Annotated in this window: 68 protein-coding genes and 5 pseudogenes; 27 read left to right on the top strand and 46 right to left on the bottom strand. The window is 44.1% G+C overall.

The genetic code is table 11. The features are described 5' to 3' along the window. Positions 1–131 precede the first annotated feature (131 nt). The 24 genes and pseudogenes from HK413_RS03520 to HK413_RS14655 form a co-directional block, all read right to left on the bottom strand. A complete protein-coding gene (locus HK413_RS03520) occupies positions 132–455 on the bottom strand; it encodes a hypothetical protein (RefSeq protein WP_175269159.1) in 324 nt (107 codons plus the stop codon). Between the two features lie 25 nt (positions 456–480). Next, positions 481–1,218 carry a TolC family protein gene (locus HK413_RS03515; RefSeq protein WP_175269158.1) on the bottom strand — a complete coding sequence of 246 codons (738 nt, stop codon included), beginning with the start codon at positions 1,216–1,218 and terminating at the stop codon, positions 481–483. Next, complete coding sequence (locus tag HK413_RS03510) at positions 1,215–1,451, bottom strand: hypothetical protein (protein ID WP_175269157.1); 237 nt, start codon at positions 1,449–1,451, stop codon at positions 1,215–1,217. Before HK413_RS03510 ends, HK413_RS03515 begins: the two co-directional genes overlap by 4 nt. Next, the gene (locus tag HK413_RS03505; protein WP_175269156.1) at positions 1,409–1,750 is read right to left on the bottom strand and encodes a TolC family protein; all 342 of its coding nucleotides are present in this window, start codon (positions 1,748–1,750) and stop codon (positions 1,409–1,411) included. The genes HK413_RS03510 and HK413_RS03505 overlap by 43 nt, the downstream gene beginning before the upstream one ends. A 65-nt stretch (positions 1,751–1,815) precedes the next feature. Further along, positions 1,816–2,361 (bottom strand): sensor histidine kinase, encoded by a 546-nt coding sequence (locus HK413_RS20630; RefSeq protein WP_317169245.1) that lies wholly within the window; start codon positions 2,359–2,361, stop codon positions 1,816–1,818. After that, positions 2,355–2,711: a HAMP domain-containing protein gene (locus HK413_RS16500; RefSeq protein WP_246229655.1), complete on the bottom strand. Its 357-nt coding sequence runs from the start codon at positions 2,709–2,711 to the stop codon at positions 2,355–2,357. The genes HK413_RS20630 and HK413_RS16500 overlap by 7 nt, the downstream gene beginning before the upstream one ends. A gap of 226 nt (positions 2,712–2,937) precedes the next feature. Next, positions 2,938–3,174: a hypothetical protein gene (locus tag HK413_RS16495; protein ID WP_246229653.1), complete on the bottom strand. Its 237-nt coding sequence runs from the start codon at positions 3,172–3,174 to the stop codon at positions 2,938–2,940. Further along, on the bottom strand, positions 3,175–3,366 hold the full coding sequence (locus HK413_RS16490; RefSeq protein WP_246229660.1) for a winged helix-turn-helix domain-containing protein: 192 nt from the start codon (positions 3,364–3,366) through the stop codon (positions 3,175–3,177). A 207-nt stretch (positions 3,367–3,573) separates the two neighbouring features. After that, a pseudogene (locus tag HK413_RS16485) lies at positions 3,574–3,863 on the bottom strand (response regulator); the annotation flags it as partial. A 28-nt stretch (positions 3,864–3,891) separates the two neighbouring features. Then, positions 3,892–4,143 carry a DUF1569 domain-containing protein gene (locus tag HK413_RS14690; RefSeq protein WP_317169249.1) on the bottom strand — a complete coding sequence of 84 codons (252 nt, stop codon included), beginning with the start codon at positions 4,141–4,143 and terminating at the stop codon, positions 3,892–3,894. A 20-nt stretch (positions 4,144–4,163) separates the two neighbouring features. After that, positions 4,164–4,337: a hypothetical protein gene (locus tag HK413_RS14685; protein WP_217452026.1), complete on the bottom strand. Its 174-nt coding sequence runs from the start codon at positions 4,335–4,337 to the stop codon at positions 4,164–4,166. A 92-nt stretch (positions 4,338–4,429) separates the two neighbouring features. Beyond that, positions 4,430–4,708, bottom strand: a complete 279-nt coding sequence (locus HK413_RS16480; RefSeq protein ID WP_246229651.1) for a hypothetical protein — start codon at positions 4,706–4,708, stop codon at positions 4,430–4,432. After that, on the bottom strand, positions 4,696–5,616 hold the full coding sequence (locus tag HK413_RS16475; RefSeq protein WP_246229649.1) for a (Fe-S)-binding protein: 921 nt from the start codon (positions 5,614–5,616) through the stop codon (positions 4,696–4,698). Before HK413_RS16475 ends, HK413_RS16480 begins: the two co-directional genes overlap by 13 nt. After that, positions 5,571–5,960: an FAD-linked oxidase C-terminal domain-containing protein gene (locus tag HK413_RS19220; RefSeq protein WP_317169248.1), complete on the bottom strand. Its 390-nt coding sequence runs from the start codon at positions 5,958–5,960 to the stop codon at positions 5,571–5,573. The genes HK413_RS16475 and HK413_RS19220 overlap by 46 nt, the downstream gene beginning before the upstream one ends. Then, positions 5,948–7,255: an FAD-binding oxidoreductase gene (locus HK413_RS16470; RefSeq protein ID WP_317169244.1), complete on the bottom strand. Its 1,308-nt coding sequence runs from the start codon at positions 7,253–7,255 to the stop codon at positions 5,948–5,950. Before HK413_RS16470 ends, HK413_RS19220 begins: the two co-directional genes overlap by 13 nt. A gap of 98 nt (positions 7,256–7,353) precedes the next feature. Continuing rightward, positions 7,354–8,370, bottom strand: a complete 1,017-nt coding sequence (locus tag HK413_RS03480; protein WP_175269155.1) for a carbohydrate kinase family protein — start codon at positions 8,368–8,370, stop codon at positions 7,354–7,356. Between the two features lie 26 nt (positions 8,371–8,396). Then, complete coding sequence (locus HK413_RS03475; protein ID WP_217452025.1) at positions 8,397–8,948, bottom strand: D-lyxose/D-mannose family sugar isomerase; 552 nt, start codon at positions 8,946–8,948, stop codon at positions 8,397–8,399. Further along, complete coding sequence (locus HK413_RS14680; RefSeq protein ID WP_217452024.1) at positions 8,945–9,265, bottom strand: hypothetical protein; 321 nt, start codon at positions 9,263–9,265, stop codon at positions 8,945–8,947. Before HK413_RS14680 ends, HK413_RS03475 begins: the two co-directional genes overlap by 4 nt. Before the next feature lie 87 nt (positions 9,266–9,352). Next, positions 9,353–10,087, bottom strand: coding sequence for a Gfo/Idh/MocA family protein (locus tag HK413_RS14675; RefSeq protein ID WP_217452023.1), 735 nt, complete (start codon positions 10,085–10,087; stop codon positions 9,353–9,355). Between the two features lie 133 nt (positions 10,088–10,220). Next, positions 10,221–10,379, bottom strand: a complete 159-nt coding sequence (locus HK413_RS14670; RefSeq protein WP_217452022.1) for a hypothetical protein — start codon at positions 10,377–10,379, stop codon at positions 10,221–10,223. Continuing rightward, the gene (locus tag HK413_RS03465) at positions 10,358–11,050 is read right to left on the bottom strand and encodes a class I fructose-bisphosphate aldolase (RefSeq protein WP_217452021.1); all 693 of its coding nucleotides are present in this window, start codon (positions 11,048–11,050) and stop codon (positions 10,358–10,360) included. Before HK413_RS03465 ends, HK413_RS14670 begins: the two co-directional genes overlap by 22 nt. 37 nt (positions 11,051–11,087) lie before the next feature. Next, complete coding sequence (locus HK413_RS14665) at positions 11,088–12,221, bottom strand: glycoside hydrolase family 92 protein (protein WP_217452020.1); 1,134 nt, start codon at positions 12,219–12,221, stop codon at positions 11,088–11,090. Then, positions 12,161–12,358, bottom strand: coding sequence for a hypothetical protein (locus tag HK413_RS19215; protein WP_317169247.1), 198 nt, complete (start codon positions 12,356–12,358; stop codon positions 12,161–12,163). The genes HK413_RS14665 and HK413_RS19215 overlap by 61 nt, the downstream gene beginning before the upstream one ends. A 41-nt stretch (positions 12,359–12,399) precedes the next feature. Beyond that, positions 12,400–13,323 (bottom strand): hypothetical protein, encoded by a 924-nt coding sequence (locus HK413_RS14655; protein WP_217452019.1) that lies wholly within the window; start codon positions 13,321–13,323, stop codon positions 12,400–12,402. Between the two features lie 195 nt (positions 13,324–13,518). Between HK413_RS14655 and HK413_RS19210 the strand changes: the two genes are divergently transcribed. The 5 genes from HK413_RS19210 (at position 13,519) to HK413_RS03435 (ending at position 16,169) form a co-directional block, all read left to right on the top strand. Then, a complete protein-coding gene (locus HK413_RS19210; protein ID WP_175269162.1) occupies positions 13,519–13,896 on the top strand; it encodes a GntR family transcriptional regulator in 378 nt (125 codons plus the stop codon). 23 nt (positions 13,897–13,919) lie between these two features. Then, positions 13,920–14,216, top strand: a complete 297-nt coding sequence (locus HK413_RS03450) for a UTRA domain-containing protein (RefSeq protein WP_175269154.1) — start codon at positions 13,920–13,922, stop codon at positions 14,214–14,216. Between the two features lie 134 nt (positions 14,217–14,350). After that, positions 14,351–14,563 (top strand): hypothetical protein, encoded by a 213-nt coding sequence (locus HK413_RS03445; RefSeq protein ID WP_175269153.1) that lies wholly within the window; start codon positions 14,351–14,353, stop codon positions 14,561–14,563. 60 nt (positions 14,564–14,623) lie between these two features. Continuing rightward, on the top strand, positions 14,624–15,394 hold the full coding sequence (locus HK413_RS03440; RefSeq protein WP_175269152.1) for a hypothetical protein: 771 nt from the start codon (positions 14,624–14,626) through the stop codon (positions 15,392–15,394). Next, positions 15,351–16,169 (top strand): hypothetical protein, encoded by an 819-nt coding sequence (locus HK413_RS03435; protein ID WP_175269151.1) that lies wholly within the window; start codon positions 15,351–15,353, stop codon positions 16,167–16,169. Before HK413_RS03440 ends, HK413_RS03435 begins: the two co-directional genes overlap by 44 nt. 584 nt (positions 16,170–16,753) lie before the next feature. On the opposite strand, the pseudogene HK413_RS03430 reads toward HK413_RS03435, so the two are convergent. From HK413_RS03430 to HK413_RS03410, 5 genes and pseudogenes are all read right to left on the bottom strand, one after another. Then, positions 16,754–18,081, bottom strand: a pseudogene (locus HK413_RS03430) (Gfo/Idh/MocA family protein). A gap of 112 nt (positions 18,082–18,193) precedes the next feature. Further along, complete coding sequence (locus HK413_RS03425) at positions 18,194–18,511, bottom strand: hypothetical protein (RefSeq protein WP_175269150.1); 318 nt, start codon at positions 18,509–18,511, stop codon at positions 18,194–18,196. 448 nt (positions 18,512–18,959) lie between these two features. Further along, positions 18,960–19,325: an outer membrane beta-barrel protein gene (locus HK413_RS19205; RefSeq protein ID WP_175269149.1), complete on the bottom strand. Its 366-nt coding sequence runs from the start codon at positions 19,323–19,325 to the stop codon at positions 18,960–18,962. Continuing rightward, complete coding sequence (locus HK413_RS19200; protein WP_175269148.1) at positions 19,295–20,809, bottom strand: outer membrane beta-barrel family protein; 1,515 nt, start codon at positions 20,807–20,809, stop codon at positions 19,295–19,297. The genes HK413_RS19205 and HK413_RS19200 overlap by 31 nt, the downstream gene beginning before the upstream one ends. A 47-nt stretch (positions 20,810–20,856) precedes the next feature. After that, positions 20,857–21,366 carry a carboxypeptidase regulatory-like domain-containing protein gene (locus HK413_RS03410; protein WP_175269147.1) on the bottom strand — a complete coding sequence of 170 codons (510 nt, stop codon included), beginning with the start codon at positions 21,364–21,366 and terminating at the stop codon, positions 20,857–20,859. A gap of 196 nt (positions 21,367–21,562) precedes the next feature. On the opposite strand from HK413_RS03410, the gene HK413_RS03405 reads away from it, so the two are divergent. From HK413_RS03405 to HK413_RS03400, 3 genes are all read left to right on the top strand, one after another. Then, on the top strand, positions 21,563–22,621 hold the full coding sequence (locus HK413_RS03405; protein WP_262886763.1) for a beta-N-acetylhexosaminidase: 1,059 nt from the start codon (positions 21,563–21,565) through the stop codon (positions 22,619–22,621). Between the two features lie 121 nt (positions 22,622–22,742). Continuing rightward, entirely contained in the window at positions 22,743–23,360 is a 618-nt protein-coding gene (locus HK413_RS19195) for a family 20 glycosylhydrolase (protein WP_394353122.1), read from the top strand. Between the two features lie 1,217 nt (positions 23,361–24,577). Further along, positions 24,578–25,315: a hypothetical protein gene (locus HK413_RS03400; protein ID WP_175269146.1), complete on the top strand. Its 738-nt coding sequence runs from the start codon at positions 24,578–24,580 to the stop codon at positions 25,313–25,315. A 96-nt stretch (positions 25,316–25,411) separates the two neighbouring features. On the opposite strand, the pseudogene HK413_RS16450 reads toward HK413_RS03400, so the two are convergent. From HK413_RS16450 to HK413_RS03370, 6 genes and pseudogenes are all read right to left on the bottom strand, one after another. Continuing rightward, positions 25,412–26,415 (bottom strand): annotated as a pseudogene (locus tag HK413_RS16450) (DUF6371 domain-containing protein). A gap of 228 nt (positions 26,416–26,643) precedes the next feature. Beyond that, positions 26,644–27,015 (bottom strand): hypothetical protein, encoded by a 372-nt coding sequence (locus HK413_RS14650; RefSeq protein ID WP_217452018.1) that lies wholly within the window; start codon positions 27,013–27,015, stop codon positions 26,644–26,646. Positions 27,016–27,019: 4 nt separating this feature from the next. Next, on the bottom strand, positions 27,020–27,709 hold the full coding sequence (locus HK413_RS14645; protein WP_217452017.1) for an AAA family ATPase: 690 nt from the start codon (positions 27,707–27,709) through the stop codon (positions 27,020–27,022). Between the two features lie 469 nt (positions 27,710–28,178). Further along, entirely contained in the window at positions 28,179–28,958 is a 780-nt protein-coding gene (locus tag HK413_RS03380; protein WP_394353121.1) for a succinate dehydrogenase/fumarate reductase iron-sulfur subunit, read from the bottom strand. Positions 28,959–29,000: 42 nt separating this feature from the next. Beyond that, positions 29,001–30,934, bottom strand: a pseudogene (locus HK413_RS03375) (fumarate reductase/succinate dehydrogenase flavoprotein subunit). A 98-nt stretch (positions 30,935–31,032) separates the two neighbouring features. Then, positions 31,033–31,809: a succinate dehydrogenase cytochrome b subunit gene (locus tag HK413_RS03370; protein ID WP_175269142.1), complete on the bottom strand. Its 777-nt coding sequence runs from the start codon at positions 31,807–31,809 to the stop codon at positions 31,033–31,035. A gap of 208 nt (positions 31,810–32,017) precedes the next feature. Here HK413_RS03370 and HK413_RS03365 point away from each other — a divergent pair, with 208 nt between their 5' ends. From HK413_RS03365 to HK413_RS03345, 6 genes are all read left to right on the top strand, one after another. Beyond that, complete coding sequence (locus HK413_RS03365) at positions 32,018–33,043, top strand: redoxin domain-containing protein (protein ID WP_175269141.1); 1,026 nt, start codon at positions 32,018–32,020, stop codon at positions 33,041–33,043. 165 nt (positions 33,044–33,208) lie between these two features. Next, a complete protein-coding gene (locus HK413_RS03360) occupies positions 33,209–33,526 on the top strand; it encodes a hypothetical protein (RefSeq protein WP_175269140.1) in 318 nt (105 codons plus the stop codon). A gap of 26 nt (positions 33,527–33,552) precedes the next feature. Next, a complete protein-coding gene (locus HK413_RS03355; protein WP_175269139.1) occupies positions 33,553–34,065 on the top strand; it encodes a TlpA family protein disulfide reductase in 513 nt (170 codons plus the stop codon). Beyond that, positions 34,058–34,192, top strand: a complete 135-nt coding sequence (locus HK413_RS19190; RefSeq protein ID WP_262886761.1) for a hypothetical protein — start codon at positions 34,058–34,060, stop codon at positions 34,190–34,192. The genes HK413_RS03355 and HK413_RS19190 overlap by 8 nt, the downstream gene beginning before the upstream one ends. Next, positions 34,171–34,341, top strand: a complete 171-nt coding sequence (locus HK413_RS03350) for a hypothetical protein (protein ID WP_175269138.1) — start codon at positions 34,171–34,173, stop codon at positions 34,339–34,341. The genes HK413_RS19190 and HK413_RS03350 overlap by 22 nt, the downstream gene beginning before the upstream one ends. Positions 34,342–34,375: 34 nt before the next feature. Further along, entirely contained in the window at positions 34,376–34,627 is a 252-nt protein-coding gene (locus tag HK413_RS03345) for a DoxX family protein (protein WP_175269137.1), read from the top strand. Between the two features lie 134 nt (positions 34,628–34,761). Here the strand turns inward: HK413_RS03345 and pdeM are convergent, their stop codons facing one another. Beyond that, the gene (gene pdeM / locus HK413_RS03340; protein WP_175269136.1) at positions 34,762–35,427 is read right to left on the bottom strand and encodes a ligase-associated DNA damage response endonuclease PdeM; all 666 of its coding nucleotides are present in this window, start codon (positions 35,425–35,427) and stop codon (positions 34,762–34,764) included. 197 nt (positions 35,428–35,624) lie between these two features. On the opposite strand from pdeM, the gene HK413_RS03335 reads away from it, so the two are divergent. From HK413_RS03335 to HK413_RS03320, 4 genes are read left to right on the top strand one after another with little or no spacing between them, the layout of a single operon-like run. Next, positions 35,625–35,993 carry a tetratricopeptide repeat protein gene (locus tag HK413_RS03335; RefSeq protein ID WP_175269135.1) on the top strand — a complete coding sequence of 123 codons (369 nt, stop codon included), beginning with the start codon at positions 35,625–35,627 and terminating at the stop codon, positions 35,991–35,993. A 37-nt stretch (positions 35,994–36,030) separates the two neighbouring features. Then, positions 36,031–36,897 (top strand): tetratricopeptide repeat protein, encoded by an 867-nt coding sequence (locus tag HK413_RS03330; protein WP_175269134.1) that lies wholly within the window; start codon positions 36,031–36,033, stop codon positions 36,895–36,897. Then, positions 36,879–37,133: a hypothetical protein gene (locus HK413_RS03325; RefSeq protein WP_175269133.1), complete on the top strand. Its 255-nt coding sequence runs from the start codon at positions 36,879–36,881 to the stop codon at positions 37,131–37,133. Before HK413_RS03330 ends, HK413_RS03325 begins: the two co-directional genes overlap by 19 nt. 2 nt (positions 37,134–37,135) lie before the next feature. Further along, complete coding sequence (locus tag HK413_RS03320; protein WP_175269132.1) at positions 37,136–38,398, top strand: tetratricopeptide repeat protein; 1,263 nt, start codon at positions 37,136–37,138, stop codon at positions 38,396–38,398. Between the two features lie 166 nt (positions 38,399–38,564). Here the strand turns inward: HK413_RS03320 and HK413_RS03315 are convergent, their stop codons facing one another. Then, positions 38,565–39,095: an ExbD/TolR family protein gene (locus HK413_RS03315; protein WP_175269131.1), complete on the bottom strand. Its 531-nt coding sequence runs from the start codon at positions 39,093–39,095 to the stop codon at positions 38,565–38,567. A 203-nt stretch (positions 39,096–39,298) separates the two neighbouring features. On the opposite strand from HK413_RS03315, the gene HK413_RS03310 reads away from it, so the two are divergent. Then, positions 39,299–39,634, top strand: coding sequence for a hypothetical protein (locus HK413_RS03310; RefSeq protein ID WP_175269130.1), 336 nt, complete (start codon positions 39,299–39,301; stop codon positions 39,632–39,634). Positions 39,635–39,686: 52 nt separating this feature from the next. Continuing rightward, positions 39,687–39,809, top strand: a complete 123-nt coding sequence (locus HK413_RS19185; RefSeq protein WP_262886760.1) for a cupin domain-containing protein — start codon at positions 39,687–39,689, stop codon at positions 39,807–39,809. A gap of 68 nt (positions 39,810–39,877) precedes the next feature. On the opposite strand, the gene HK413_RS21925 is transcribed toward HK413_RS19185, so the two are convergent. The 4 genes from HK413_RS21925 to HK413_RS03290 form a co-directional block, all read right to left on the bottom strand. After that, positions 39,878–40,009, bottom strand: coding sequence for a helix-turn-helix domain-containing protein (locus tag HK413_RS21925; protein WP_394353123.1), 132 nt, complete (start codon positions 40,007–40,009; stop codon positions 39,878–39,880). 263 nt (positions 40,010–40,272) lie between these two features. After that, positions 40,273–40,662: an AAA family ATPase gene (locus tag HK413_RS03300; RefSeq protein ID WP_317169246.1), complete on the bottom strand. Its 390-nt coding sequence runs from the start codon at positions 40,660–40,662 to the stop codon at positions 40,273–40,275. Beyond that, complete coding sequence (locus HK413_RS03295) at positions 40,632–40,964, bottom strand: hypothetical protein (RefSeq protein WP_175269129.1); 333 nt, start codon at positions 40,962–40,964, stop codon at positions 40,632–40,634. Before HK413_RS03295 ends, HK413_RS03300 begins: the two co-directional genes overlap by 31 nt. A gap of 303 nt (positions 40,965–41,267) precedes the next feature. Further along, a complete protein-coding gene (locus HK413_RS03290) occupies positions 41,268–41,681 on the bottom strand; it encodes a hypothetical protein (RefSeq protein ID WP_175269128.1) in 414 nt (137 codons plus the stop codon). A gap of 280 nt (positions 41,682–41,961) precedes the next feature. Here HK413_RS03290 and HK413_RS16445 point away from each other — a divergent pair, with 280 nt between their 5' ends. The 7 genes from HK413_RS16445 to HK413_RS03260 all read left to right on the top strand — a co-directional run bounded on the left by HK413_RS16445 (position 41,962) and on the right by HK413_RS03260 (position 46,885). Continuing rightward, positions 41,962–42,594 carry a hypothetical protein gene (locus HK413_RS16445; RefSeq protein WP_246229646.1) on the top strand — a complete coding sequence of 211 codons (633 nt, stop codon included), beginning with the start codon at positions 41,962–41,964 and terminating at the stop codon, positions 42,592–42,594. Then, on the top strand, positions 42,591–44,459 hold the full coding sequence (locus HK413_RS03285) for a S9 family peptidase (RefSeq protein WP_317169243.1): 1,869 nt from the start codon (positions 42,591–42,593) through the stop codon (positions 44,457–44,459). Before HK413_RS16445 ends, HK413_RS03285 begins: the two co-directional genes overlap by 4 nt. Before the next feature lie 106 nt (positions 44,460–44,565). Beyond that, complete coding sequence (locus HK413_RS03280) at positions 44,566–45,276, top strand: glycosyltransferase family 2 protein (RefSeq protein WP_175269127.1); 711 nt, start codon at positions 44,566–44,568, stop codon at positions 45,274–45,276. A gap of 2 nt (positions 45,277–45,278) precedes the next feature. Further along, positions 45,279–45,626: a DUF2304 domain-containing protein gene (locus HK413_RS03275; protein WP_175269126.1), complete on the top strand. Its 348-nt coding sequence runs from the start codon at positions 45,279–45,281 to the stop codon at positions 45,624–45,626. Between the two features lie 60 nt (positions 45,627–45,686). Beyond that, positions 45,687–46,136, top strand: coding sequence for an SRPBCC family protein (locus HK413_RS03270; protein WP_175269125.1), 450 nt, complete (start codon positions 45,687–45,689; stop codon positions 46,134–46,136). Continuing rightward, positions 46,117–46,455, top strand: a complete 339-nt coding sequence (locus HK413_RS03265) for an ArsR/SmtB family transcription factor (protein ID WP_175269124.1) — start codon at positions 46,117–46,119, stop codon at positions 46,453–46,455. Before HK413_RS03270 ends, HK413_RS03265 begins: the two co-directional genes overlap by 20 nt. Next, positions 46,433–46,885 carry an SRPBCC family protein gene (locus HK413_RS03260; RefSeq protein WP_175269123.1) on the top strand — a complete coding sequence of 151 codons (453 nt, stop codon included), beginning with the start codon at positions 46,433–46,435 and terminating at the stop codon, positions 46,883–46,885. The genes HK413_RS03265 and HK413_RS03260 overlap by 23 nt, the downstream gene beginning before the upstream one ends. Here the strand turns inward: HK413_RS03260 and HK413_RS03255 are convergent. The 5 genes and pseudogenes from HK413_RS03255 to HK413_RS03240 all read right to left on the bottom strand — a co-directional run. Beyond that, on the bottom strand, positions 46,878–47,885 hold the full coding sequence (locus tag HK413_RS03255; RefSeq protein WP_175269122.1) for a zinc-binding alcohol dehydrogenase family protein: 1,008 nt from the start codon (positions 47,883–47,885) through the stop codon (positions 46,878–46,880). The genes HK413_RS03260 and HK413_RS03255 overlap by 8 nt on opposite strands. 368 nt (positions 47,886–48,253) lie before the next feature. Continuing rightward, positions 48,254–48,625: a hypothetical protein gene (locus tag HK413_RS03250; protein ID WP_175269121.1), complete on the bottom strand. Its 372-nt coding sequence runs from the start codon at positions 48,623–48,625 to the stop codon at positions 48,254–48,256. A gap of 89 nt (positions 48,626–48,714) precedes the next feature. Then, positions 48,715–49,797: a SusD/RagB family nutrient-binding outer membrane lipoprotein gene (locus HK413_RS03245; RefSeq protein ID WP_246229644.1), complete on the bottom strand. Its 1,083-nt coding sequence runs from the start codon at positions 49,795–49,797 to the stop codon at positions 48,715–48,717. A gap of 7 nt (positions 49,798–49,804) precedes the next feature. Next, a complete protein-coding gene (locus tag HK413_RS16440) occupies positions 49,805–49,978 on the bottom strand; it encodes a hypothetical protein (protein ID WP_246229642.1) in 174 nt (57 codons plus the stop codon). Between the two features lie 212 nt (positions 49,979–50,190). After that, a pseudogene (locus HK413_RS03240) lies at positions 50,191–51,189 on the bottom strand (TonB-dependent receptor); the annotation flags it as partial.

Raw genomic sequence — 51,189 nt, 5'->3', positions numbered from 1 at the left:
TGTTATAGTTCTCTTTGGCTTCGGTAAAATCGCGCTCGCTCGAGATCCCGTTTTTATATAGTGACTCGGCCTGATCCAATTGACGTTTGGCAATAGCGACGTCCGCTTGGGTTGATGAGAGATCGGTATAATTACCGGCCACGTCCGCGCTGCGCATTATAGCCAGGGGTTTGTCCTTTTTCTACACGGTCACCCAGTGATACCTTTACCGATGTAACCTGCCCGCTTGAAAACGGGAACACCTTCACCACATTATTATCATCGCTTGACACCTCGCCCGAAAGGCTGAGCTCATCCTTCATGGTGCTGGTTTTGGCGGTATCAATTGTTATCATTTTTTGTAATGAGTCGCTTATACATACCTGTTTACTTTCGGGCACGTCCACCTGTTTTTGTTTACATGCGGCCAAAAGCATCAGGCCCGAGATGCCGATCAAAAACGTTTCTCTTTTCATTATTCTGTATATTATCAATAGTTTGTTAAGGTTTTATTATAGTTGTCCCGGTGGCAAAATTTAAATCGGCAATGGCCTTTTGCAGGCTGTTTTGCTGTTGCAGTAATTTTAGTTTGGTGTCTTTATAAGTGTCAAAGAAGTCCACAAACTCCACTAAGCCTATCTGGCGTTCTTTAAAGCTTTTAAGCATGTTGTTAAACAACTTATCATATTGTTCATTAAAAGTTGTTTGCTGGGTCGAGAAGAGTTCCTGTGTTAGCTGGTATTGCCTTACTGCCGATACGACCTCGTTTTTAAGGCGCGCTTCGCTGCTTTTCAGGGTGCTTTCCTGGCTTTTTATATTATAGGTTGCAGATTTGATATTACCCCGGTTCCGGTTAAAGAATGGCAATGGCAGCCCTATTTGCAAACCGTAATAATTTGGCGCGTAGCTGCTGTTTTTGTCATAAGCTACCCCCACAGTTATATCAGGCACGGCTAAAGCTTTTTGGTAGGCCAGATCATGCGTGGCCGAGTTAAGCTGGTATTGGTTGGACAAGTAATCGGCACGGTTAGCTTTTGCCAGCTCGATCAGGGCCGGAATATCCAGCCCCGTCGATTGGCGTTGTTGTTGATCAGTATTAATAGGATTGATATAGGCGGTTTCGTTAGCGCCTAATAATGTTTTTAGTTCTGTTTGCAGGTCGTTTATCTGCCTGCTGTTTTCTATCCTGTCGTTTTGCAGTCCAAACAATAAAGCCTTTAACCGCACCAGGTCCTTCATGGAAGTATTACCGGCATCAAACGATTTTTGATCCCGTTAACTAAATTGGTTGCCGAGTTGATCTCTAACTGGTAAACTTTACCTTGTTCAATCAGGGTAGAAAGCTGGGCAAAATCCAATTGCAGATTATAACGCAGGTTACGCATCAGGTCATTAAACGCAGCTTCCTGTACCTGTGCATTGTCTTTGGCTACCTGTACCTGTTTACCCCGTTTGCCGGCGGTAGTAAACACCGGCTAAGTTGTACAAATACCTGCCCTAAATTGCTGTTATGATAAAAGAACTTTTTGCTGCCCCCGTCATAAATATTCTGATCGGTGCTTAAGGTTGGGTTATCCCAAAGTTTTGCTTGTGTAATTAAAGCTTTTGAGGCATCAATATTATATTTCTGCGCAAGCAGTTCAAGGTTATTTGCCAAAAACTGTTTCTCGGCACCCTGGAAAGTTAATGCCAAGGTATCAGCCGGGCCTTGTGCCTTCAGCGCTGATGTAAAAATTAACAGGGGTATTACAAAAAGAACTTTAAAACGCATATTTATTCTAAAGCGCCAAAATTACCCCTTGCTCAGTTGGCTTAAATTAGAATGATATTAGAATTTTAATTCCGGTTAAATTTTATGGTGATGGCGGTGCCCCGGCCTTCGACAGATTCAACCTGAAGCGTACCTTTAAATAGCTGGATGATTTTCTGGGTAACGTATAAACCAATACCGCTACCTACAAAATTGTGCGAGTTGGTTGCCCGGTAAAATGATTTAAAAACCAGGTTTAGATCTTCCTTCGGGATCCCTATTCCGGAATCAATGATTTGCATTCGGATCGCCGTTTCATCCGCAAAAAAATTACACTTAACCGGTTGTTGATTGGAGAATTTAAAGGCATTCCCAATTAAATTATTTAACGCAATAAATAGCAACTGATAATTAGCCGGGATGGTTAACATCGCTTCATCATCAGGCATATGCTCAATATTTATTTGCAGCGCATCTGCGCCCGCTTTGTTAACCCAATAGGCTTGCACATCCCATAGCAGTTCATCCATCCTTATAGGGCTTTGTTGGGCTATGGTGTAATCCATGTCAACCTGGGCAAGCTCCATCAGCCCTGATATGGTATCGCGTAATCTTATTGATTCTTCTAACACCAGTTGCAGCGTTTTTTTGTTTCTTCGGGGCTGCGTTCTTTATTCAGGGCCAGTTCTACTTCACCGATAATGCTGGTTATGGGGGTACGTAGCTCGTGCGAGGCGTTAGCTACATAAGTTCGTTGCAGCTCAAATGCGTTTTCTAAATGTTCCAGTAATCGATTAAAATTACTGGCCAGTTCGGTTATTTCGTCCTTTCCCTTACCTTCATCTACCCGCAGGTGCAAGTTGGTTGATTTGATGAGCTGCATTTGCCTTACTACGCTTTTTATGGGCGATAAGGTACTTTGGGCCAGCCACCGGCTTACTAAAAATAAGGTTATGGTTACTATTAAAAATACCACGATCATAGCCTCTAAAATCGAGTCTAACTGCCGCTTCCCGGTTTGATCAACTGCCGAAACAAGAATAACGAAATTGCCCTGGTTATCCTTATAGTAATTGCCTACTATCTGCCGGTCTTGATGGGCATACTCCAGTGCTTATATCGCCTTACATTCTTTATGGTTTTCTCCTGCCAGTACTGCTCATCATCCTTAATAAATGCCGCACTGTTACGGTCGTCATAAATACGGGTTACTTCGCCATGCAGGTTTTTAAAGAAACGGTTGCGTACCGGGTTAACGAGTCGGGACTTATCTCATCGGCCTTTAAATAAACCTGCGCGGCAACATTTGCCCGGTCATTTAAATGCGTATAAAAGTCGTTGCGGACTATAGTATAAACAGAGATATATAACGATACCATTACGGCCAGCAAGATCCCCGAGCCGACCAGCGTAAAGTAAAGCGAAAGCCTGTCTTTTATTTTCACCTAAACTTCTGTTTTAAAGATGTAGCCTTTGCCTACAACCGTATGGATATACTTCTCATCGAAACCTTTGTCAATTTTATTACGCAGGTAGTTAACATATACATCAACCACGTTGGTACCGGTATCAAAAGAGATGCCCCATACCTTTTCGGCAATGGTTTGGCGCGACAGGATCTTATCATTGTTATGCATTAACAACTCCAGCAAAGCACATTCTTTGGTAGTAAGGATTATTTTTTTACTCTCACGCTCAACCGTATTGTTAGCCGTATTTAGGGTGATGGTACCTAAAGTAATTATGGGTTCCGCATCGGGGGCGTTGCGCCTTAACAATGCATCAACCCTTGCTTGCAGCTCTTTTAAATGGAACGGTTTTACCAGGTAGTCATCGGCACCGGTATTAAGCCCGGTTACTTTATCATCCACGCTATCCAGCGCGGTAAGCATCAAAACCGGGATAGTTTTATTTTTTGACGGATATGGCGGCAAACTTCGATGCCCGATACATACGGCAACATGATATCGAGGATTGCCAGATCATAGGGCCTAAGCGCGAATTTACGGATGGCTTCGGCACCATCAGGAATGATCTCGACAGAATGACCACCCTCTTCGAGCGCCTTTTTTACTAACGCGGCTACGCGTTCTTCGTCTTCAACTAAAAAATATTTGCCATATACCGTTAACAAATATAACGGTTATGGCGGTAACTACGGGCTAACTATTAAATTGTCTTAAGTGATGATCGACATGCTTATAAGCAAGCTGTCCAACCTGTTCCTTCGTCATTTTACCGAAGAACCAATGCGTAAATTCGGGTTTATCGTAATTGGCATATTTTTCAAGCGTACTTATCCATTTAGCCTTCTCTACCTCGACATTACCGCCGGTTTCGGTCACTATAAACTCAGGGCTGGTTTTGGCATCACGCCTCATCGGTGCTTCATCTTTTAACATGGCCTTTAATATATATTTTCCCAGCAGGTAGCCTAAAAAGTGGCGCTTGTAAACTTTTTGCCCAAATACATCTCATCAGCCAGGATAGCGTGTTTAAGCATTTGGTCTATGCTCATTTTACCCCATTGCGGTTTACTGGATACATTTAAAGTTCTGGCCCGGGCTATGAGTTCGTCGCGGGTGGTTTTGTCGAGAATGGTTTTCATGTTGTTGACGGTTAGCAAAACAAACCTACACTATCCTGCAAATAAACACGATATAACTCTGGACAATTTAAAGGGGCAAATGCGACAATTTGCTACATAGTACACTCATCAACCAGCATCAATATAGAGTGGTAGCTTTTACCCACAGCGTCAGACAAGGCTATCTCGCAGGTTTTTGATGAGGAATAATAGCCGTCGAAACTATCCGCTTTAACTTCGGTGGCTTCGGGCCGGGTGGCACAGTAGGTTAGCTCGGGATGCAAGAAACCTCTGTCGCCGGCCATACCACAGCATCCGGCAAATACAGGCAGGTTAACATCGTTAGCAAACGATTTGGCTATTTTAGAGAACTGGGTTTCTAACCCCGGCATTTTTGCAAGGAGCAAACCGGGTGCAGCACAATATGATCCTTCTTTTTAATTATGCTGATGTTTGGCAGCACATAGTCATGAATATAGGTAACGCTATCGATGATGGTAAGCGCATCAAATTTTTGTTTGTTCTCGTCGGTCAATGCAGGGCGGCAATGTGTAAGTGTTTGGGTACAAGATGTAATATCCAGTACAACCGGGTATTTACCGGCTAAGGTCACCTCCCAAAGCTTACTTACAGTTTCATTAACCGTATAGGTATAGGCGTCTTTAAATCCTTTGGATGAATAGATCTGCCCGCAGCAATTCTGCTCTATATTCTTAGGGATGATGACATTGATATTAGCCTTGGCCGATACATCCATAAAAGTTTGCATAACACCCTTTTGACCCGGAACAGGCTCGCCCATGGCGCGTGAGATACATGCCGGGAAATAAACTACAGAATTGCTATTGCCTGTAATAACGTTACTGCGTGGTATACTACCCGCCCTTGCCAATTGATTGGACCACAACGGGAAACTCGGGATGATGCCACGCAAACCTTTGGTAAGGTTAAACATGGCCTTTGCCCCAAAGATCTTATTGATGAGCACACCCGATGCCAAAGCAAACTTAACCGCGCGGTAAACACCTCTAAAATTCTTAGCGGTAAACAAAGCCAGGCTATTTTCGGTTGCCGAGTGATTTTCACGGCGCAGGCGTTTTACCAGATCACCGGTATTTATATCTACAGGGCAGGCGGTGGCACAAAGGCCATCAACGGCGCAGGTATCAAGCCCCTCGTATTGGTATTGGTCAAGCAGTTCGGCGTGTTGCGCAGCATTACCTTCTATTTTAAGCTTGCGCAATTCGCGGCGCACTACAATGCGTTTCCGGGGGTAAGGGTTATGTCGCGGCTCGGGCATTTATGTTCGCAAAAACCACATTCAATACAACGGTCGACCTCTTCTTCAACCTGCGGCAGGTCCTTCAGGTTTTTAATGTGTGCCTGTTTATCGGCATTAATAATTACGCCCGGGTTAAGTAAATTTTCAGGATCGATGATTTCCTTAACGGTTTTCATTACCCGGTAAATCTCGCCACCCCATTCGGTTTCAACAAACGGCGCCATATTGCGGCCGGTGCCATGCTCGGCTTTTAATGCGCCGCCATATTTGTTTACTACCGGGTCAACCACTTCCTGTAAGAAAGTACGGTATCGCTCCACTTCGGCCGGGGTATCAAATGCTTGGGTAACTACAAAGTGGATGTTGCCATCCTTAGCATGGCCGAAAATAATGGCCCGGGTATAATTATGTTTTTAAACAACAATTGAAGGTCAGAAATAGCATCCCCCGTGCTATCAACCGGGAAAGCAATATCTTCCAATATCACCGTTGTACCGCTTGCCCTCACCGCACCTACCGCCGGGAACATGCCTTTACGCACTTTCCAAAACAGGGCCTGCTCATATGGCACAGCAGTAAAAGCGGCATTCTCTAATAGTGAAAGGTCATCAGCGATAGCTAAAAAACTATCCATTTGCACTTTCAACTCTTCCTGCGTATTGCCCAGGTACTCTACCAATAAAGCTGCCGCGCTTTCGGGCAGGGTTTTAATGATAGCAGGCATGCCTTCTATGTTTTCTATAGATTGCAGCGACGCCCTGTCCATCAACTCAACAGCAGCCGCGCCCGAAATAGTAAGCGGTGTAATAGCTTTACAAGCCGAATAGATATCCGTGAAATACAGCATCGCTGTTAGCTTCTCGGGGTAATCGTTTACGGTATTTAAAACCGCTTCGGCTATAAAGCCTAATGTTCCTTCTGCGCCTATTAGCAGATGCGCCAGTATATCCATCGGCTCCTCAAAATCAATGAAGGCGTTTACCGAATAGCCTACCGTGTTCTTGGTCTGGTATTTCCTGCGGATCTTATCATGAACTTCGGGGTTACTAATAATCTGTGTACGAAGAACTGCTAACTGTTCATATAATCCTTCCGATTCGATTTTAAACCGCTCATAATCAATTGCCGATTCGGTAGTATAGGTCTTACCGTCAGGCAATATAAAGCGGATATATTTTACGGTATGATAAGAGTTTTTGCTCACACCGCAACACATCCCGCTGGCGTTGTTTGACAGGATGCCGCCCATCATGGCAGCATTTATACTTGCCGGGTCGGGGCCTATTTTACGGCCGTACTTTTTTAGATAAGTGTTGACATTAGCACCAATAGCACCGGGTTTTACCCGCACGGTATCGCCGTTATTTTCAATGGTGATGTTGTTCCAATGCTGGCTCAAGTCAACCAAAATACCATCGGTAATGGATTGACCGGATAAGCTGGTCCCGGCGGTTCTAAATGTAATTGGGATTTGGTGCTGCACGGAAAAAGCCAGCAGGTTAATTACTTCCTCTTCGGATTTTGGAAGCACTACCGCTTTTGGGCGCAGGTAATAAAACCCGGCGTCAGATGCGGACGCAACCAGGTCGATCAAATCGGTTTTGATCCTTTCGGCAGGTAATATGCCCTCAAGTAATTTACCAATTGCAGACTCCACTATTCTCTCAGGTTTATTTCAGCGATTACGATACCTTAAAGCCGGCTAATTTAAGGCATTCATCCGGCAGGCGCTAATATTATTTTTCAGGTTTCTTATCAGATGGCGTCGCGATAACCATAAAGCCCGGCTAATTTAAGGCATTCGGCCGAAGGCAACACCCCATCTGACGATGTAGATTCAAATAAACTTGAAGCCGCGGCGCCAACACCCAGCTCCAAACATTCCTTCATGTCCTGGTTGTTATGTACACCTATTAATACGCCAGCTGCAAAGGCATCACCGGCTCCGGAAGCTCCGGCCACCTTAGCCGCGGGTACCTGTATGCTGGGTTGAAAATGCGAGTCTCCAGCTTTACTGATGGCGACAACCCCCTCGGGAAAATGCAGGATAACCCATTCATTTACACCCATACCCAACAGCGCTAAAGCAGCGTCGTAGCAACCTTTAATTATGATTTTGCCACCCGGACCAATGGTTTTAACTCCGGTTATCATGCCGGCTTCGTATTCATTAACAAACAAATAATCAACATACGGCAGCGATGAGGGTATTACATCCTTGAACCTGTCCGACCGCTCGCTTACAATATCAACCGAAGTAAGCAGGCCATATTGTTTGGCTTTCCTTAAAACTTTTGAGGCCCGTGTTGTGCCGTCAGCCTCAATAATATCTAATTGGTCAAGTAACAGCAGATAGCCTAAATGAAAGATCTTATCGTTGGATATAGCGAAATCAAAGTGTTCAATATCCAGCAGCGCATTTGCCCCGCGCTGATGAAAGAAAGTGCGTTTGCCTGTAACCCTAACGCTCATTACATCTGTATAGGATGTATGCGTCTGGTTAGTCTGGCCTATCTGGGTAGTGTTGATGCCAAGGCTTTGACAATGGCTGATGATCTGGTTACCGCGATCATCATCGCCCACCAAACCCACGCCGCTGAGCGGGAAGTTTGCCTGCAGTTTCCAAAGGTCCATAATAACATTATAGGCCGAGCCGCCATTACAACTGCTTTCGGACAAGATGTTTACCAGCTTTTCTTCCTCAGGGAAAACATCTATCAACTTTACATAGTCAACTATCCAGTTGCCGCCGACTAAAATGCCGTTTTTCATAGCTTATTTATCGCTTAGCAGTTTAACTATCGGTACCTCGTCCTCATCAATTTCGGCATAACGGCCAATGTTGGGGTCGGCAAAAAGTTATCGTTAAGGTCGTCATTAGCGGTAGATACTTCGCCGATAATGCATTCATCACTCCCCGGGTAAAACGCATGCCATATGCCCGGCTCAATAGTTATGCGCTCGCCGGCTTGTAATTTAAGCTTTGATCCTGACTGGATTGTTTTAAACTGGCCGTTAACTTTCATTTGGAACGCTGTGCCTGCTTCACCCTCAGCAGGGCTTTGCGACCACAGCTCAATTATCAATTCGCCGGTACGGCAAATAATATCTTCCTTCTTTTTTTTTTTATGGGTATGTGCCGGAGTGGTCTGTCCCTTGGCGGCATACATCAGTTTCTCGCAATACTCGGCTTCCTCGGCCAGGTTGATTAGTATCAGTCCGTATCTTTTAAAATCGCCCGTGCCAAAATCGGTAACATCCCATTTTGGGTTTGGCGGCAGCACCCAGCAATTCTTCTTAAAAAACTGGCCCGAGGTTACAATAGCTTTATTGATCTCTGATCTTTTCATACCGGTTGTTGTTGATATTCAATTTTCTCTACCGAACTATTTGCAAACGATTTTAAAGCTGCATCAAAAACATAATGACTGGCAACGGCTTCATCAGGTGTTACACAACCAAAGCGGCCGTTTAAGAATCCCTCGCGTTCGGCCACATAACCTGCCAGCATCTGCATAAAACAATCGGCAAAGCCCGGCTCAAAAATACCACCTGTAATTACCGGGAACGGAACACCTTTAAAACCAAGGTCGGTACGCTGCCAGTACTGGTCGCCTTCAATCCTGAACGTCCATAGGGCTTTGGTGTCCTTAGTGCTATATTTCACGCCACCTTTGGTTCCAAATATTTCAATATACCGGTGTTGGTTTCTCCCGGCGCTATACGTTTCATTTCTAACAGCATCGGCACCTGTTTACCGCCGATAGTTACCTGTGTGTTTAAAGTTGCATTGTTCCGTATCGCAAACGGCCATGCCGCCTTTGCCATCGGGGCGCTCGGTAACTATTTTTTGCAGGTTGGCATAAACAAGTTCCGGCCTCCAGCCTAAGCGCAGGGGTACGTGTAAAACGTGCATGCCCGGGTCGCCCATAACGCCTATCTCACCGCAATATTTAACCTGTCTTTTCCAGTTAATAGGTTTGTTAAAATCCGTGTCGCTTGAGTGCAAAAACCCGGCTTTTACCTCTATGATCTCACCCAATCGTCCCGACTTTACTTCTTCAATAACCCGTTGCGGGCCAGGCAGGAACGGCATTTCAGAACTACATCTTACAAAACGCCCCAACGCTTCACCTCTATCGCGGATAGCTAATGATGCTTCCAAATCTATACCGAAAGGTTTTTCGGCAAGCAAGTCCTTTCCTGCTTCTAATACTTCTATATAAAAATCTTTATGCAGGTTGTGCGGCAGTGCTACGTAAACTACATCTATATCTTCGCGTGCTAACAGTTCTTTATAATCGGCAGTTAGCAATTCAACACTTGATATATTTTTATACCAGACCAATACCTGCTCATTCAAATCACAAACCGCTTTCAGCTCCACTTTCGCCGGGAAATCATTAAGCGCGAACCAACGCCCAAAGGCGCTTGCTGCTTCACGGCCCATCAATCCCCCGCCAATAATTCCAATGTTAATTGTTTTCATGGTATTTTTCTAATCTTTTGTCATGCTGAGGAACGAAGCATCTGCCGGGCGTTAGCGCTTTATTAGCATACTGGCAGATTTTTCGCTATGCTCAAGAGAGTAGTTCTTCGCTATGCTCAGAATGACAAATGTTTTATTTTAATAAATGCATTACATCTGCAGGCTTAGCACCCTCGTGCACTAAAGCCATCAGCGCCTTGGTCATACCGGCAGGGTTAGCGTGCTGGATAACATTTCGGCCATAAACTATTCCTTTAACACCCTGCTGCATCAGGCCGTAGGTGCGGTCCATAATTTCTGGTCGCTGGCTTTCCCGCCGCCACGTACCAGCACCGGGATGTTGCCGGCTATCTCAACAATACGATGGTATTGCGTAACATCATCGGTGGGGTCGGCTTTTATAATATCAGCACCCAGTTCAACCCCTTGTCTTACAAGTGGGATAATTTTCGATGGATCACCATCAACCATATAGCCGCCAGCTTCCGTATTCGGACGAAAAACCAATGGCTCAATCATTAACGGCATAGCATATTGTTCGCAAACCGGCTTAATTTTAAGGATGTTTTGGATGCACTGGTCGGCCACCTCTGGCTCACCGGGGATACTGAACAGGTTTACTACCACACAGGTTGCATCTAAGCGTAAAGCCTGCTCAACCGGGTTTTCAATCATGCGGCTAAACAGCGCACGCGGCAGGTCTTTACCGTATACATTGGCAACATCGGTGCGTAACACCAATGATGGTTTGTGCCGGCCGGGTATCGACTGTAAATATTGCGCCCGGCCCACGGTTAGCTGTATCGCATCAGGAGCGGCATCAACCAAAACGTCAACCGCTTTTTGGATATTTTCTATCCCGTTTAAAAACGCGTATTCGTTAAAAAAACCGTGGTCGATAGCCACGTCAAAACAGTTGCCCGATTTGCCGTTGAATAATCTATTTAATCTGTAAGACTTCATGTTGTTGTTGTGAGGTATAATGTTGTTGATCTTATTTTTAATGTTTTTCAGACAGTACAATATTCATCACTCCGCCGTGCGAAATGTCCCTGAAAGATAGGCTACTTTGTTTATAGTTAGCGCCATTTAGTTTGATTGATTTAATATAAATGGCCGACGGGGTATTTTTGGTAACATTGATAACAAACTTCCTGCCGTTTTCAAGGTTAATGACCGCCCTGTTAAATAACGGCGTACCCAGCTGGTAGTTGTCAGCTACCGGATCGACCGGATAAAAGCCCAGTGCCGAAAACACATACCACGCGCTCATCTGGCCCGAGTCGTCATTACCGCTTAAGCCGCCGGGGCCATCAGTATATTCTTCCTCACGAATTTTAGCAACCACCTGTTGCGTTTTCCACGGGGCGTTGGTAAAGTTATACAGATATGGTGTTTGATGCCCCGGTTCGTTACCGTGCCAGTATTCATCTTTTATAAAGATACTATCCAACGCGCTCTCCAATCTATTTTTTCCGCCCATTAATTTGGTCAGCCCGGCAACATCATGCGGAACATAAAAAGTGTACTGGCGCGGGGTACCTTCGGTGATATAGGATGTTTTCCTGTCGGGATAAAACGGCGAGATCCAGCTACCGTTTGCATGTTTCGCGCGGGCCAGGCCGGTAACGGTATCAATTACGTTTTTATAGTTTTTTGAGCGATTGTACAAAGCTTCGTAATCAGCCTTATGTCCTAATGATTTTGCCAGCATTGCTAACGCGTAATCATCATAAGCATACTCTAACGTGCGCGATACCTGCTCGCCGCGGTGAGGTGCATTATCTACCGGGTCTTCCAATGGGATATAGCCATATTTCATGTACGAACCTAACGCCCGGCGGCCTTTACCTTCTTCATAATCGGCCTTTGGTGCAACTTCAAATGCGTTTTGGCGCAACAGACGGTAAGCTTCTTTCACATCATAATTCGCAATGCCTTTTAAATATGCCGACGCTATGAATGCCGCGCCGTGGTCGCCTATCATGGCGCTGGTATAGCTGTTCCAGATAGGGAATATCGGCATCCAGCCGCCCTGCTGTCCTTTTAATATTAAGGAGTGTACGATATTGCTTACCAACTTAGGCTGTAATATTTCCAACAACGGCAGCTCGGCACGGTAAATATCCCACATGGACATATCGCAATAATAGTTTTTCCCGGCTCAACTTTAGCTGTTTGGTATTGATGCGCAAATACCGGGAAAGTACCCTCGACATCATTATATAACCTTGGTGCTTGCAAACTATGAAAAAGTGCTGTGTAAAAGATATGCTTGTTCTTTTCATCGGCATCCGTTACCCGGATCTTGTTTAATGCTTTTTCCCGGCAGCTGCCGCTTTGGCTCGTACACCATTAAAATCCCAGCCGGGTATCTCAGTTTCCAAATTTTTTCTTGCTGCCGCGATGCTGGTAAATGATGTCCCGATTTTTATCCGCACCACTTCGCCTTTTGTCACTTTAAAACCGAGATAAGCGCCGATATCTTTTTTATCCGCAATGCTATCCGCAGCAAAATGACTATCACCTGTAAACACACCGCCATTAGCCGCGATGCTTTCAACCCTCATTACAAAGTAACCGCTAAAACCCGCAGGTTTACCACTGCCTACATAGATGCGATACGCAGGATTATATCCCGAGACCTCATTAGCTGAACGGTTAACATAAATATGCGCTTTGCCTTTGTCACTATTTGGGGTAACCAGTAAATAAAGGCTGTCGTCCTTACTTGCCGTAAACTGCATGATACCGCAACGAGCGGTGGCAGTTATCTCGGTTACTAACTCATTATCGGTGAATTTGGTTCGATAATAATCTGGCCGGGTAATTTCGTCAGCATGCGAAAAAGCTGCAGATACTTCCACGTTAGCTGTAACTAATTTACCAGTTACTGGCATAATGGTAACGCTGCCATAATCGGGCACGCATGATCCGCTTAGCCAGTGTGTGCCCCTGAAGCCACTCATCGTTCTGTCCTGATAAATGTAAGGCGGCACACATTTGGTTTCTAACCGCTGGGTTTGCGGTGTCCATTGTGTCATACCAAACGGTACGCCTACAGCCGGGATTGTATTAGCCCGTTGCTCGGTACCGGCACCGTGTTTACCTGCCGATAACGTAGTACTTGGTGCCGTACCAACATATGGGTCGACATATTTAAGCAATCTTTTATTTTGGGCATGAGTATTGCTTACAACTGTAAAGAATAAAAAAGCAGCAAGCAATCTTTGCATATTATGTTCTAAGTTATTTTATCACATTGAGCATGCCAATGGACGGTACGGTTTATAAAAACCAAACATATAAAAGTTATCTTGTATATACAAGTTGTTTGTTAAACTTTTTAAAACCTTGTTTACAGTGTTTTAAGCTTAACATTACTATATTTGTAGTTACATCGGGCCTAAATCTATGAGTAAAAAGAAGTAATTCACCTATATAAAAAAGTAATCGAAGACCTAAGGGCTGCCATTGAAGACGGCACTTATAAAACCGGCGATCTCCTGCCTTCAGAAAACGAGCTTTGCCGATCATACGATACTACCAGAGTTACTATCAGGCAGGCGTTATCTGCGCTGGCCAACATGGGTTATATTACCCGTAAGCATGGCAAGGGCAGCATCGTTTCTCAACCCAAATCAGGTCTGGGTATCCTGTCATTAAGTGGTGTAACAGCCGGCATTGGTACCCAAAAGCTAACTACATCTATTTTGCAAAAACCGGTTAAGCAAGACTGGCCCGACGATTTCTTTTTTACAATAGATGATAGCGAAATTAAAAATGGCTGCATCTTTTTTCTCGATTAAGGCATATTGATGATACACCTGTTTTGTACGAAGAAACCTTCATCACCAATGTTGATCTTCCCCGTTTTTCGTCAAGGAACCTTGAAAACCGTTCATTATTTAAAATATTGAAGGAGTTTTATAACATTGAAGTAACCGAAGGCGAGCAAAAGATCTGGGCAATCCATGCCGATAAAAACATCAGCGCGCTGCTTAATATCAAAACATCGCACCCTATAGTACACATGAAACGCCGGCTACAAACCAATAATAAAGATGTGAGGATCTACTCGTCGTTGTTTTGTAATACCGAAGAGAATTTCCTGCGGGATAGTTTCTAATCCTGCTGATCTATAGCTTGCATCTTTAATGCCTTTTTATCTATTTTTAACTTATATATCACATCGCCACAGGCAAAAAAGTAAAAGTTAAAACAAACGGAAGAATCAAACTGATACATCCGTTAAAGGGAGCTATGGATAAACGAAAATTTTGGTGGGCGATTTTTATAATGATGGTGTTATGTACCATCACTTATTCCAATCATTTTCAAAACGATTTTCACTTTGACGATTCGCATACTATCCAAAACAATGTTTATATCCGTAATATCCATAACATCCCGCTGTTTTTACTGATGGCAGTACCAGCAGCACTTTACCGCAAAATCAATCGTACCGGCCAATAGTAACTACTTCGCTGGCTGTTGACTACTGGTTAGGCGGGGGTATTACCTGTTCTTTTTCACTTGGATACTTTCCTGTTGTTCCTGTTGCAAGGTTTGTTAATGGTTTGGTTTTTCAGGAAGATATTTAATTTGTCCGCCTCTGATGCCAAGGTCAACACCTGCATCGCCCTTATTGCCGCCACATTTTACTTATTACACCCAGCTATAGCAGAGACGGTTAATTATATTATAGCGCGGTCCGACTTACAATCTACCTTAGCGGTTGTAGCCGCGTTTATAATCTATCAGCACTCAGAACGGGCCAATAGATCTTATTTATACCTTATCCCCATAATTATAGGCGCATTAGCCAAGCCAACCGCAATTATGTTTGCGCCGATGTTATTTTGCTACGTTTTGTTGCTTGAGGAGCAATTAAGTCTTACAGATATTTTTAGCAAACTCGTGTTTACCGTTGTTAAAAAGACGCTTCCCGCTTTTATTTGCTGTGCATTTTTGTACTGGCTACAGGACCATCTTACCCCAAAAACCTGGCAGCCCGGCGGCACCTCCCCTTTACAATATTTAATAACCCAACCCTTTGTTATTACTCATTACTTCCAGATGCTTTTTTGGCCTAATGGCTTAAGTGCGGATTCGGATTGGGGTTTAATCCCCGGCATATCCGACTGGCGTTTTATTGCCGGCGCCACATTTATTTTGGTTATGTTGATGATAGCTTTTTTACCTCACGCAAAAAGAGTTAAGGCCAATAAGCTTTGGGATACTGTGGTTCTTTTTAGCGTTATTGCCTACGTCCAGCATTATCCCACTGGCCGAGGTGTTGAATGACCACCGGATGTTCTTCCCCTTTGTGGGCCTTATAATTAGTGTAAGCTGGGCTGTTGCCTTATTGGTTAGAAGCTATCCGCCTAAATACAAAGCAGCGCTCATAACAGTATTAGTTATTATGGTTGGTTCAAGCGCTTATGCTACCCGGCAACGTAACCAAGTTTGGTATAGCGAGGAAACGCTATGGCATGATGTTACTATAAAAAGCCCCAACAATGGCCGCGGCTTAATGAACTATGGGCTCAGCAAAATGGCAACGGGTGATTATGCTACCGCTAACATTTACTATACCCGCGCGCTAAAGTTATTGCCAAGTTATTTTAGTTTGTATGTTAACCTCGGCATTTTAAAAGCCGCAATGGACCAGCCGGTCTTAGCCGAAAACTATTTTAAAATGGGGCAGGCCTATGGCGCCAATTATCCCGACGCTTATATTTATTATGGTCGCTTTTTAAATCAACAACACCGTTATGCTGAAGCCATAACCAACTTGCAGCAGGCCATATCCTTATCACCGGGGAATATTTATGCACGCATAACCTTAATGGACGTTTATCAAAATATCGAAAATTGGGCTGCCTTAAATGCAATGGCCCTGCAAACACAACGATTAGTGCCCGATAATATAGAAACGCAAAAATACCTGAAAGCAGCCGAAACCGGGAAAAGCAAAATTGATATTGAAGCAGAACAAGTTAAAGCTTCGCCAACGGCAGAGAAATACGGCGTTAAGCTTATCTTATTACAACGCGGCGCGTTATCAACAATGTATTGATGCCAGCATAAATGCCATTAAATTAAAGCCCGCCTTCCCCGAAGCCTATAATAATATTTGCGCCGCTTATAATAGATTAAGACAGTGGGCTAAGGCTATTGAGGTTGGCGAGAAGGGCTTGAAACTTAAGCAGGACAACCAGTTGCTGAAAAACAATTTGGCCGAGGCTTATAAGAACCTTCCGCATAAATAAGTCTTAAGCAATTTTTGTTGAAGAGCCGGGTTAATCTTTCTGCCAACATGCAACTTCCCCCTTTGTATTACTAATTCAAAACGACCAGCTATTCTGTTTTATCTTCTAACAATAAATACAGCTAATATCGTAATAGCTACACTTTTACAGAGAAATTTAATTGTATATCTTTGCAAGGTTGAGTGAATAAATTTGATTCTGTCAGGGATCTTTTTAACTAACTCATATTATTGTCCGGGAGTGTTGGTAGCACTTCCGGATTTTTTGTGAATAAGCTTGGAAGTTGATCATAATAGCCGATACAGCCTTGTAACTATCCCTGATTGTATATCGATACTATCAGGCTGGAAGTTGTAAAGTAAATGGCGATTATAAGTAAGTTTATAAGTCTTTAAAAACCGCTATCATCTAAAGCGAATGTATTTTTGCGTGCCTTCCATTTGCCGCGGGTAAAGTCAGGAAATTCCTGTGGAGCATTGCCTTCTTTTATTGATTTGGTTGATAACGGCGCTATCACGCTCATGGTCATTGAGTCATAAACATCAATAGGGGTTTGTTTTTTTCTGTTTAACCGCCAGCACAAACGCGTTAAACACGTACCAATCCATACCACCATGGCCTGCCCCAGCGGCATCGCTGGCGTATTTTTTCCAAAGGGGATGATCGTATTTATCCAGCCATGTTTTAGCCGGTTCCCACATATCATGTTGTTTAGTTTCGTGGTCGATATAAATGCTTTGGTTCACATCCATCCAAATTCCCTTTGTGCCATCTATCCTGAATCCTAACGAATATGGCCTTGGTAAATGCGTATCGTGCGTTAGCAGCACAGTTTCACCATTGGCGCAGTTGATCATAGTCTGGGTGATATCACCATTTTTGTAGTTAATTTTGGATGGCGCACTGCCTGGCGATACTTCATTGGCATAAGCCGCCAATCCACGAGCTTTACTGGTGTAGGATGACATGCTTGTAAACCTGTTACCCCGGTTAATATCAATATAATTCATTACCGGGCCGGCTCCGTGTGTCGGGTAAAGGTCGCCCACCTGATCTATGTTAAACTGCGTGCGCCATTGTGCTTCACTGCTTGCCTCTGGCCCATATTTAACCCCATCAGTAAACAAAACCTCGCGCAGATTATGCTGGTAGCCCCCTCAACATGTAGTACCTCGCCAAATACGCCATTACGCACCATATTTAAGGTAGCCATTACATCACGGCGATAGCATACATTCTCCAGTGTCATGTAGGGGATCCCTGTTTTTCGGATGTGTTGACAATGTCCCAATGCTCCTGCACAGTTAGGCCGGCAATAACCTCGCAACCTACATATTTGCCGGCCTTCATGGCATCTATAGATTGCGGATGATGAAACTGCCATGGCGTAGCGATTATTACCGCGTCGATATCCTTGCGGTCCAATAGTTTTTTATAGGCATCCAGTCCGCCGGTATATTCGGCAGCAGCCGGGCGGCCCTTTTTGGCTATGAATTCGCGGCAGCGTTTTAATGAGCTTTCCTGCGTATCGCATATGGCTACTATGTCTACATCATTGCGTAGTGTGGCTGCTGAGATATGGCTCATGCCGCGGGCACCTACGCCTATATATCCTAATCTGACTTTGTCTGCCACACCTGCAAAAAGGCTGCCCGAAGGTAAAATGGTTAAACTGGCCGTGGCTATTGCACCGGCAGCTATAAATTCTCTACGTTCCATTGGTTTATTGGTTTGAATAAACTAATGTAAATAAAAACCCGGCTTACTATAAACCAGGGTTTTAAGGAATAAGCAAGTGCATTAACTGCACTCTACAAATATTTAACGTTGACTATGATGCTTTTGCAAGCACCAGCATTTTAGTCATCTCTTTCGGAGCTTCTTTTCGGCGTACTTTACGATCGATATCAGCGTACTTTTGACGCAGCTTCTTTATCATCTCAAAGCTAAAAGCATCATCTATAGGCAAGTGATATTGGCATACAGTTTTTGCATGTAAAGCCAACCTATCGGCCGGAACCTTAAGGTTTTCGTGGTTAATATGGGTAAGACCTGTCTGGCGGTCGGTATCAAATATTACAAACGTATCAATTTGTCTTCCTTTGTTATCAGTATACACAACTGACGCGTTTTGATGATAGTATTCCATGATAATTAATTTATAAATTAAGCAGCTTGTTTTAAACGGAATTGCTGCAAATCTTCCACTAACATTTCGCGTAACTCAATGTCTAACGCCTTTAATAATATGGCGGTTGTGATATCTATATTTTCCATAATGATTGGTTTGATGTTTTAATAAATGCCAAAACTGTGCCACCTGTACTTTAAGCATAAAAACTATGTTAAAACCCCGTTTACGTACATTTTTATAGACAATACCCTTTGTGCCGGGTAGACACTCAATAAAAAAAAAGGATGGTTGCTTTAGTTGGTAAAGCCGGAACTTATTGGACATCGACCCAGACCGTACCAAATAGCAACTGAGTGCGGGCAATAAATTTCTGATGATAATGCTGTGGATCAGAAGGTGCCGACCCTGCATTTACTAAAAAAGGCCCCTGAGATCTCAGGGGCCTTTTTTATTTTTTACTATTTTAGTTACTTACATCGTCATTATTTATACCCCGCTTATTTTTCTTTATCGATTCTTTTAATTTTCCGAATTTATAGCTCAGGGAACCGCCGAAGGAACTAAAGTTCTGCTGATCATGGCTTACCCGGTCAAAATTTGGCCCGAATGAGTTTGTGGTGTTAACACGGTAGCGTTTGTATGGATTATTGGTGAAGGCTGAAAAGGTTAGCTTGTCTTTAATAATATCCTTGCTTACGTTTAATGATGAGCTGATATACGCGTTAGATTGCTGCTGGACAGTAAGCTGGCCGCCATTTACATAGATATTAATACCGGTTCGCCAGCCATTGCTTAGCTTCAAGCCCGAAGCGATATTGGCGTTAAACATAAATCCGTGGTTTTTATGGGCTGGCCATTACTTATCCCGGTTGCCCAACCATGCATCAGGCCGCCATTAAGGCTTAGGTTCCAAATAGAAGTTAGCGGGTAATTAAAGTTTACATTAGTTCCTAATGCTTTAGCGGTACCGGTATTTTCAAAACGTGTACGGGTAATATTAGTTAATTCATCATAAGAAGATACCGGGAAAATAAGTCCCCGGATCCAATTGTACTGCAAGCTAACAAACAGGCTTCCTTTTTTGGTCCAGTCAAACCCAAGCCTTACCTGGTTACCCTTGGTAGGGCGCAGGTCGGGGTTGCCTGAAGTTTCAAATGTGGGGTTAGACCGGTCGACAAAAGGGTTTAACTGGTTAATACCCGGGCGCTGAATGCGCTGGTTCCAGCCAAAACTAATGCCTGTGGTTTTAAAACGCCTGCTCAGGGCTACTGCAGGTACTACACTAAAATACTTCTGTGATACCTGCGAAGCGGTTGACATAAAGTCGGCATTGATATCTGTATATTCAACTCTGACACCGGCTTTTACCGACCACTTGTTTATAACGTATTGATAAGAGTTGTAACCGGCCAAAATAGTTTGCCTGTTATTAAAAGTGTTTGTTTTTGATGGATCGGCTAAATAGTTCCCACTCGCGTCGGCTGATAAATATTGAAAGTCACTTTCGTTATATCGCACAATTACTTTTGCACCCGCCTCGATATTGATCTTATTAACCGGATACACATGATCTAACTGCACGGTATGCTCGCTCATTACGCTTTTATTAGCCTGGCGAAAATCAGGCAGTGTATAGTTTATCCTGTTATTAAAAAGCTGATCAGCATTTTGATGGTTTACAAAGCCGAAATAACGGTAAGACAAAGTAGTCAACTGGTTTTTGTTTCGGCGGTAGCCCTTTTGATAGTTAATAGCCAGGTCCGCGCCTTTTCCATTATTATCATTATCTGTCAGCAGGTCATATCCTTGTGTAATAGCGCCCCCATTACGTAGTACTGAATTTTGAGACGCCCGCCCGGTTCCATCACTTCCGTTTAGGTTAAACTGACCCGAGAGCAGGTTCAGCGAATCGATCTCATAGCTTAATTCCATACCCAGGTAAGCATTTTTACCATCGCTCTTGCGGTCGCCGTACTGGAAAAGGGTTGAAGACAGATCCTTACTTGTGCGCAAAACATCATTTATTGTTGCAGGGTTGTCAGACAAACCCGCGCCGCCAAATGCCGACAAACCAAACTTGCCCGATTTGGTGGTGAATGCCCCGCCTACAGTAGGGCCGCCCGTAGGAAAGCGTTCGTTCACGCTAAGGTTGCCGTTATAACCATCGTCTACAGTTTTATTGGTGATGATATTGATAATGCCGGCCAAACCCTCTGCATCATATTTAGAAGAAGGTGTAGTAATAACCTCGATTTTTTGGATGCTGGAAGCGGGCATACTTTTTAATACGTCTTTTGGATTTCGCTCCAGCAAACTCGATGGCTTACCATTAATAAAAATCCGATAGGCCGGGCTTCCGCTTACCGGATGTTGTCTTCAGCATCAACAGTTAGTAAAGGCACCTTTCGCATCATTTCTAATACATTGTTAAATTTACTTGTAGCATCGGCCTGTATATCGTAAGTAATCCGGTCGGCTTCCTGTTTAATTACCGGGCGACTTGCTGTTATGGATACGGTTTTAATTTGCGTGCTTGACGCGTTAATCACCACATCTCCTAAATCAAGCAGCTTACCATCGGTAGAGATACTCATGGATTTACCCGTATAGCCAACCAGTGTAAAGCTGATCGTAAACTTCCCCGGCTTAACATCGGTGATGGTGAAGGTGCCATCCAGCTTGCTGACAACCGTTTTTACCTGTTGGCTGCTTGAGTTTTTAAGTGCCACCGTTGCAAACTCGGCAGGCTTGCGGGTTAGTGAGTCTATAAGCCGCCCTTTGATATTGTTACCGCCGGCGGGGCTTTGTGCAAGTGCTGCGTATACCCCAACTAACCAAAGCAATAGGGTTAAAGTAGTTTTCAGTTTCATTTTTAAGTCGTTTTTTGGGTTAGACTACACAAGTCCGTACTATGTTACACATAGTACTAAAATAATGCATAGAACTTTATCAAAGGTGATTATGGCTTACTCATAAACTACCCAATCCGACTCACAATAATCTACAGATAAAACTAAAATTTCCTTTACCTTAGTTTTATAAACCGTCAGACCATTAAGCTATATCATGAAAAAACTGCTGCCCTTACTATTGCTGCTGATAAATGTGTCCGCCCTGCGCGCGCAAAATGCTCAGCCATTATCAATTGTCCCATACCCTATAAGTGTTAGTACCACGGCTTCAAAATTTGTTATATCCAAAAACACCGTGATACGTATTGACGCTAATAATGCCGAACTCCGCCAGATAGCGCAAACTATGGCAGGCGAGCTTAAGAACCATGTAGGTGGTATAGTTGCCATCGCGACAAATAATAGCGGCAAGGTCGCCAATAGCATCGTTTTAACGCTAAACAGCACAGCCGATACTTTGGGCGACGAAGGCTATAAACTATCCGTACATCCGGATGGCATCATTATCAGCGCCAATAAGCCGCAGGGTATATTTTATGGGCTGCAAACTTTTAAACAATTATTACCAGTTAGGGCTACGGGCTCAACTGTTACCATACCTGCTACTAATATCATTGATAAGCCCCGCTTTAAATGGCGCGGCCTGATGCTGGATGTCGGCCGGTATTTCTACTCGGTTGATTTTATTAAGAAGTATCTTGATTATATGGCCATGTATAAACTCAACACTTTTCACTGGCACCTAACCGAAGATCATGGCTGGCGCATAGAGATAAAGAAATATCCAAAGCTCACCCAGGTTGGCGCCGGCGCGCAGGTACACAGTTCGATCGTGCGGCTAACCGTAGATAACAACCCGCATGGCGGTTATTATACGCAGGACCAGGTGCGCGAAATTGTAGCCTACGCCAAAGACCGTTATATAACCGTAGTGCCCGAGATAGAAATGCCAGGCCATTCGTTAGCCGCGCTGGTGGCTTACCCCGAGCTTTCATGTACCGGCGGTCCGTTTAAAATGCCGGTTTTATGGGGCATACAGAAAGATGTTTACTGCCCGGGTAACGAGCAAACCTTTACCTTTTTGCAGGATGTGTTGACCGAGGTGGCTGCTTTATTCCCCGGCCCTATTATTCATATCGGCGGCGACGAATGCCCTAAGGACCGCTGGAAGCTTTGCCCTAAATGCCGGCCCGCATCAAAGCCGAGGGTTTGAAAGATGAGCACGAGCTGCAAAGCTATTTTATTAAACGGATTGAAAACTTCCTGCTTACTAAAACAAACGCATCATAGGTTGGGACGAGATCCTGGAGGGCGGACTGGCGCCTAACGCGGCCGTGATGTCATGGCGGGGCATAGCCGGCGGCATAGCGGCAGCTAAACAGCACCACGATGTAACTATGACCCCAAGCAACTTTATGTACTTCGACTATTACCAGGGCGAACCTTATAACGAGCCCGTTGCCATTGGCGGCTTGCTGACGTTAGAGAAGGTCTACTCGTACGAACCCGTGCCTGCCGAGCTGACTGCCGATGAAGCCGTATATATTAAAGGCGTGCAGGCCAATGTATGGTCGGAGTTTATACACTCGGCCGAGAAGGTGGAGTATATGACGCTGCCCCGCGCCGCCGCCATGGCCGAAGTAGCCTGGACACCCGCCCGATTGAAGAACTGGGAAGGTTTTAAGGACCGCATGGAGACGCAATACCAACGCTATGACGCTATGGGTATCAACTACTCAAAAAGCGCTTACAACGTTTGGCAAACCGTTAAAACCGACGCGGCAACCAAGCAGGCCACCATTACCCTTACCACCAACAGCGCCCGGCCCGAGATCCATTACACCACCGATAGCACCGAACCTACCCTAACCTCGCCGGTTTATAAAGCACCTTTCCGGCACGTACGCCGGCCATCATCAAATCGGCTACTTTTAAGAATGGTAAGCAGGTGAGTAAGGTAAGCGTAACGGCTGTTAACCCGGAACATGCGGTGTATGAGGGGAGGTGATCAGGGCGTTCCCGCTGATAGAAGCGGGCCGTGCTATCCGCTTATACTGCGCGAGGCCTTAGCCACTGGCCTGCGCTGAGGTCCTCGAAGGGGCCGGTATCCGCTCCTCTCACTAACGCAAGGTGTCCGTCCGCAAAGGGGGCGGGACAGGTTGGACGAGGCGGACAGGCTTAACCCACATCATCTCCGCCCTGTCATCCTGAGCATAGCGAAGGATCTTCTACACGCGATAAGTAAGGCTACCTGTCATTCTTACAAGATCCTTCGCTCTCGCTCAGGATGACAATCTTGGCGGTGTCCGTCCGCAAAGGGAGCGGGACAGATTGGACGGGGCGGACAGGTTATAACCTACATCATATCCGCCCTGTCATCCTGAGCATAGCGAAGGATCTTATACACGCGATAAGTATAAACGCTACCTGTCATTCTTACAAGATCCTTCGCTCTCGCTCAGGATGACAAACTTGGTGGTGTCCGTCCGCAAAGGGAGTGGGACAGGTTGGACGAGGCGGACAAAGGTTACAACCCAACCTCACCACCACGTCATTGCGAGATACGAAGCAATCTCTACACTGACTACCAGTCATCTATGTGACGTTATTGCATAATCATGACAATACTCACCCAAAAAGATCAGAAGTTCTGACAGGATGGCGTACAACAACGTTTAAAACTAAGCGTTGTAGAAAGAAAACCTTAAGTGGTCTGAAAATTGTGGGCTAAAAATCACCTAATTGTAAATGATTAAACGCAAAACAGCCAGCAATTCCAGTTATGAAGGAATGGAAAAAGGGAGTTGCAACCCCCATTTTTGATAAGCACGTCCCGCAAAAGACGCTACAAACATAATATAATTAATTTAATTGCAAATATTAATTAAAATTATTTGCCTGCAGCTTATTAAATCTTAGTGATAAACAATTAACAATTACAGGCGGCGGGATGCCGCTAAACTAAACAATTTAAAAGAGCTATAGATATATAGTTCAATCTATATCACATGAGAATAATAAAAAAAGAATAAGAAATGTTGATTCTTATTTATTAGGAATAAATAATGGAGAAAATTTTTACATATCAAGCCCAGCAATAACTGCTGTCAATCAAAATCGATTTATTGATGTAGGCTTTGCGGCTCCTTTCAATATCGGAGATCAAGTTTTGCCAGCTATAAAAGGTTGGATATCAAGATTTAATGCAAGAGGTAGTTATATTTTACTAAGGCATTTGCCTAAAGAACCGGCACAGAGAGAAGGCCGAGTTCAAGATTGGCATGGATACTGGCACACAGTTACAATTAACTATGAAAGGTATCAAAGACAAATTATACCTGCGCCGCTGACGGAACTGCAAATAATCGAAAATTTGCAAAATGCTAAAATAGCACGATCTCCCTTACTTGTTAATAATGTTGCGAACCAAGCTAATATTAAACATATAATTAACCTTTTCTTAGAGCTGTTTGGAGAGTGTGAGCTATTACAAGAAAACTTGTTACCAGCTTTAAACGTGCCTATCACAAGGTTAAATTGGGATATTTTGCCTCCGTGTAATTACCCATGGGCTACTTTACAACCACGAATTCAGACTGTGTTAAACAATTTGCCTGTTGCTAGAAGGGGCATCATCCAAGAAAGATTTGAGTATCTTAGTTCATTTACGCCAAATTTCGTAGCTACTGGTCGCGCTGGTTTTAAAGGATATTATATATTTGGATTTCAAGGTAAAGAATTTTTTATACTTGAAAGCATGTTTGAAGGTAATGCCACTTACGTGTTAGGTCAAGACTGGAATCAAATCGCTCAGCTATCAAAAGCTGAAATATTAAATAACAATTTACACCTACATCGTTTTTTACACAATATTACGTGGCAAGCACAAATAAATAATATAATGTAAACAACAAGTGTTCCTATAATCATTTCCAAAATGATTATAGGAATTACTCTCCTGTCCGTCCGTCCACTCCCCGTCACTTTCAGACGGTCGGACATACTATAACTCTGCGTTTAGGTCAACATCATCTAAATAGTTTTCTGCGCTTGTTTGGCTTATCTGCTTTTCTGTAAAAGCGCTTTGGGATGAGTGTATACTCACCAGCCAATCCGCTATATCCATGCCCGGGGTTTGTTCCTCGGGTGAGAGATCTTGCAAAAACTTGCCCATGCCGAAACGGGTGCCGGGCATTTTGGCTTTTAGCTGGTTCATTTTCTTTTCCCATTTGGGGTAGGCGTCAAGGTCGGGTACCAGCATTACCTGGCGGCCGTGCAGTATGCGGCATTTCTCGTACGTAAGGCCCTCTAAGCTGCCTGCGGCTACCCAGATATGCTCGGGCATGTAGCCCGCGGCTATTACGGCTGTCTTTTCGCTTTCAACAATCGCTATGATCTCTTTGCCGCCGGGATAGATGAGGTGCTCGCCGAAGAAAACCTGTTGCAGGTTATATTTAGGCAGTTTAAGCAACGTATGCGCCCGGCTATGTGCGCGTAGGGTTGTTTAACGCGCTTGCCGGTATAGGGGTCGTACAGCATTATTTTGCCGGTACGCACTCTGTCCTTACGGTCAACCTGCCAAAATATGGTGGCATGGGGCCAGAGTTTGGCGGTGCCTATATGGTAATCCTCTATAAGCCTGTTTAACGTTTCATGGTCAAATATACCGCTCAGGTATTCCACAAAGTCGTTCAGTTCGGGCGGCCGGTTTAATGATTTCTCAAACAGTTTAGTCGGGATAAAGTCGGGCTTTTGTGGTGGCGGGATATATTTAGGCTCACGCTTTTTAGTTGGCTTTAACGCAGGGTTGGCGGCAAAGTATTGCTTAGGTGTAAAGTGATAGCCGCAGTTGGTTTCGCGGTCGCATTTGCCAACGTGGCCGGCAAGGTGTTCGCCGGTTTCGGTATCAATGTAGCGGGTAAACTTGTGCGGCTCGTCGCATTGCGGGCAGGTGTAGCGTGATTTTTTGGTTTTGTAGGGTTCGAGGGTGTAACGGTGTGTTGTCATTGGATTATTGGTTATTGGATAATTATGGCGCTATTAGTTCCCCTCTTGAGAGGGGGCGCGATTGGTTGTGCGGTTGCAGGGGTGTGTTATGCGCGCGAAAGGACACACCCCTCCTCCCCTCTCAAGAGGGGAATCGCACCGGCCCGACGCTTTTTGCTTGGAGCATCGGGGGTGTCCGTCCGTCAGATAGGTAGCGGCACCTGGTGCGGACGGACGCTTTTACGGCAGTTAGGCTTCTTTATTTGATGCCGCTTTTATCAGCCTGTCGGCTTTCTGGAAGGATATGCCCATTGTTCGGCCTATTTCGCGCAGGCTTTTGCCTTGCAGTTTTAGCTCGATGGCCTGGTCAATCAGGTTATCGCTTAATGCTTCGCGCTGCTTGCTTAAGTGATCCCACTCTTGCCCAAAGCCTATAAATTCATACTGCAAAAAGTTATGCGGTTTAGCAATGTTAAACAGGCATATCTTATCGGCACCATATACCTGCTCGGTATTACGCTGTTTAATTTGCTTTAAGTACCGCAGGTTATTATCAACCTGGCTTTCGCCAATAGCAAAGCTGCTATCGCAAAAGTTCATCAACATTTTACTACCCTGCAAATCATTACGGGTAATAGCCTGGGGTCATATCGCGCTTAGGCGTATGTGCCAGTACCAAAATAGACAGGCCGTATTTGTTTTTTAATGCTTTTAGCTGTTTCATCAATGGTAAAGCATCTTTTGCCTGTTCATTCTCGGTACCTAAATAAGTGATGTTATCAATAATAATAACCTTCGCTTTAGTTTGATTGATATACCTTTCTAACCTATGGCTTAGGTACTGGTTAAAATTGGTAAAGCCCTCAGGCAGTTCCATGTCATTAAGTTGAGCACGGTACAGATCATCCCTGAAAATGTAATGTTGGGCAAAATCAACACTGTAACGTGCTTCAAATTGTTTCTCGGTTAACTCGAAATCGTAGTACAGTACTTCTTGCCTGTCGGCTTCCAAATCAAACGGACCGATAGCACAGCCATTGTTAATAGAGTTGGCAATTTGTACTGCAAGGATAGATTTACCCAAGTTACTATCGGCAAACATGATGCAGAGTTCGCCTTCATACCAAAATTTATCAAATAACATTTTTGGTACCTCGTGGGTGCTGGCTTCTTTTAACCGTGTGTTGGCGCTACGCACTTTAAACAGGTCATCGCTTTTTTCAAGGTCATCCTGTTCTCGTTGCCATTGCTCAAACTCCGCTTGTAGTTTAGCAAATCCTTCATGTGGATCGGTTTGGTTTTGTGGTGTTGTCATTTATGGTAAGTTTTAAAAAATTGCAAGATTTTTTTTTTAAAATACCCCTCCTACAGCCTACCTACAGGGTAGATGGCTTTGGTTGCCGGTGCAAAGAGCAACTATATAGACTATGTAATTGGTAAGCTTGTCCGTCCGCGAAAGGTGCAGGACAGAATAAAACGGTCGGACAAACTTTAAATGAAAGAATATAGACGGAGGGTTATATTCATTACAAATATAAAGATAAATATTTATTAATAAAGAATAATCTTTAATATTTATTTTTTATTTGTCCGTTCGTCCATTTTGTCTAAGGCAGGTAGCGGACGGACAACGTTAAGGATTGCAGCGGATACCGGCCCCGTGGCTAAGGCCCGTGGAGTATGAGCGGAAAGCCCGGCCCCGATTTCAATCGGGGAAACGCCCAAAACAAAAACGGCCCGAGATCATCTCCCGGGCCGCTTCCAATTGTTGTAAGTTTTAAATATTATTCGCCGCCACCGTCGCCGCCATTTACGCTGGCTTCGCGGAACAGCTTGGCGCTGAAGAAATCATTATTCATACGGCTGATGTTGGTCAGCGTGATTTCTTTAGGGCATTCGGCTTCGCAGGCACCGGTGTTGGTACAGTTACCAAAACCTTCTTCGTCCATTTGCGCAACCATAGCCTGTACACGGCTGTAACGCTCGGGCTGGCCCTGCGGCAACATACCTAATTGCGATACCTTGGCCGATACAAACAGCATAGCCGAAGCATTTTTACAAGCCGCCACGCAAGCGCCGCAACCAATACAGGTAGCACTGTTGAAAGCCTCGTCGGCAATTACTTTAGGAATAGGGATGATATTGGCATCGGGCACACCGCCGGTATTTACCGATACGTAACCACCGGCCTGCTGGATACGGTCGAACGCCGAACGATCAACCGCCAGATCTTTTATAACCGGGAAAGCTGCCGCGCGCCATGGCTCGATGGTAATCGTCTCGCCATCCTTAAAGCTACGCATGTGCAGCTGGCAGGTGGTTATCGCACGTTTTGGCCCGTGTGGCTGGCCGTTAATGTATAACGAGCACATACCGCAAATACCTTCGCGGCAATCGTGGTCGAAATGGATAGGGTCCTCGCCTTTAACGGTCAGGCCCTCGTTTACCACATCCAGCATTTCCAGGAATGACATATCAGGCGAGATGTTCTCGGCCGGATAGGTTACCATTTTGCCTGAACTGTTAGCATCTTTCTGACGCCAAACTTTCAGGGTTAATTTCATATTTCCGTCGCTCATATTATTGATCTTGAGTCTAAAAAAGTCTTATTTATAAGAACGTTGTGAAGGATGAACAAATTCAAAGTTCAGGGCTTCTTTATGTAATTCTTCAGGTTGGTTATCGCCTTTATATTGCCATGCACCTACAAACGAGAACACCTCATCGTTACGCAATGCTTCACCTTCCGGCGTTTGCGATTCTAAACGGAAGTGGCCACCGCATGATTCATTGCGCATCAACGCGTCATCAACCATCAGTTCGCCCAGTTCCGGGAAGTCGGCCACGCGGCCGGCTCTTTCCAACGAATTATTTACTTCTTCGTTAGCGCCAACTACTAAGGCGTTTTTCCAGAAATCGGCACGTAGTGCTTGTATCAATCCTTTTGCTTTGGTCAGGCCTTCGGCAGTACGGGCCATACCGCAATACTCCCACATAATGTGGCCAAGGTCGCGGTGGTACTCGTTAACCGTTTTAGTGCCTTTAAGGGCTAATAGTTTAGCTATTCTATCGGTAACATCCTTCTTAGTTTGCGCGAATGCCGGGTGGTTAGCATCAACCGGTTTTGGGCCGATGGTAGCCAGGTAATCGCCTAAAGTATATGGGATAACAAAATAACCATCAGCTAATCCTTGCATCAATGCCGAGGCACCTAAGCGGTTTGCGCCGTGGTCGCTAAAGTTACACTCGCCCAAAGCATACAGGCCCGGTACGTTGGTGCTTAAGTTATAATCAACCCAAAGGCCGCCCATGGTATAATGCACAGCTGGGTAAATACGCATTGGCTGGGTGTATGGGTCCTCGTTGGTTATCTGATAGTACATATCAAACAGGTTACCATATTTGGCCGATACCGCATCTTTACCCAAACGTTTTATAGCGTCCGCAAAATCAAGGAACACAGCAATACCTGATCCGCCTACACCGCGGCCATCGTCAACCATCTCCTTAGCGTTACGTGAGGCCACGTCGCGCGGAACAAGGTTACCAAATGACGGGTATTTACGCTCCAGAAATAATCGCGGTCCTCTTCGGCCACTTGCGCGGCTGTTAGCTGCTTAGTACGCAGTTTCTCTGCAACTTCCTTAGTTTTTGGCGCCCAAACACGTCCGTCGTTACGTAACGATTCAGACATCAGCGTAAGCTTACTCTGGTGATCGCCGGTAACCGGGATACAGGTTGGGTGGATTTGGGTGTAGCAAGGGTTAGCAAAAAATGCACCGCGTTTATGCGCGCGCCATGCAGCCGTTACGTTTGATCCGATGGCATTGGTGGATAAGTAAAATACGTTACCATAGCCGCCGGTACATAATAATACCGCGTGGCCGGTATGCGTATCTATCTCGCCGGTTATCAGGTTACGGGTGATGATACCTTTAGCGTGCCCGTCAACTGTAACAACGTCAAGCATTTCGCTGCGGGTATACATTTTAACTTTGCCTTTATGGATCTGGCGGTTCAATGCCGAATATGCCCCTAATAATAATTGTTGCCCCGTTTGGCCCCTCGCGTAAAACGTACGCGACACCTGCGAACCACCGAACGAACGGTTATCCAGCAAGCCGCCGTATTCGCGGGCAAATGGCACGCCCTGTGCAACGCACTGGTCTATAATATTTACCGATACCTCGGCCAAACGGTAAACGTTGCCTTCGCGGGCACGGTAATCGCCGCCTTTAATGGTATCGTAAAACAGGCGGTAAACACTGTCGCCGTCGTTTTGGTAATTTTTAGCAGCGTTAATACCACCCTGTGCAGCAATAGAGTGCGCACGGCGCGGACTATCCTGAAAACAAAATGCTTTTACGTTATAACCCAGCTCGCCTAACGACGCCGCGGCCGACGCTCCCGCCAAACCCGTACCTACAACTATAATGTCGTATTTACGCTTGTTGGCCGGGTTAACCAGCTTTAAGTTAAATTTATGCTTGCTCCATTTTTCGGCTAATGGGCCCTGCGGAATTTTAGCATCTAAACTCATTTCTTTTATTTACGATTTTAGAGTTAAGAGTTACGATTGATTTTTGAATTGAGATGCAATTCGTAAATCTGAAATCGTAATTCGTAAATCATATTTAACTATCTTAAAAAATAATATACTATCGGCATCAGCGCAAAGGCTACGGGTATAATAACCGCGAAGAACCAGGTGCCGATAAATTTAACCACCGGGCTATATTTACGGTGTGTCCAGCCTAAGGTCTGGAACGCGCTCTGGAAACCATGCAACAGGTGAAACGATAAGGTACCCATTGCTATAACATACAATATCAAATACCATACGTTATGGAAACTGGTTGAAACCAATGCATGGATATCCTTAACCCTAACAATTTCTACATTGCCTTCGGTGGTTGATGAATGTTCAAAAGCCGGATCGGCAGGTGTAAAATCGCTAACGGTGGTAACATTTGTAAGCACATCGGTACGGTACTCTTTATAGCCAACGTTGTGGGTATACTTGTAGTTATACCAAAAATCTTTCATGTGTACCACGATGAAGAAAAACAGGATGGCCCCAAGCAAACCCATATTTTTTGATGACCATGATGCCGGCGACTTTGGTGCCGACGCGTACGGCACCGGCCTTGCCTTACGGTTGTTAATGGTTAGTACCAGTCCGTAAAGCGCATGCACCAGGATAGAAAAGTACAGCAGGTAAGCTATAACCTCTATCGGCGGGAAATGCGTAAGGAAGTTGGCATAAACGTTAAAACCGTAACCGTCGTCGTTTTTAAACAGGAACAGGTTACCGCCTACGTGTACAATGATGAATGTACACAAAAACAAGCCTGTTAAAGCCATTATCAGCTTTTTGCCCAGCGATGAGTTAAAGGTTTGTTTAATTTCGCTCATTATTTTATTGTAAATGAAAATTTAGGCAAAAGTATTTATTAAATACCAAAAGATAGAAATGCTTTTTACTAAATAGCGGGCAATTAGCTATTTAGAAACAATCTAAAGGAATGTATTTTTACTGTCAAATTTTGAGTGTACATTTGTGTTGGGTAATAAAAATGTTACTTTAGTAAAAACCCAATACCCCTGTCACTATGAAATATGTATGCGTTGTTTTTTAGCCTTATTATTTACAGCATGCAAACACTCGCAAAGCGGACAAATTGAAATTACCGGCACCGCCGATGGTGTAAGTTTTGGTAATATTATTATAAGAGACCAGGCAAACACCCCTGTTTTCAGGGCCGATATAACTGACGGCAAATTTCATCTAAAAGAGGTTTTGCAATATGCCGGATATTATAAAATGATCTATTCCTCAAGTGCTGCCCGTAGCGGCACCCGCGAAGTTGAGCTTTATCTTGAACCGGGCACCTATTCTATTGATATTGATCAGCAAAAAATAAATGATTATCCATATATCACCGCGTCATCGCCGTTACAAACGCAGTTATCTGCATTTAATGCCATAAGGGACACAGCCCGGCACGAGGCACATAACAAAGCCATTGAGATAACTAAACAAATGCGGCAGATAAGCGATGCCGAGATCAAGTCGACCTCACAAATTGGCCGGTTTAATGACCTGCAAGCAAAGCAACTGCAAGCCAACCAGATAGACGAATTTGCGGTTTACAAAGAGTTTATGAGTAAATATCCGGATAATGCTATTGCCGGGCATTTAATGAAATCATTACCCTACCAGGACAACCCTGTGGCTTATTATGCTATCTTCAACAAATTTAGTGTACTGGCCAAAAACAGTGATGATGGCAAAGAGCTGGAAGTAAAATTAAAGGAACTAACCAAGCTGTCACCGGGAAGCCCGGCGCCTGATATTGCTGGCACCACACTTGATGGCAAACCCATAAATATTAAGGCCCTGCACAAAAAAATTATATTGCTTGATTTTTGGCGCTCAACCAATGGCTCAAGCCGCGACAACCACGAAGAGCTGATAAAAACCATGTTACCTGAACTACGGGCAAAAGGATTTGGGGTTATCAGTGTGTCGTTAGATACCGATCAAACCAAGTGGCAGCAGGCTATTAAAGCCGACGGAATGGATTGGCCGCAAGTTTCAGATCTTAAAGGCGACGACTCGCCAAACGCCGCTACCTCGGGGTATTAAAAGCATTCCTACTTATTACCTGTTAGATGGAAACGGGAAAATAATTAGCCGCGTTCCGGAGTTTGTGGAAATTGGCGCGGCTATTTCTGATTACCTTTCCAAGCATTAAATTATTTTAGTTTCGGATATTTTATTTAATTTGGTGATACCAATTTACCTGTCACCATGAAATATTATACGCTGCTTTTTATTGTTTTAGCATTTGCCGGTTGTACCGGTAACAATATCGAAATAAACGGCACTGCCGATGGTATAGCCAACGGCACTATAACTGTAAAGGATGCTTCCGGGCAAACGCTGTCAGGCGTTAATTTAAAGGATGGTACATTTCATGTCGCAAAAACTCACCGGAGAATCCCGGTTATGGCTCCCTTATACTTTCCAGACCAGGCGAGGATGATGCAAGCTTTGAGCTGTATTTTGAGGCGGGGAAGTATACCGTTAAATTCGATAAAACTAAGCCTGGCGCCTATCCGCAGGTAACCTCAAATTCAAATATCCAAAATCAATTGTCAAATTACAGGCAGCTGTCAGAGTCGATGATGAATGATGCTAACCAGAGGGTTAAAGTGCTCGAGGATCAATTGCACCAGGACATAGCTGCCCCTAAAGCATGGAACGGTGAAACTAATTCGTTAGTAAACAATTTAGATAGCGCACGCAAACAGTTACCAGATGTTAGCTGGCAGGCATTGTTAGCTTATATTAACAAATACCCTCAAAACCAAATAGCGGCCCATATTATGCAAAACATGAACATGGATTTAAACCCCAACGCATATTACGCCGTTTATCAAAAGTTTAGCACAGAACAAAAAAATAGTGATGAAGGTAAAGAAATAGGCGACAGGCTAAAAGTGCTTATCCGCTTACAGCCCGGCGCAATGGCACCTACAATAGCCGGTACACAGCCAGATGGTAAACCGCTCGACTTAAAGTCGCTCCACAAAAAAGTAATATTGGTTGAGTTTTGGAAAGCGGGGAATTACCAAAGCCGTTTAAACCACCGTGGCCATGTTTAAGGGCCCACCGCCGTTTATGAGTAACAAGGATCTGGGTATTGTAAGTGTATCCTTTGATAAAAAGCGCGACTGGTGGTTGGGCTCCATGCGTGATGATAAGCTAACGTGGCCCCGGTATCTGATCTGAAAGGTGTCGACTCGCCCAATTGGTCAAATTGGGATATCCAAAATTTGCCGGCCTATTGTTTATTAGATGGCACCGGCCACCTTATAGAGCGCGATGTACAGTTTGATTATATAAGTGTTGTTACTGATAAGTATCTTAAAAGCCATTAAGAGAACATATAATTAATTACCTAATCATATTAACATGAACAAAACAACAATCAACATTATTTACTGGATCTCAACCGGGCTGGTATTAGCTATGATGCTTTTTTCGGCAGCTACAAGTTTTATGGATAACCCAGATGGCGCAAAAATGCTGGCCGTAATAGGGTACAGGCCCTATGTATTACACCTTTTGGCGGTAGCAAAAGTATTGGGCGTAATAGCTATCCTTACACCGGTTATCCCCGGCTTAAAGAATGGGCTTACGCGGGTTTTATGTTTGACCTTATAGGTGCAAGCTATTCTTTTTATGCTTCGGGCTTTGCTGTTAAAGACTGGATATTTATGCCAATATTAATTGCCCTGTTAACATGCTCGTATATCTTCTATCATAAACGATTAAAATTAAAGGGTAACTAAGCTTAATTAGGCAATTGCCATTACCTTATCTTTCAATACGGCAAAAATACGGTCGGTTGCTACACTGCGGATGGCTACCTTGCCCGTAAACCTGCCGAAGGATGGCAATATGCCCTGTCTTTTTCCAAATGCAAAGCAAGGCAGTGTTAAACTTTGTCGGCCTTTGCCTTTTAGGTTTACGCCGGGGTGGATATGTCCGCAAAGTACATAGCCAGTTAACTCGCTTAATTCTGTTTCTCTTTGCGGATGGTGCAGCATCAGGAATGGCTCCATTAAAAGCGAGGCATGCAGTTCGATGTCTAATTGATGGTAATGATCGTCATGCACAATATCATGGTTACCGCGTATCAATATAATGCGCAGCTTGGGGAACTGTTGCCGCCATAGCCTTAACCATTCCCAATCAGCATTCATATCACTATGGAACAGGTCGCCCGGGAAGAGTAATTTTTCGGGGCGATACTCATGGATCAGGTCAGACAGTACGGCCAAATCATCCTGCTCCATATCCCGCGGAACAGCGATACCCGCTTTTCGAAAATGGCCCACTTTACCTAAATGTACATCGGCAGCTATCAACGTTTTTTCCTGCTGCCAGTAAATGGCCCGTTGGCAGGTTAATAAAAGGTCCTGGTCTAAAAGTTTAAAAGGCGTGGCTGCACAAGTCGTCATAATTAGTGCAAAAGTAGTAAAAGGCGTATATCAATAACCAAAACTTCTTCCTACTTTTAAGTACAATGAAAAAACTCCCTGCCTTATTAATTTGTATCGCGCTGTTACCTACCGTTATTGCCAAAGCGCAAACCATTGAACCCGACAGCGCAGTGTTTGCCCTAAAAAACTAAAGCAACAACAAGCAATGCTGTTAAATGCTCCTGCAGCAACCGGTGCTGCCAGGGGTTAAACAGATAAGCGATTTACTGCGCTGGGGCGTATGGGATAAGGCTTGGAAATTAATTAATAACGGCCCAGCCACGGCCGATATCCGCTTGCTGAAAGCTGATTACCTGATCCTGCATAATGATTATCCATCTGCCGAAAAAGAAGTAACCACTGTACTTAAAACAGCGCCAAATAATATAAAGGCCCTACAGCTAAAGGCTACTTTACAGATCCGGGCACGGAAACTGCCACAGGCTATCATCACCTGCAAAAATATTTTAAAGGCCAGCCCTGCATCCGAAGAAACGGAACTGATAATGGGTCGGGCATTGTTGCTGCAAAAAAAAATATCCTGAAGCCTTAGCCATCGCCAAAAAAATAGAGAAACAAAACGTGGTTAATGCCGGGGCCTATCAACTGGAAGCTGACGTTTATTTCTGGGACCAGCACCCCGAGCAGGCGGAAGCGCCTTTAAAGAGATCATTAATGATAAATCCATATAATGCCGATGCCCGCTTTAGTTACGGCTACGCCATTTGGCGCCGGGTTGATGCCACGCAGTTAAATGCCATGGCTGCACAATGGGAAGTGGCGCTTGCTGTTAACCCGCTGCACTTTGCTACACACTGGCACTGGGGTAATGGGCATACCAACCTTACCTATGCCGATTATGCGCAAAAGGATGATGACGAAGTGCGTAAAGCATTAGAAAAAGCCGACGCGCTGTTCAGCGCTAATAAAATTGATGAGGCTATTGCTTATACCCGTACCGTGCAGCAACAGTACCCAACATCGGTATTACCGCTGATGCACCGCGGGTCGCTTTACTACAGCGCATTTGATATGGACCGTAAGTTGCGGTTAGATTCGGCAGAGAATATTTTCAGGCAGATATTACTCCGCAAAAAACATTACGGACCGGCACATAACGGCTTATCCGCAGTAATAAAATCAAAGCGGATCCCTTACCTGTCCATCTATGATTCGGTGACACGAGTATTGCAAAATGTTAAGATCACCGATATGAAAAACTTCGAGCAGGTTTTTCCGGATGTATCTTATTATCCCGGCACATTGGCAAAAGCCATGGTTTGGAACCAGATGTATGCGGCTACGGTTTATTTCCCGTTCCTGTCTAAACAGAACCGGTCGTTCAGGGTATCGCCGTTGCATATCGACCGGCTATTACCATGCACTCGCCCAGCTTTAGGTATACTACCACGTTTGATAACCGGCAATGGATGGATATCCGCGGCGTAGGCAGCGGTTGTGCCGATATGGAATATGTTGAGCGTGGCGCTTATGAGGAGCGCAATGTTGTACTGCATGAATATACCCACCTTTACCATCAGACGGTATTAACTGACGATGAGGTACGGCAGATAAGAAAGCACTACTATACCGCTATGGCCGAACACCGCACGTTGGATTACTACTCGCAAAACAACGAGCACGAGTACTTTGCCCGGTATATCCTGCCTATTTTGAACCGGTAAAAGTGCATCCCCTTGATTTTAAGTCGATGAATACCACCGGCGACTTGAAGACAAAGGACCCCGGTATGTATGCTTTTATTGATAAGCTGGTTAAAAAACAACGTGCCTACCTTGCCGGCGACAAAAGCGCCATGGCCGATAACTGGGCGCAGGTATATTTAAACCTGAGCGGAGGAAGGCGTGGCGGTGCTAACGCAAAAGCAGCGGCTTATTTAGATACTTCATTAATGTACGATAGTAAATACCTGCCAACTTATTTGGCTTATGCACGGTATAAGATGGGTGAAAAGGATTTTACAGAAGCCCGGCAATGGCTGTTTAAAGCAGAAGCCATCAACCCTAAATATGCCCCAATTTATGTGGCTTATGCCGATATGGTAGCCGCCCTTTATGACCCCAAACAAATAGACCAGAAAATGGCGGTTGAGCAGCAAGCTGCCTACCTTAACCAGGCTTACAAGTTAGAAGACGATTACCGTGAACTTGCCGCCATTAACAGCCAGCTGCGCGATATGTACCGGCGTAACGGACAAATAGCCGATGCAATAGCCGCAGCAGAAGAGTATGCAAAAAACGGTGCAACGGTATCAACCTACCTGCGCGACCAGCATGATGATGCTATAGCTTACGTAGCTTCGCTTAAATCAGAATTAGGTTATATCGAACCTATAGCCATATTACAACGATTGGTGGAGCAAAAACCGCAAAACTTTAATTACCGCACTTTATATGCAGATGCACTTGCCGCAAACAAACAATACAATAAGGCTATTGAAACCTTACAACAAGCACAACGTATTTTAAAAGCAAGCGGCAACGATAACGCTGGTTTCGATTTGCAGATAGCCGAATCTTATAACGCGTTAGGGTTAAGAGATTCGGTAACAAAATATCTGCCACCAGCCAATAGCCTTGCGGGACGGGGCGGCCGTAATAACGATATACTACGCTATGCGCGGTTACTGGCAGCCATGGGCGAGACTGATAAAGCCATACATATGACGTTTTTGCTGTCTAAAGATGCAGAGAACGCGGCTATGGCTAATTACCTTTACACCATAGGCAAAATAAACGAAAGCCATAACGATGCTGCCGTAGACAAAAACTATGAAGCAGCTATAGATTTTAACCCCTACCTGTTTAAAGTTTATCCCCGGTTAATTACGTACTACAACAAAATAGGCCAGCAGGATAAAGCGGCCGCATTAAGAACAAGCCTTAAGCAGTTAAAAATACAACCGGGCCCGGGTATTGGGGTAATGTAGCCCCACATGTCATTTCGAATGAGCGTAGCGAAGAGAAATCTTATACGAGCGACCGCCTATTAAGCGTTTAAGATTTCTCACTCGTTCCTCGTATCGAAATGACATCGTGGTGTACAAAAAAGCCACCCCTCACAGGATGGCTCCGCTTTCAAAGGTTTAGGTAGGGTTAATTATAAATATTATCGCGCTTTAAAAGATCTACCTCAGCGGGGGTAATATCCACTATCGCGCGCCTTTCGTTGTTGGTAATGTTTAGCTCATCCATCAGGTTAACCATATTGGCATAGCTTGATTTATCGCTTGGTTTTATCAGCACTATCATATCCTTCCCCTGTTCGCGTTTGATGCGGGCGCTTTGTTCAAGCAGCGCTTTGCGGATGCCGTTCTTGCCAAATCCATCTACCGCGGGTGCTGTTAATGATTTTCCGGGGATGCCGATATACCATTCCACCTTATCGTTAGCGCCTAACAATACCGTCATGGTGCGCGACTCAGGCACACCACCATCGGGGCCGGGATCGGGCATCGCCAGTTCCATAGTATTTGGCTTTTGCAGCGTGGTGGTTAATATAAAAAAGGTAATAAGCAGGAAAGCCAGGTCAACCATCGCCGTCAAGTCTACCCGTATTGCTTTTTTGGTGCTTCTAACACGGCCGCTATTTCCGTTAGCGGCGGGTTTGTTTTCTAACTCTGCCATAACTGTAAGGTTTATGCCATAAGGCGGTTAATAATTCAGGTTGATTAACAGACTAAAGTTAAATCATATATTTATTAAATGCAACATAATTGCATTTTCTTTTTTGCTGACCAATTTTCAAAAACTTAAAACCGACAAGTATCAACGGTGTTAAAAAAGTATCGGATTGATAAATAATTTTAATCCAAAATAAACCACACCAAATGAAAATTATTCCTACCCTAATAAAGCTAAAAGATAACGGGACGTTCCCTAACAGTAAGTTCCCCGCGCTTCATTATAAAGGCGTATTGGATATCCCATTGCTGTTTCCGGCTACGCATGTTTCTCACATCTTCGAAAAAAACAATTGGGGAAACAGTTGGGATGCAGGCATCTTCGAATATCATCATTACCATAGTACCGTGCATGAGGTGTTGGGTGTTTACTCCGGATCAGCCAAAGTGCTGTTAGGCGGCGACGATGGCGAAGTGGTGCTGCTTCAAAAAGGCGATATACTGGTTATCCCTGCCGGCGTGGCGCATAAAAACCTGGGGTAATGAAAACGATATAGGCTGTGTAGGCGCTTACCCTTATGCGCAACCCTATGACATGAATTACGGCAACCCCGGCGAGCGCCCCAAAACCGACGAGAACCTTAAACGTGTACCCATACCCGACACCGACCCCTTGCAAGGCGATGAGGCAGGTCTTCCGGATATATGGAAGGAGTAGTTTTGTACCGCTTTGTACCGGTTGTACCGGTACCACAGAAGCGGTACAGCCGGTACAAAGCGGTACAACTACTTAATGGCCTCTAATAGTCGTTGTACTTTGGCTTTTGATATGCCAAGAAATTCGGCAACCTCGCGTACAGTTTTACCCTCTGTTCTCAGATCGGCAACCTGCGCTTTTAATAGGTCCCTATCTTCAATGGTAGGCTCGCGCAGGTGCTCCCACTCGCGGCTGTAATCAACAAAATCAAACTTTAAAAACTTATCGGGCTTGGTTATCTGGAACAGGCAAACATTATCATCGCCATAAATCTCTTCGGTATTACGCTGTTTTATTTGTTTAAGATAACGCAGGTTATTATCAATTTGGCTTTTCGCCGATGCTGAACGCGCTGTCGCAAAAATTCATCAGCATCTTACTGCCTTGCAAATCGTTACGGTTAATTGGTCGCGACGGATCTCGCTTAGGCGTATGTGCCAGGGGCAAGTATACTTAGGTTATACTTATTCTTCATCTGCTTTAGATGTTTCATCAATGGTAAGGCATCTTTAGCTTTCTCGGTTTCGTTGCGTAAATAAGTAAGGTTATCAATAATTAATATTTTGGTATTACTTTCTGCTACCGCTTTTTCTAACGAATAATTAAGAAACTCTTCAAATGACAGATCTTCAGTTTCGATATTTTCAGGGTCTATCTCGGCCCGTAAAAACAAAGGCGACCACTCATAAGGCTCAAATACTACATTTTGATACCGGTTTTGAAACTGTTTTTTTGTCAGTTCAAAATCTAAATAAACTACCTGTTGGGCATCAGCCTGTAATCTTAATGGATGGATACGTTCGCCACGGCTAATGCTATCGCCAATTTGTACCGCAAGAATTGATTTACCGAGGTTGGTATCAGCAAAAAAATACAGAGTTCGCCCTCATGCCAAAACTCGCCAAAAAGCATTTTACTTTCAGGTTCGTTACTGGCTTCTTCCATCCAGCGGGTAGCGGTTCGCAGCAGGAACATACCTTTGTTTTCGCATTCGGGTTGGTTGGCAAAGGCTTTCAACTCTTCATTCAGGCGGTTGATACCCGGCGGTAAAGGTTGCTGTTGGGCTTGAGTGGCGCCCTGCGCAGGTTGCGCATTGTTGTTTGTTTGATTTAACATATTATGGTTTTTAATGAAAAAGCTGGTGTAGGATTTCTGTACCGCTCTGTACCGCTTGTACCAGTCTGGGGGAAGCGGTACAGCCGGTACAAACCGGTACAAGAAATAGTAGTTGATTTTATAAAGGCGATAAGAACTATCGGCTACAAAACATACCAAAGGTAGGGAGTGATTTTGAAAAGAATGGTGACACAAGTTTGTCAGTAGGTATTTACCCTTGTCACAGTCGATGTAATCTATCAGCTTAAATAATTTATGGAAAAAGTTGCCTGACAGGGTGCTTTTTTTTTTTTTGCAGAGACGTTATTTATGATAGCGCAAATTATCAGTTATGTAAGAAATTTTTAAAACACCATTATTTTCTACGACGAGGAGTTCTCTATAAACAGATAACTTTGTATTATCACTGTTTGAACTAAGTGGCTTTAAGTAGTAAGTAACTTCATAACCATTTTGCACACCTTTAATTATCGAAGGCTTTCCTGTTTCAATATCGAGCGTCTTTCGGTCTGTTATCGGCATAATTATCATTGTTTCGAATGCCGTTTTATTAATTCCCTTATTATTAGTAGGTATATCATGCCCTAGTAAAAGTTCTTTTCTTATTACTTTTCCTTCTTCTACTGTAAAGTACTTATCTATTAATGCGTCCAATCTAGGTTTATCGGGCGATTTTAAATCTAATTCACTGTATGCTGTATAGAAGTCTTTTATCATATGCATTTTTGCATGTGATTATTAACTTGAGCATATGATTGAATAAAGATACTCAGAAGGAGAAATGTAAGAAGATAAGGTATTCTTTTCATTGATCTGTAGATTTGATCTAAGATACAAGTTTGACGGTAAAGTTTAGCCCGCTCTGTAACATCTCCGCTATACTGATATGCCAAAGCCACCCTGCGCCCCGTAGCTTTTTGTTTACCCCTTCTTTTTTCTATTTTTAGGGAGTAAATAATTTGTTGTTACTGATCTCAAAAAACGCTAACCAATTTATATGAAGAAATTTTACCTCTCTGTTTTGTTTGCTTTAGGGTTGATACAGGTTAAGGCGCAGGCCCCTGTTGCGGCGCCCGCACCCCCAAAAGGCAACTACCAGCTGGCATCAAAATTTAATGCCGATAAACTGCGCAAAATGGTTTTCTCGCAGGCGGTTGATCCGCACTGGTTGAAGCTGAGCAACAGGTTTTGGTACGTGTACGAAACCAGCGAGATAAAGAGCTGGTACATTGTTGATCCCGCAACGCGGAAAAAAACACGCATGTTTGATAATGATAAACTGGCCGCCGAAATAACCCTGATAGTTAAGGACCCGTTTGACGCGCAGCACCTGCCTATTGAGAACCTAAAGTTCACCAATAACGAAAAGTCGATACAGTTTGAGTTGAAAAGCACTGTTGACGTAGTGAAAAAGGACCGTAAGGATAAAAAGGCTGCCGACTCGCTGGAGAAGAAAACCTTTTACTTTACCTACGACCTGGCAACCAACAAACTGGCCGAACTTAAGGATTTTAATAAGGTTAAGCCAAAGCCCATGTGGGCTTCAATAGCGCCGGATAGTTCGGCCATTGTGTTCTCTAAAAACTTTAACCTGTACTGGATGGATAAAGAGAACTACAAAAAGCGGTGAAGAATGAAGACGACAGCACCATTGTTGACCACCAATTAACCAAGGACGGTATTGAGTTTTACGCCTATGGCAGCGGCCGCGGCGATGACGAGAGCGTTACTGATAAAAAGGCCAACAAGAAACGCAGGCCGGCAGGCGTACTATGGTCGCCCGACGCGAAATACTTCGTGATGGAGCGTAACGACCAGCGCAAGGTTAAGGACCTGTGGGTAATAAACAGCATTGCCGAACCGCGCCCTACGCTGCAAACTTATAAATACTTAATGCCGGGCGAAAAGGAAACCCCAACCAGCGAAATGTTGTTGTTTGATTTCGGCGCCAAAACGTTTAAGAAATTGAATATCTCGATATTTAAGGACCAGTCGATAGGCGTATGGCAGGCCCCGCCTACCGCCAGGAGCCGCGATGACGAGTTTAAGCCAAATGTATGGCTGGGTACTGCAGATAAGTTTTATTTCTACCGCATGGGCCGCGATTTGAAGCGATTGGACGTTTGCAACGTTGATATCCACACCGGCAAAATAAATGTACAGGCCGACGAGCGCATGAATACTTATGTAGAGATCTCGACACCGGGCCTGATCAGCGGCGGCAAAGAGCTGATTGAATGGAGCGAGCGCGACGGCTGGGCACATTTTTATTTGTATGATGATGCAGGTAAAATGAAGAACCGCATTACCTCGGGCTCTTTCCACTGCGATGATATTGTGCGTATTGACGAGAAGAACCGCGTGCTGTACTTCACGGCGTCGGGCCGCGAGCTGGGCGAAAACCCTTATTACGTACACCTGTACCGCGTTAACCTGGATGGCAGCGGCCTTAAGCTGTTAAACCCGGGCAACTTTAACCACAACAGCAATATAAATGACGGGCCAAGCTATTTTGTAGATAACTATTCGAGGGTTAACGCAGGCCCTAAATCGGCATTATATGATAACACCGGCCGTAAAATTATGGACCTGGAAACCGCCGACCTGTCAAGGTTAATGGCGACAGGCTATAAATTCCCCGAGCCATTTAAAATTAAGGCTGATGATGGCATTACTGACCTTTATGGCGTAATGTACAAACCTTATGATTTTGACGCTACACGCAAGTATCCAATCATAGAATATGTGTACCCCGGCCCGCAAACAGAGGCGGTAAACAGCGGCTTTAGCGTAAGCGCAGCCAGCATGAATTATGTGGACCGCCCGGCTCAATTAGGCTTTATTGTAGTAAGCGTAGGTAATCGTGGCGGCAGCCCTGAGCGCTCTAAATGGTACCATAACTACGGCTATGGCAACCTGCGTGATTACGGGCTGGCCGACAAGAAATCGGCGGTTGAACAACTGGCAGACAGGTTTAACTTTATTGATATTACCAAAGTGGGTATTACCGGCCACTCGGGCGGTGGTTTTATGAGCGCAGCCGCGATGTTTGTATACCCGGATTTTTATAAGGTGGCGGTATCCGAATCGGGCAACCACGATAACGCGGTGTACAACAGCTGGTGGAGCGAAAAACATAACGGTATAAAGGAAGTAATTACAGCCAAGGGCGATACCACTTTCCAGTACACCATTGATAAAAACCCTGATATCGCCAAAAACTTAAAAGGTAACCTGATGCTGTCCACCGGCGAGATAGACAATAACGTAAACCCTGCCAATACCGTAAGGGTAATAAACGCCCTGATAAAGGCCAATAAACGTTTTGAGTATGTATTGCTGCCCGGTCAGCGCCACGCCTACGGCGACATGAGCGAATACTTTTTCTGGCGCAAGGCTGATTATTTTGTACAACACCTGTTAGGCGATTACTCGCAACCAGTAGACATTATGGAAATGACCCGGGAGGTTGAAATGAACGGGAAAAGGAAATAAAATCTGAGACGCGAAATATTGCGTCCCTACATAAATGATCAGGCCTGTAATTTTGTTACGGGCCTTTTTAATTAGATTTACTATCATATTTTATTCCTACTGCCGGATGCCAAAGCAATTACTCATTATCATTCCATGTTATAACGAACAGGCATCCTTACCGGCGTTGCTGGCAGAGTTGATTGATATAAAAATTGCAGGGTATGAAATAACCCCGTTGGTGGTTAATGATTGTTCAACAGATGATACTTACGCGGTAGCAAGGCGACATCCCGTAAAGGTTATTGACCTGCCCATTAACCTGGGTATAGGTGGCGCGGTACAAAGCGGGTTATTATATGCAGCACAATATGATTTTGACCTGGCTGCACAAATGGATGGCGACGGCCAGCATCCGCCTAAAGAATTAATTAAGCTGCTAAACTGTTATGAAAGCACCAATGCCAACCTGGTTATCGGCTCCCGGTTTATTGAAAATGAAGGGTTTCAATCATCGTTTACCCGCAGGCTGGGCATTGGGTATTTCCATTGGCTAAACAAAGCATTTACCGGGTTAAATATTTACGACAGCACTTCGGGCTTCCGTTTGTTTGACAGGAGGGCTATCGAACTGGCATCGGTTGATTATCCTGACGAATACCCTGAGCCTGAATCATTAGTTTATTTCGCTAAAGCCGGGTTAAGCATACAAGAAACCCCGGTAATTATGGCAAGCCGTGCAGGCGGGCAATCATCTATCAAAAATTTTGCTTCTTTGTATTATTGTATAAAAGTTACCCTTGCTATGCTTTTCTCCGCAATTCGTAAAATCAAATAACTATGGCCCGTATCCAAATTATTACCATTATAACCAGCCTGCTGTTCCTGCTTTATATTTCAAGGCTCATCATCAAAGGCAAGCTGCGCGAAGAATATGCCATAGTATGGTGCGTTTGCACAGGGATATTGGTTATATTCTCCTTTTGGCGAAGCGGCTTAGAAGTAATGTCGAAGCTATTTGGTGTTTACGAGGCACCCAACCCGGTGTTTACCGCGTGTATTTTCGCTATACTTATTTATTTATTGCACTTAAGCGTAGTAGCCTCAAAACTACATCAACAGAATAAACAAATGGCGCAGGATATAGCGCTGCTCAAAGAAAAAGTTTACAACACAAAAAAAGATTAAGATAATATTTGCGTAACCCAGAAGTTACTTATATATTTGCGTAACTTCAAAGTTACACATATGGCAAAGATTATTAAATACGATTTATTTTTCCCGAACCCGCAAGCGGAAGTATGGGAGTACATCACTAACGCCGACCTGATAGCGCAATGGCTAATGCCCAGCAATTTTCTGCCTGTTGAAGGGCATGAGTTCCAGCTAAAAGCACCAGCAATGCCCGAAATGGATTTCGACGGTGTATTTTATTGCAAGGTTTTAGAGGTTACACCAACCACACAGCTTTCCTATTCATGGAACTTTGGGCCGGGTGATGGAACGCTAAATAAATCAGTTGTGAGCTGGACGTTGACCGAAAAAAATGGTGGTACTGAATTGTCATTAATACATCGTGGTTTTGAGGGAGAAACTTTTATGGCGATGTTCGACTCGATGAGCGAGGGCTGGCCAAAACACATTTCGCAAATACTTGAAATTTTAAATCCGGCAACAGATGACACAGCAAAAGTTTGATGCCTTCCAGGTTATTGCCGACCCAAGCAGGCGGCAGATATTATACCTGTTATCAAAAGATAGTTTGACCATTAACTCGCTGGCCGAAAACTTTGACATGAGCAGGCCAGCTGTATCTAAACATATTAAAGTGCTGCACAATTCGGGCTTTATCGCTATAAATGATGTAGGGCGCGAAAGACATTGTGTATTAAAGAAAGAGGGCTTTGATCAGCTCCATGAATGGCTGGCTTATTATGACGCGTTCTGGGGCAGTAAATTAAAGAAATTAGAAACTTTATTAAAGGAAAAACACAATGAACAAGGAACAGAACTTTAATACAACAATTATAGTGGATAAATCGCCGGCCGAAGTATTTGACGCTATAAACAACGTTAAAGGCTGGTGGACAGAAAACCTTGAAGGCAGCACACATAATTTAAATGACGAATTTGAGGTACGTTTTGGGGATGTACATTATTCAAAACAAAAGCTAACAGAAGTTATCCCCGGCGAAAAAGTTGTTTGGCTAATTACAGATAGCAAATTAACTTTTGTTAAAGACCAGACCGAATGGAGGGGTACGAAGATCGTATTTGATATTGTTAAAAGAGATGGAAAAACGCAGGTTACTTTCACCCAATATGGCCTAACACCAGCTTTTGAATGCTATGGCGGCTGCTCAAACGCCCGGACGGACTATATCCAAAATAGTTTATACAATTTAATTACTACCGGTAAAGGCAACCCAAGCCCAAAAGTTAGTTAATACTTACCATACATTTAATAACACCGTTAGCAGGGTCAAGCCAGCTTTTAAATTGGGTTGCAACGTCATCGAAATCAACCCGGTGGGTTATGTAATTGCCGGGGTCTACCAACTTATTTTTCATGGCGGATATTACCCGGTCAAAATCTTCGCGCGTGGCGTTACGGCTGCTCATTAAGGTGGCTTCGCGTTTATGAAACTCGGGGTGGCTGAAGGCTATCTCGCCTTTTTGTAAGCCGATTAAAACAAAGCGTGCACCATGTGCCATATATTGGAAAGCGTTATTAATTGCTTTTTGGCTGCCCGTAGCGTCAATAACCACACTTGGCATATCGCCACCTGTAATTTCCTGTAATTGCGCCGTAACATCATCGTTTAAAGCATTGATGGTATAATCGACTTTTAATTTGTCTTTACAAAAAGCCAAACGCCGCGGGTTGATATCCGGGGCTATTACTTTGCCGCCTCCAATGCGGGCAAACTCCATAGCGCCTAAACCAATAGGACCCGCGCCGATAACCAAAACATATTCATCTTTTTTAACATCGGCGCGTCGTATACCATGGGCTCCAATAGCAAGGGGTTCAATCAACGCTAACTCGTCCAGGCTCAAACCTTGCGAGTGCAACAGCAGGTGCGTAGGTACCTGTATATATTCGGCCATGCCGCCATCGGTATGTACACCCAATACCTGTATAGCACTACAGCAATTTGTTTTACCCGAACGGCAAGCTAAACATTTACCACAATTTATATAGGGGATTACTGTTACCGTGTCTCCGTTTTTAAAATCATAGCTATTAACCACTTCTGCAGCTAACTCATGTCCTAAAATACGGGGATAGGTAAAATAAGGCTGTGTGCCATCAAACGCATGAAGGTCCGTTCCACATATGCCTATGCGCTTAATTTTTAGCAAAGTATTGCCCGCCTGTAATTGGGGTATTTCTTTGGTTGTATAGGATAGCTTACCCGGCTCGGTGCAAACAAGTACTTTCATTCTGCTAATAGAAAAATATATGAGGATAAAATTACTTTTTATATCATACAGTTATATCAGGATTTTACCCAAATATTGACTTATATATTCATGAAGTATATCGAGGGGTATAAAAGGAAAAAGTCAACCACCTCGCGTGACTGACTTTTATTTAATTAACTTTAACTTTTCCAATTATTAACAATTGGTATTGCAAAAGTAACTCCTGTATCCTCAGTGAAATATGTGGATATCACCTTAGATTAATAATTAAGCCCGCCTGACAGTTGTCAGAGCGGGCTTGTTATTTAGTTTATAAGGGGTTAGTTATGGAACTACTACAACCCTTACCGGCTCGGGGATAATGGTATCACCATTATCCAGCGTAATTAAAAAATAGAAACGCTTAGCCAGCTCGCTATTATTAGCGGTTGGTATGGTACCAGCCGCTTTGGCAACATAGTCGGCAAATGTAGTGTTATAGGTAACTGTAGTACCGGTACCTGCAATTGCAACCGGTGGGTTACCATTATAAAGGCCGGTGGTACCTTGTACCGGGTTTGCGTTGTATTTACCGATACGCGGGTTATTTCCTTAATGGTACGACCAGAGCTTGCCGGGATAGATAAAGTAATAGTGATATTACCTGTGGCCCTTGACGCAAATACGGTTGGGTCGGGCCTGTAATCCCGGGCATTGGCTACCGTTACGGGTACCGCCGGGCGATTATCGGTTAACCCATTAAAGCCGGATTTTTGCATGATTGCGTTAGCGCTATCGCTATTATGCTCATCAATAGATATTTTATGTTATTCTTCATATTTTCCTTTTTTAAATAAATCAACCAAAATTACTTAGCCCACCATACTTTAACATTTGTTAAAGGCTGTGGCTTTGGCACGTTTGGATTCCTTTGAATCTCGTTAGCAGTATATGCAAAACGTTTAGGTATAGAATTTGGATCGTCGCCTTGCGCGTTTTGTGCTAACGCCAGTACAGGGTAACCGGTTCTCCGGTAATCATTATATGCCTCAATGCCGTTCCCTACAAATGATATATATTTTTGGGTGATGATCTGCTGGCGCTTAGCTTCTGTTGATCCTGTTAAGATAGCAACAGTTGGATGAGCCAATAAGTAAGCTGTAACATCCGTTTGCGATATGCCGGTTTTTAACATTGATTGCGTAATACCTTCGGTATACAATGCCTGCGCATCACCCGGGGTTCCTAATACTAAAGCAGCTTCAGCCAAAATAAACGCGCGCTGGTAGTTGGTTACCAACCTTATTGGCGCTTCGCCGCTGGCACCGGTGATATAGGTATTATATTTTGAACGGGTAGCGGCTGCAGGAGCCGGGATGGTAGCACCATTATCATATGAAGTAAATGTACCTCCAGCACCGGGGCTTGTATAAAACTTTGGTAAGCGCGGGTCACCAAGATTATTCATTAAAGTTAAAAAGCGGGTGCTCAACATTTGGTCGCTTGGGCGGTTAACATTATTGTATGCGTACAAGGCGTTTTGGTTACCGGTATTAGTTCCAAACGGTACTTCAAAATCCAATGTATTTGCATTAATATAGTTATTGCCGGTTAACACATCAGAAATTACCTGTTTGGCAAGCGTTGGATTTGCATTTGATATCTGCATGGCAAACTTCAACAGCAGGGTATTTCCTGCTCGCGCCCATTTAGTCAGATCTCCTTTGTATACAAAATCCTCGGTACCCGGTAAAATTGCGCTTGGTTTTGCAAGATCAGCGATGCCGCTTTTTACCAGGTCGAATAAGCTGGTTATGCCTAAAGAGGCATTTCCCCAGTAAATATCTTCTTGTTTATCAAAACGTGGCTGCGGGAAAGTAAGTCCCTGACCGGCTTGCGAGTAAGGAACATCACCCCAAAGATCAGTAGCTACCGATATGGCATAAGCCATTTCAATCTTAGCTATACCAGCATAAGCCGGGCTGGTTTCCTGGGGTTTGTTTAATCAAATTAACACAAGCGCTAACAGCGCCATTGTAAACTTCAAAATCCCATGAGTTATCCATTGTACCACGCACGTTATATATATCATAAGCAGCAGGGTTGTTAGCCAAACCTGCGTTATGTTGCATGATAACCTCGGCAGCGCGATCTAACTCGTTCGAGTTTATCCAGCTATCCCGATCTCTGTATTAGGCAACTGTGTTGCCGGCGGTACAACCAACGGATTGTTTGGTGTATTGTTTACGTCCAGAATTTTTTGCACGATGGGGCAATCAAAAGAGTAGCGGCCATCATACTTATTGCTATTATTTTATTTTTCATAATCTTAATCCTCTAAATTTTAAAGCGTGAACCTTAAATTAAATCCATAACTCTTGCTGTTTGGTGCACTTTGCAGTTCCAATCCCCTGATGTTGCTTGCACCAGCTGTGTTAACTTCCGGATCAATTGGGCTGTTAGGGAATTTGTAAAACAAGTTGCGGCCAACTAATGAGAAGGTTACATTACCAAATGGTAATCTGCCCAGCATCTTTTTAGGTACAGTGTATCCTAATGATACCTCTCTTAAGCGATAGGTGGTCGCATCAAATACGCTAACCTCTGTTTGTGTACCAAACGACTGCCAGTAGGTTTGTGAAGAGATCTGGATATTGTTAGGTTTAAATGTTCCATCGGCTTGTTGTATAACGCCCGGTAAAATGCGCGGTTGCTCGCGGTCAATGGCTGTTTCTTTTAGCAATCCACGGCCACGATAAGTAGCTGCCGAGAATGATACAAAATCGCCGCCTTGTTGGGTATCAAACAAGAACGAAAAGAAGAATCCTTTATAGTTTAATGTGTTGGTTAAACCGGCAATATAATCCGGATTAGGGTTTGCAATTTTCTGGCTGGCAATTACAGGAGCAAATGTACCTGTGGCCGGGTTGATAATAAACTGGCCATCAGGGCTTGTTGGGTTTTTGTTACCCAAAATTATACCATAAGGCTCGCCAACCACAATTGATGGTATAGTACCGGTAAACTTGCTGCCCGGTATTGGGAAGCTGGTAATTCCCGGTGCGATTGATATTACCTTATTACGTGTACGGGTGTAGTTTAGGGTAATATCCCATTTAAAGTCGCGGGTCTGAACTGGCGAAGCATTAATTAATGCCTCGAAACCATTATTATTTAACTGACCAACGTTAGTTGTAAAGGTATTATAACCGGTTGATGTTGGTATAGCAACGTCAATGATCTGGTTTTTACTTTGTGAGCTAAAATAGGTAACATCCACAGAGAAGGCGTTGTTGAAGAACCCTAAGTTTGCACCAAACTCATATGATGTGGTAAACTCGGG

It is taken from the genome of Mucilaginibacter humi (assembly GCF_013087555.1).
Note: the sequence above shows the minus strand (reverse complement) of the source record. Positions and strands in the feature narration are given on the sequence as shown.

Coding starts and splice junctions, on each gene's coding strand:
- HK413_RS14665 (WP_217452020.1), bottom strand. CDS start 12,221: ATGTGGGATATTTACCGTGCCGAGCTGCCGTTGTTGGAAATATTACAG.
- HK413_RS03325 (WP_175269133.1), top strand. CDS start 36,879: ATGGATATCCGCGGCGTAGGCAGCGGTTGTGCCGATATGGAATATGTT.
- HK413_RS03405 (WP_262886763.1), top strand. CDS start 21,563: ATGAAAAAACTGCTGCCCTTACTATTGCTGCTGATAAATGTGTCCGCC.
- HK413_RS03290 (WP_175269128.1), bottom strand. CDS start 41,681: ATGATAAAAGACTTCTATACAGCATACAGTGAATTAGATTTAAAATCG.
- HK413_RS03515 (WP_175269158.1), bottom strand. CDS start 1,218: ATGAAGGACCTGGTGCGGTTAAAGGCTTTATTGTTTGGACTGCAAAAC.
- HK413_RS03295 (WP_175269129.1), bottom strand. CDS start 40,964: ATGTTAAATCAAACAAACAACAATGCGCAACCTGCGCAGGGCGCCACT.
- HK413_RS03250 (WP_175269121.1), bottom strand. CDS start 48,625: ATGCAAAAATCCGGCTTTAATGGGTTAACCGATAATCGCCCGGCGGTA.
- pdeM (WP_175269136.1), bottom strand. CDS start 35,427: ATGACGACTTGTGCAGCCACGCCTTTTAAACTTTTAGACCAGGACCTT.
- HK413_RS16445 (WP_246229646.1), top strand. CDS start 41,962: ATGAAGAAATTTTACCTCTCTGTTTTGTTTGCTTTAGGGTTGATACAG.
- HK413_RS16500 (WP_246229655.1), bottom strand. CDS start 2,711: ATGATCGTGGTATTTTTAATAGTAACCATAACCTTATTTTTAGTAAGC.
- HK413_RS03360 (WP_175269140.1), top strand. CDS start 33,209: ATGAAATATTATACGCTGCTTTTTATTGTTTTAGCATTTGCCGGTTGT.
- HK413_RS03480 (WP_175269155.1), bottom strand. CDS start 8,370: ATGAAAAACGGCATTTTAGTCGGCGGCAACTGGATAGTTGACTATGTA.
- HK413_RS03270 (WP_175269125.1), top strand. CDS start 45,687: ATGGCAAAGATTATTAAATACGATTTATTTTTCCCGAACCCGCAAGCG.
- HK413_RS03410 (WP_175269147.1), bottom strand. CDS start 21,366: ATGAAACTGAAAACTACTTTAACCCTATTGCTTTGGTTAGTTGGGGTA.
- HK413_RS16440 (WP_246229642.1), bottom strand. CDS start 49,978: ATGCAACATAACGCAGGTTTGGCTAACAACCCTGCTGCTTATGATATA.
- HK413_RS03260 (WP_175269123.1), top strand. CDS start 46,433: ATGAACAAGGAACAGAACTTTAATACAACAATTATAGTGGATAAATCG.
- HK413_RS14675 (WP_217452023.1), bottom strand. CDS start 10,087: ATGAAAACAATTAACATTGGAATTATTGGCGGGGGATTGATGGGCCGT.
- HK413_RS03245 (WP_246229644.1), bottom strand. CDS start 49,797: ATGGCTTATGCCATATCGGTAGCTACTGATCTTTGGGGTGATGTTCCT.
- HK413_RS03335 (WP_175269135.1), top strand. CDS start 35,625: ATGCTCCTGCAGCAACCGGTGCTGCCAGGGGTTAAACAGATAAGCGAT.
- HK413_RS03520 (WP_175269159.1), bottom strand. CDS start 455: ATGAAAAGAGAAACGTTTTTGATCGGCATCTCGGGCCTGATGCTTTTG.
- HK413_RS03445 (WP_175269153.1), top strand. CDS start 14,351: ATGGATAAACGAAAATTTTGGTGGGCGATTTTTATAATGATGGTGTTA.
- HK413_RS14645 (WP_217452017.1), bottom strand. CDS start 27,709: ATGACAACACCACAAAACCAAACCGATCCACATGAAGGATTTGCTAAA.
- HK413_RS03255 (WP_175269122.1), bottom strand. CDS start 47,885: ATGAAAGTACTTGTTTGCACCGAGCCGGGTAAGCTATCCTATACAACC.
- HK413_RS19185 (WP_262886760.1), top strand. CDS start 39,687: ATGAATTACGGCAACCCCGGCGAGCGCCCCAAAACCGACGAGAACCTT.
- HK413_RS03465 (WP_217452021.1), bottom strand. CDS start 11,050: ATGAAGTCTTACAGATTAAATAGATTATTCAACGGCAAATCGGGCAAC.
- HK413_RS14670 (WP_217452022.1), bottom strand. CDS start 10,379: ATGGACCGCACCTACGGCCTGATGCAGCAGGGTGTTAAAGGAATAGTT.
- HK413_RS16480 (WP_246229651.1), bottom strand. CDS start 4,708: ATGCCGGGGTTAGAAACCCAGTTCTCTAAAATAGCCAAATCGTTTGCT.
- HK413_RS03380 (WP_394353121.1), bottom strand. CDS start 28,958: ATGAAATTAACCCTGAAAGTTTGGCGTCAGAAAGATGCTAACAGTTCA.
- HK413_RS03365 (WP_175269141.1), top strand. CDS start 32,018: ATGCGTTGTTTTTTAGCCTTATTATTTACAGCATGCAAACACTCGCAA.
- HK413_RS14655 (WP_217452019.1), bottom strand. CDS start 13,323: ATGCAAAGATTGCTTGCTGCTTTTTTATTCTTTACAGTTGTAAGCAAT.
- HK413_RS03265 (WP_175269124.1), top strand. CDS start 46,117: ATGACACAGCAAAAGTTTGATGCCTTCCAGGTTATTGCCGACCCAAGC.
- HK413_RS03425 (WP_175269150.1), bottom strand. CDS start 18,511: ATGGAATACTATCATCAAAACGCGTCAGTTGTGTATACTGATAACAAA.
- HK413_RS03275 (WP_175269126.1), top strand. CDS start 45,279: ATGGCCCGTATCCAAATTATTACCATTATAACCAGCCTGCTGTTCCTG.
- HK413_RS16490 (WP_246229660.1), bottom strand. CDS start 3,366: ATGCATAACAATGATAAGATCCTGTCGCGCCAAACCATTGCCGAAAAG.
- HK413_RS03310 (WP_175269130.1), top strand. CDS start 39,299: ATGAAAATTATTCCTACCCTAATAAAGCTAAAAGATAACGGGACGTTC.
- HK413_RS14685 (WP_217452026.1), bottom strand. CDS start 4,337: ATGAAAACCATTCTCGACAAAACCACCCGCGACGAACTCATAGCCCGG.
- HK413_RS03505 (WP_175269156.1), bottom strand. CDS start 1,750: ATGCGTTTTAAAGTTCTTTTTGTAATACCCCTGTTAATTTTTACATCA.
- HK413_RS03370 (WP_175269142.1), bottom strand. CDS start 31,809: ATGAGCGAAATTAAACAAACCTTTAACTCATCGCTGGGCAAAAAGCTG.
- HK413_RS19205 (WP_175269149.1), bottom strand. CDS start 19,325: ATGTTTAACGCCAATATCGCTTCGGGCTTGAAGCTAAGCAATGGCTGG.
- HK413_RS03345 (WP_175269137.1), top strand. CDS start 34,376: ATGAACAAAACAACAATCAACATTATTTACTGGATCTCAACCGGGCTG.
- HK413_RS16475 (WP_246229649.1), bottom strand. CDS start 5,616: ATGCCCGAGCCGCGACATAACCCTTACCCCCGGAAACGCATTGTAGTG.
- HK413_RS03475 (WP_217452025.1), bottom strand. CDS start 8,948: ATGAAAAGATCAGAGATCAATAAAGCTATTGTAACCTCGGGCCAGTTT.
- HK413_RS03280 (WP_175269127.1), top strand. CDS start 44,566: ATGCCAAAGCAATTACTCATTATCATTCCATGTTATAACGAACAGGCA.
- HK413_RS03315 (WP_175269131.1), bottom strand. CDS start 39,095: ATGGCAGAGTTAGAAAACAAACCCGCCGCTAACGGAAATAGCGGCCGT.
- HK413_RS19190 (WP_262886761.1), top strand. CDS start 34,058: ATGTTTAAGGGCCCACCGCCGTTTATGAGTAACAAGGATCTGGGTATT.